The sequence below is a fragment of the Lacrimispora sp. genome (genome assembly GCF_036758025.1).
Taxonomy (GTDB): Bacteria; Bacillota; Clostridia; order Lachnospirales; family Lachnospiraceae; genus Lacrimispora.
Genome location: NZ_DAIOXM010000025.1, coordinates 1 through 57,671, shown reverse-complemented (window position 1 = coordinate 57,671; position 57,671 = coordinate 1). Strand labels below are relative to the sequence as shown.

The 57,671-nt window shown below is 44.3% G+C and carries 56 protein-coding genes (1 of these 56 running past the window's edge); 7 read left to right on the top strand and 49 right to left on the bottom strand.

Annotation, left to right across the window (positions count from 1 at the left end; translation table 11 throughout):
- The 3 genes from V7M78_RS18010 to V7M78_RS18000 all read left to right on the top strand — a co-directional run.
- On the top strand, window positions 1-1,067 hold the 3' portion of the coding sequence (locus tag V7M78_RS18010) for a hypothetical protein (RefSeq protein ID WP_333651755.1). It extends 127 nt beyond the left edge of the window; 1,067 of the gene's 1,194 nt are visible here — the last part of the coding sequence; the start codon falls outside the window, past its left edge; the stop codon is at window positions 1,065-1,067.
- A 45-nt stretch (window positions 1,068-1,112) separates the two neighbouring features.
- Window positions 1,113-1,388, top strand: a complete 276-nt coding sequence (locus V7M78_RS18005; RefSeq protein ID WP_333651754.1) for a DUF4238 domain-containing protein — start codon at window positions 1,113-1,115, stop codon at window positions 1,386-1,388.
- Between the two features lie 391 nt (window positions 1,389-1,779).
- Complete coding sequence (locus V7M78_RS18000; protein WP_333651753.1) at window positions 1,780-3,012, top strand: hypothetical protein; 1,233 nt, start codon at window positions 1,780-1,782, stop codon at window positions 3,010-3,012.
- A gap of 618 nt (window positions 3,013-3,630) precedes the next feature.
- Here the strand turns inward: V7M78_RS18000 and V7M78_RS17995 are convergent.
- From V7M78_RS17995 to V7M78_RS17975, 5 genes are all read right to left on the bottom strand, one after another.
- Window positions 3,631-4,344 carry a metallophosphoesterase family protein gene (locus tag V7M78_RS17995; RefSeq protein WP_333651752.1) on the bottom strand — a complete coding sequence of 238 codons (714 nt, stop codon included), beginning with the start codon at window positions 4,342-4,344 and terminating at the stop codon, window positions 3,631-3,633.
- A 290-nt stretch (window positions 4,345-4,634) separates the two neighbouring features.
- Entirely contained in the window at window positions 4,635-7,418 is a 2,784-nt protein-coding gene (locus V7M78_RS17990) for a DUF4116 domain-containing protein (protein WP_333651751.1), read from the bottom strand.
- 396 nt (window positions 7,419-7,814) lie between these two features.
- Window positions 7,815-8,885 (bottom strand): sporulation integral membrane protein YtvI, encoded by a 1,071-nt coding sequence (ytvI, locus tag V7M78_RS17985; RefSeq protein ID WP_333651750.1) that lies wholly within the window; start codon window positions 8,883-8,885, stop codon window positions 7,815-7,817.
- A gap of 264 nt (window positions 8,886-9,149) precedes the next feature.
- Window positions 9,150-9,623 (bottom strand): hypothetical protein, encoded by a 474-nt coding sequence (locus tag V7M78_RS17980; RefSeq protein ID WP_333651749.1) that lies wholly within the window; start codon window positions 9,621-9,623, stop codon window positions 9,150-9,152.
- Window positions 9,624-9,634: 11 nt separating this feature from the next.
- Window positions 9,635-9,997: a hypothetical protein gene (locus V7M78_RS17975; protein WP_333651748.1), complete on the bottom strand. Its 363-nt coding sequence runs from the start codon at window positions 9,995-9,997 to the stop codon at window positions 9,635-9,637.
- 500 nt (window positions 9,998-10,497) lie between these two features.
- Here V7M78_RS17975 and V7M78_RS17970 point away from each other — a divergent pair, with 500 nt between their 5' ends.
- Entirely contained in the window at window positions 10,498-11,946 is a 1,449-nt protein-coding gene (locus V7M78_RS17970) for an FAD-binding oxidoreductase (protein WP_333651747.1), read from the top strand.
- A 505-nt stretch (window positions 11,947-12,451) separates the two neighbouring features.
- Here the strand turns inward: V7M78_RS17970 and yneA are convergent.
- Complete coding sequence (yneA, locus tag V7M78_RS17965; RefSeq protein WP_333651746.1) at window positions 12,452-12,751, bottom strand: cell division suppressor protein YneA; 300 nt, start codon at window positions 12,749-12,751, stop codon at window positions 12,452-12,454.
- Window positions 12,752-12,931: 180 nt separating this feature from the next.
- Here yneA and lexA point away from each other — a divergent pair, with 180 nt between their 5' ends.
- Window positions 12,932-13,552 (top strand): transcriptional repressor LexA, encoded by a 621-nt coding sequence (gene lexA / locus V7M78_RS17960; RefSeq protein WP_333651745.1) that lies wholly within the window; start codon window positions 12,932-12,934, stop codon window positions 13,550-13,552.
- Window positions 13,553-13,752: 200 nt separating this feature from the next.
- On the opposite strand, the gene rsfS is transcribed toward lexA, so the two are convergent.
- From rsfS to V7M78_RS17870, 18 genes are all read right to left on the bottom strand, one after another.
- Window positions 13,753-14,109 carry a ribosome silencing factor gene (gene rsfS / locus V7M78_RS17955; RefSeq protein WP_333651744.1) on the bottom strand — a complete coding sequence of 119 codons (357 nt, stop codon included), beginning with the start codon at window positions 14,107-14,109 and terminating at the stop codon, window positions 13,753-13,755.
- Window positions 14,106-14,702 carry a bis(5'-nucleosyl)-tetraphosphatase (symmetrical) YqeK gene (gene yqeK / locus V7M78_RS17950; RefSeq protein ID WP_333651743.1) on the bottom strand — a complete coding sequence of 199 codons (597 nt, stop codon included), beginning with the start codon at window positions 14,700-14,702 and terminating at the stop codon, window positions 14,106-14,108. The genes rsfS and yqeK overlap by 4 nt, the downstream gene beginning before the upstream one ends.
- On the bottom strand, window positions 14,699-15,316 hold the full coding sequence (nadD, locus tag V7M78_RS17945) for a nicotinate-nucleotide adenylyltransferase (protein WP_333651742.1): 618 nt from the start codon (window positions 15,314-15,316) through the stop codon (window positions 14,699-14,701). The genes yqeK and nadD overlap by 4 nt, the downstream gene beginning before the upstream one ends.
- A 34-nt stretch (window positions 15,317-15,350) precedes the next feature.
- Window positions 15,351-15,647: a ribosome assembly RNA-binding protein YhbY gene (yhbY, locus tag V7M78_RS17940; RefSeq protein WP_333651741.1), complete on the bottom strand. Its 297-nt coding sequence runs from the start codon at window positions 15,645-15,647 to the stop codon at window positions 15,351-15,353.
- 47 nt (window positions 15,648-15,694) lie between these two features.
- Window positions 15,695-16,978, bottom strand: a complete 1,284-nt coding sequence (gene obgE, locus V7M78_RS17935) for a GTPase ObgE (RefSeq protein WP_333651740.1) — start codon at window positions 16,976-16,978, stop codon at window positions 15,695-15,697.
- Window positions 16,979-17,203: 225 nt separating this feature from the next.
- Complete coding sequence (rpmA, locus tag V7M78_RS17930; protein ID WP_333651739.1) at window positions 17,204-17,494, bottom strand: 50S ribosomal protein L27; 291 nt, start codon at window positions 17,492-17,494, stop codon at window positions 17,204-17,206.
- Window positions 17,495-17,497: 3 nt separating this feature from the next.
- Window positions 17,498-17,836: a ribosomal-processing cysteine protease Prp gene (locus V7M78_RS17925; RefSeq protein ID WP_333651738.1), complete on the bottom strand. Its 339-nt coding sequence runs from the start codon at window positions 17,834-17,836 to the stop codon at window positions 17,498-17,500.
- Between the two features lie 2 nt (window positions 17,837-17,838).
- Window positions 17,839-18,147, bottom strand: a complete 309-nt coding sequence (rplU, locus tag V7M78_RS17920) for a 50S ribosomal protein L21 (RefSeq protein WP_158379277.1) — start codon at window positions 18,145-18,147, stop codon at window positions 17,839-17,841.
- Between the two features lie 153 nt (window positions 18,148-18,300).
- A complete protein-coding gene (locus V7M78_RS17915; RefSeq protein WP_333651737.1) occupies window positions 18,301-19,743 on the bottom strand; it encodes a TrkH family potassium uptake protein in 1,443 nt (480 codons plus the stop codon).
- A gap of 15 nt (window positions 19,744-19,758) precedes the next feature.
- A complete protein-coding gene (gene trkA, locus V7M78_RS17910; protein ID WP_333651736.1) occupies window positions 19,759-21,114 on the bottom strand; it encodes a Trk system potassium transporter TrkA in 1,356 nt (451 codons plus the stop codon).
- A gap of 14 nt (window positions 21,115-21,128) precedes the next feature.
- A complete protein-coding gene (locus tag V7M78_RS17905; protein WP_333651735.1) occupies window positions 21,129-22,313 on the bottom strand; it encodes a ribonuclease E/G in 1,185 nt (394 codons plus the stop codon).
- Window positions 22,310-23,017, bottom strand: coding sequence for a TIGR03936 family radical SAM-associated protein (locus V7M78_RS17900; protein ID WP_333651734.1), 708 nt, complete (start codon window positions 23,015-23,017; stop codon window positions 22,310-22,312). Before V7M78_RS17900 ends, V7M78_RS17905 begins: the two co-directional genes overlap by 4 nt.
- Window positions 23,001-24,866 carry a TIGR03960 family B12-binding radical SAM protein gene (locus V7M78_RS17895; protein WP_333651733.1) on the bottom strand — a complete coding sequence of 622 codons (1,866 nt, stop codon included), beginning with the start codon at window positions 24,864-24,866 and terminating at the stop codon, window positions 23,001-23,003. The genes V7M78_RS17900 and V7M78_RS17895 overlap by 17 nt, the downstream gene beginning before the upstream one ends.
- A 292-nt stretch (window positions 24,867-25,158) precedes the next feature.
- Window positions 25,159-25,644: a DUF1097 domain-containing protein gene (locus V7M78_RS17890; RefSeq protein ID WP_333651732.1), complete on the bottom strand. Its 486-nt coding sequence runs from the start codon at window positions 25,642-25,644 to the stop codon at window positions 25,159-25,161.
- Window positions 25,645-25,675: 31 nt separating this feature from the next.
- Window positions 25,676-27,094: a DUF1116 domain-containing protein gene (locus V7M78_RS17885; RefSeq protein ID WP_333651731.1), complete on the bottom strand. Its 1,419-nt coding sequence runs from the start codon at window positions 27,092-27,094 to the stop codon at window positions 25,676-25,678.
- Between the two features lie 26 nt (window positions 27,095-27,120).
- Window positions 27,121-28,653, bottom strand: coding sequence for an acyl-CoA synthetase FdrA (gene fdrA, locus V7M78_RS17880; protein ID WP_333651730.1), 1,533 nt, complete (start codon window positions 28,651-28,653; stop codon window positions 27,121-27,123).
- A gap of 20 nt (window positions 28,654-28,673) precedes the next feature.
- Window positions 28,674-29,603 carry a DUF2877 domain-containing protein gene (locus V7M78_RS17875; protein ID WP_333651729.1) on the bottom strand — a complete coding sequence of 310 codons (930 nt, stop codon included), beginning with the start codon at window positions 29,601-29,603 and terminating at the stop codon, window positions 28,674-28,676.
- Window positions 29,566-30,834 (bottom strand): DUF1116 domain-containing protein, encoded by a 1,269-nt coding sequence (locus V7M78_RS17870; RefSeq protein WP_333651728.1) that lies wholly within the window; start codon window positions 30,832-30,834, stop codon window positions 29,566-29,568. The genes V7M78_RS17875 and V7M78_RS17870 overlap by 38 nt, the downstream gene beginning before the upstream one ends.
- A gap of 176 nt (window positions 30,835-31,010) precedes the next feature.
- On the opposite strand from V7M78_RS17870, the gene V7M78_RS17865 reads away from it, so the two are divergent.
- Window positions 31,011-32,624: a PucR family transcriptional regulator gene (locus tag V7M78_RS17865; protein WP_333651727.1), complete on the top strand. Its 1,614-nt coding sequence runs from the start codon at window positions 31,011-31,013 to the stop codon at window positions 32,622-32,624.
- 138 nt (window positions 32,625-32,762) lie between these two features.
- Here V7M78_RS17865 and V7M78_RS17860 read toward each other — a convergent pair whose 3' ends face one another.
- From V7M78_RS17860 to V7M78_RS17745, 24 genes are all read right to left on the bottom strand, one after another.
- Window positions 32,763-34,127 carry a CitMHS family transporter gene (locus V7M78_RS17860; protein WP_333651726.1) on the bottom strand — a complete coding sequence of 455 codons (1,365 nt, stop codon included), beginning with the start codon at window positions 34,125-34,127 and terminating at the stop codon, window positions 32,763-32,765.
- Between the two features lie 51 nt (window positions 34,128-34,178).
- Window positions 34,179-34,793: a L(+)-tartrate dehydratase subunit beta gene (ttdB, locus tag V7M78_RS17855; protein ID WP_333651725.1), complete on the bottom strand. Its 615-nt coding sequence runs from the start codon at window positions 34,791-34,793 to the stop codon at window positions 34,179-34,181.
- Complete coding sequence (gene ttdA, locus V7M78_RS17850) at window positions 34,790-35,689, bottom strand: L(+)-tartrate dehydratase subunit alpha (protein ID WP_333651724.1); 900 nt, start codon at window positions 35,687-35,689, stop codon at window positions 34,790-34,792. The genes ttdB and ttdA overlap by 4 nt, the downstream gene beginning before the upstream one ends.
- 231 nt (window positions 35,690-35,920) lie before the next feature.
- The gene (locus tag V7M78_RS17845; RefSeq protein WP_333651723.1) at window positions 35,921-36,565 is read right to left on the bottom strand and encodes a GntR family transcriptional regulator; all 645 of its coding nucleotides are present in this window, start codon (window positions 36,563-36,565) and stop codon (window positions 35,921-35,923) included.
- Window positions 36,562-37,179 (bottom strand): GntR family transcriptional regulator, encoded by a 618-nt coding sequence (locus V7M78_RS17840; protein ID WP_333651722.1) that lies wholly within the window; start codon window positions 37,177-37,179, stop codon window positions 36,562-36,564. The genes V7M78_RS17845 and V7M78_RS17840 overlap by 4 nt, the downstream gene beginning before the upstream one ends.
- Before the next feature lie 120 nt (window positions 37,180-37,299).
- Window positions 37,300-37,584, bottom strand: coding sequence for a DUF2325 domain-containing protein (locus tag V7M78_RS17835; RefSeq protein WP_333651721.1), 285 nt, complete (start codon window positions 37,582-37,584; stop codon window positions 37,300-37,302).
- A gap of 36 nt (window positions 37,585-37,620) precedes the next feature.
- Window positions 37,621-38,043 (bottom strand): flavodoxin, encoded by a 423-nt coding sequence (locus V7M78_RS17830; RefSeq protein WP_333651720.1) that lies wholly within the window; start codon window positions 38,041-38,043, stop codon window positions 37,621-37,623.
- 291 nt (window positions 38,044-38,334) lie between these two features.
- Window positions 38,335-39,561, bottom strand: coding sequence for a peptidase T (pepT, locus tag V7M78_RS17825; protein ID WP_333651773.1), 1,227 nt, complete (start codon window positions 39,559-39,561; stop codon window positions 38,335-38,337).
- Window positions 39,562-39,587: 26 nt separating this feature from the next.
- Window positions 39,588-41,090 (bottom strand): hypothetical protein, encoded by a 1,503-nt coding sequence (locus tag V7M78_RS17820; RefSeq protein WP_333651719.1) that lies wholly within the window; start codon window positions 41,088-41,090, stop codon window positions 39,588-39,590.
- 152 nt (window positions 41,091-41,242) lie between these two features.
- Complete coding sequence (locus tag V7M78_RS17815) at window positions 41,243-41,941, bottom strand: OmpA/MotB family protein (protein WP_333651718.1); 699 nt, start codon at window positions 41,939-41,941, stop codon at window positions 41,243-41,245.
- 60 nt (window positions 41,942-42,001) lie between these two features.
- Window positions 42,002-42,826, bottom strand: a complete 825-nt coding sequence (locus V7M78_RS17810) for a motility protein A (protein WP_333651717.1) — start codon at window positions 42,824-42,826, stop codon at window positions 42,002-42,004.
- 188 nt (window positions 42,827-43,014) lie between these two features.
- Window positions 43,015-44,298, bottom strand: coding sequence for a bifunctional phosphoribosyl-AMP cyclohydrolase/phosphoribosyl-ATP diphosphatase HisIE (gene hisIE / locus V7M78_RS17805; RefSeq protein ID WP_333651716.1), 1,284 nt, complete (start codon window positions 44,296-44,298; stop codon window positions 43,015-43,017).
- Window positions 44,295-45,038: a 1-(5-phosphoribosyl)-5-[(5-phosphoribosylamino)methylideneamino]imidazole-4-carboxamide isomerase gene (gene hisA, locus V7M78_RS17800; RefSeq protein WP_333651715.1), complete on the bottom strand. Its 744-nt coding sequence runs from the start codon at window positions 45,036-45,038 to the stop codon at window positions 44,295-44,297. Before hisA ends, hisIE begins: the two co-directional genes overlap by 4 nt.
- 1 nt (window position 45,039) lies before the next feature.
- Window positions 45,040-46,338: a histidinol dehydrogenase gene (hisD, locus tag V7M78_RS17795; RefSeq protein ID WP_333651714.1), complete on the bottom strand. Its 1,299-nt coding sequence runs from the start codon at window positions 46,336-46,338 to the stop codon at window positions 45,040-45,042.
- Complete coding sequence (hisG, locus tag V7M78_RS17790) at window positions 46,335-46,985, bottom strand: ATP phosphoribosyltransferase (RefSeq protein ID WP_333651713.1); 651 nt, start codon at window positions 46,983-46,985, stop codon at window positions 46,335-46,337. The genes hisD and hisG overlap by 4 nt, the downstream gene beginning before the upstream one ends.
- A gap of 12 nt (window positions 46,986-46,997) precedes the next feature.
- Window positions 46,998-48,260 (bottom strand): ATP phosphoribosyltransferase regulatory subunit, encoded by a 1,263-nt coding sequence (gene hisZ / locus V7M78_RS17785; protein ID WP_333651712.1) that lies wholly within the window; start codon window positions 48,258-48,260, stop codon window positions 46,998-47,000.
- A 125-nt stretch (window positions 48,261-48,385) separates the two neighbouring features.
- Window positions 48,386-48,919: a Holliday junction resolvase RecU gene (locus V7M78_RS17780; RefSeq protein WP_333651711.1), complete on the bottom strand. Its 534-nt coding sequence runs from the start codon at window positions 48,917-48,919 to the stop codon at window positions 48,386-48,388.
- A gap of 12 nt (window positions 48,920-48,931) precedes the next feature.
- Window positions 48,932-49,894 (bottom strand): RluA family pseudouridine synthase, encoded by a 963-nt coding sequence (locus V7M78_RS17775; RefSeq protein WP_333651710.1) that lies wholly within the window; start codon window positions 49,892-49,894, stop codon window positions 48,932-48,934.
- An 18-nt stretch (window positions 49,895-49,912) separates the two neighbouring features.
- Window positions 49,913-50,683 (bottom strand): SDR family NAD(P)-dependent oxidoreductase, encoded by a 771-nt coding sequence (locus tag V7M78_RS17770; protein ID WP_333651709.1) that lies wholly within the window; start codon window positions 50,681-50,683, stop codon window positions 49,913-49,915.
- A 26-nt stretch (window positions 50,684-50,709) separates the two neighbouring features.
- Complete coding sequence (locus tag V7M78_RS17765; RefSeq protein ID WP_333651708.1) at window positions 50,710-52,650, bottom strand: YgiQ family radical SAM protein; 1,941 nt, start codon at window positions 52,648-52,650, stop codon at window positions 50,710-50,712.
- The gene (locus V7M78_RS17760) at window positions 52,647-53,312 is read right to left on the bottom strand and encodes an HAD family hydrolase (protein ID WP_333651772.1); all 666 of its coding nucleotides are present in this window, start codon (window positions 53,310-53,312) and stop codon (window positions 52,647-52,649) included. Before V7M78_RS17760 ends, V7M78_RS17765 begins: the two co-directional genes overlap by 4 nt.
- Window positions 53,302-54,060 (bottom strand): pseudouridine synthase, encoded by a 759-nt coding sequence (locus V7M78_RS17755; protein ID WP_333651707.1) that lies wholly within the window; start codon window positions 54,058-54,060, stop codon window positions 53,302-53,304. The genes V7M78_RS17760 and V7M78_RS17755 overlap by 11 nt, the downstream gene beginning before the upstream one ends.
- 8 nt (window positions 54,061-54,068) lie before the next feature.
- Window positions 54,069-55,400 (bottom strand): RsmB/NOP family class I SAM-dependent RNA methyltransferase, encoded by a 1,332-nt coding sequence (locus V7M78_RS17750; RefSeq protein ID WP_442914673.1) that lies wholly within the window; start codon window positions 55,398-55,400, stop codon window positions 54,069-54,071.
- Between the two features lie 61 nt (window positions 55,401-55,461).
- Window positions 55,462-56,271: a M23 family metallopeptidase gene (locus V7M78_RS17745; RefSeq protein WP_442914672.1), complete on the bottom strand. Its 810-nt coding sequence runs from the start codon at window positions 56,269-56,271 to the stop codon at window positions 55,462-55,464.
- 51 nt (window positions 56,272-56,322) lie between these two features.
- On the opposite strand from V7M78_RS17745, the gene V7M78_RS17740 reads away from it, so the two are divergent.
- Complete coding sequence (locus tag V7M78_RS17740; protein WP_333651705.1) at window positions 56,323-57,249, top strand: nucleoside recognition protein; 927 nt, start codon at window positions 56,323-56,325, stop codon at window positions 57,247-57,249.
- On the opposite strand, the gene V7M78_RS17735 is transcribed toward V7M78_RS17740, so the two are convergent.
- Window positions 57,206-57,671 (bottom strand): vacuolar family H+-ATPase subunit H (locus V7M78_RS17735; RefSeq protein ID WP_333651704.1); only part of this gene is annotated, 466 nt, incomplete at its 5' end. The genes V7M78_RS17740 and V7M78_RS17735 overlap by 44 nt on opposite strands.

Below are 57,671 nucleotides of genomic sequence, written 5' to 3'. Positions count from 1 at the left end.
CGGTAATCGTTTACAAAATAGTACAATTTGCAAACGCTCTGGAAAAAGTTGTGGATCATATTCCGTATTTATTTTTAGATAAAGAAGGCGGCTTTTATCTTTATTGTATTGGAATATATGAACCAATAAACTGGAATGTTCTCCCCAATATCAAAGAGAGAATTTTGGTTTGTGTTGAAAAAATATTTGGTGTAATGAAACATGTATTTCGTATTAATTTAATATATGTTATATATGTTCTCTGGTTTTTTTGGAGGCCTATCATAGATAAAATGGTTTATGCGTTCGATATTATTAGGCCAAACATATATCAATTTTTAGATTATCTTAAAACTTGCTTAACTTTTATCCAAAATAATGGGTGGCTGATATTTATATTGTTTGTTTCAATTATTATTTTTCTGAAAGATAATTTAGAAAGAAAACTATCTGGGCTTCCTATTGATGAGGAACTCGAAAACGAAAAGGCGGACTTTAAGCAAATCGCTATATGTCTGGATTCAATAAGGGGAAAATTATATGAATGTGCAAATAATTCAAAGATTAACGAAGATATCTTGCATAGGTTACTTAATCAGCTCGAATATTCGTTTGCACGCAAATCATTTGATGATAAGGAATATCTAAAAAATACAATGGATAATTGTTTAAACGGGTTAAACGATGATTTAGAAACATTAAAAGTAATAAAAGGGGTTATAAAAAATATTGAAGATCTAGGAGGAAAAAACATATATGCTAATTATCATTTAGATATTTGGAAGAATGTGTCAGATTTACATATTACAAGTAGCTCTACCCAGTTTCTGTTTTCAAGAAAGCAATCAGTGATTCAAGAAATTAATAGGAGAATTGACAGCGATGAGGAGAAGGACACAAAGTTACTATATGCAAAATTAATAAAATCAGTCCGCGTTCACTGGATTGAGGAGTTAGATTATTCTTATCAATTAAGCAAATATTTTAAGTTTATAAAAAGGCGCAAAAGAAAATATAAAAATTTGAAAAAGGAAATTTTATTGACTGATAAGGCATTGTCGATTGCAGAACATACAAAGGACAAATAATAGCTTTTATTGGTCTTTGAACATGTTAAATATGGAGAAAAAGGAATGTCTGACTATACCATAAAGCAACATTATGTATCCAAATATATATTAAAAAGATTTATTAACCAGCATAATAAAATAGATGCAATCCTTTTACAGGAGAATGAACTACGTAGGGTCTATGCTAATATAAGGGATATATGTTTAGAACGTGATTTTTATGAGGATATCGACCACGATGGGCAATATATAGAAAGAAACCGGACTGAAAATAAGTTTGCTTCTATGGAAAACGAGATTGCTAAACATGTTGACTCGTTTATAGAACTAGGTATATAGATAATAATGAAAAGCAATTTGCTGATATGATATCATCTGGACAATGGGAAAGTAATTCAGTTTAGTTGATGTTTCATTTGACTCTAGTGATGGTACGTAGCCCTATGTTAAAGGAGATTGTGTTTGGATAATATGATTTGCATGTCAATAGAAGGCAACACATTATTTAAATATTTTTGAATGTTATTATTTAGCAATCAGACTTTTTGCCATGCCACCCATTTTAAAAGTGAAAGCCAGTGTCTTTAGGTGCTGGCCGGTAAAAGAGGCTTATGACCTCAGAGCAAACCACCGTTTGACAGGTGATCATGATTGCTTAAATAGCAGATTGATTGCTTTAACCAATCACATAAAGTATAATAATCTAAATAATATCTCAAAGGAGGAGAGTATGGATTTTCAGAACTATGATGATATCTTTAATAAAAAAAATTACCCGATATTTAGTTGTATAAATGATGATTTATACATACCACAGGATGGAGGTGCTTGTGTTTGCTTATCTGGGAAAAGGTATAAGGATTGCTGCAAAAATGAAATCGAGTTAGCTCTTAAAAATCGAGATAAAAATAACAAAGATAAAGCCTTCGATGAGCTATATAACCGTAAAAACGGAAAAATGATAAGCAATAAAGTCGAAACCAAATCAATTGATAAGAAAAATTTATCTTATTGTTCTGCTCATAAAATTTTTGGAAATTGTGATAATACAAATAACAACACCCGGTCTCATACGATGTCCCGTAGTAATATTCTTAAAAATTTAGCTGATGATGAAAAACTTATATGCTTTAATGATCATAAAATTCCTGATGATAATTTAATAGATAAAATAGCTGAATATTATCAGGATAAATCAATTGATGATGCAAGTGTAACAGTCTCATTTTGTAAAAAACATGATGTTGATTTATTCGCAGAGATTGAGACAGCAGGCAATACTACATTCTGTAATACCGATGTTGAAAATTTAGAATATGCATTGAAATCTATTTCTTTTGATATTTATTATAAGTTAATGAATATACGGTATTTGGCAGAGTTGATAAAACAGGACAAAAATGTAGCATTTGAGGATGATAATGGATCTGTGTCTCGTTATTTCAAAGATTATTATCTTGACGTAATTACATTATTTGAACTTTATCCACATATGTTAAATATTCTTTCAGAAATCAAAGAGTTAAAAGAAAAAAATATAAAACCTAAACTTAAAACTGTAGTCTTTGAATTGCCATCAAAAAAAGTGAATTTTTCATGTTCAGAAGTAATATTCCATTGGAATAAAGTTTGCTTTATTAATGTTATCAATAGTCCTAAACCATATCTTATTATTTCTTATTACAGCGAAGATGGATTAATCAATGAGTTAGATATACTGAAAAAAGAGTATGATAGTTTAAAGTCTGATAAACGGCTTCAATTAGGAAAAGTTTGGCCACTTATTAATCTACTCCTTATTAATGCTCAAAATATTTATTTTAATAAAAAAGCTTACGAAACATTGCCAAAAGATGCTAAAACATATTTATATATTGTTCACAGAGAAGGAATTGGAGGAATTCCAGGTGGCGCTATGTTAGTAAACACCATACGATTACTTGAGACATTATTTCCAATGTAATTTCAGATAAATCTATTATAAGAAGTATCATGTTGTGCTAGGTGATATTTCTGTAGCAACCAACATCTATTTCATTACAGGCTAATTGAGTAGGAGGCGGTGACAAACCGCCTCCTCTCACTTTTTAGCGAGTGCCAGGTATAAAATCTCGGGAATTTAGGTTGTAACAAAATGGTGGTTTTTATGCAATTAATCATGGTCTACCATATTTCCGGTCACAGATTCGGGCCTGGAAAAAGTGTTGCAGGTTGAGGATTTGATTAAAATGGACTTTATCGCCCCTCTCTCTATCCTTCTTTATGATCGATTTTTGAACTTTATTTTGTATGAATTATTTTATCCATTTATAAATAAAGTCCATTTTTAGCAAAGTGGATAAAACCATAAAACCTACGTATCTACAATAAATTCTGGGAAAAATTAATAAAATTCAACAATAACTAAAAAACCAAAAATGCGTATTATGTTCATTTTTTTAAGCCACAGGACGAAGCAAACAGCTTGATTTTGCTTCGTCCTGTGGCTTTGTCAGTTTTAAAACCATACTAAAAATATACTAAAAATATATAATTTATTATAATTGCAGAAGACTATACATAATGATATAATATATGAGTTTTATTTAATAGCAGGCATTATGCTATAAAACTCATCAAAATTTTTAAACATTATTTCAACTCTGTCAATCTTCTTCTCTGTATGATAATGCCCACAATACCATTTTTCATAATCCAGCTGGTCTTCAATCCCATCCAACCAAATCTCCGTTGATTTGTCAACTTTACTCTGATCAATCCCCTTCAAAAACACTTCAACTGGTTCATATTTAAGCGGTGTGGTATGGCTCAATACCACATCCACTTTCCATCCCATTTTATCTAATTGACGTACCACATCAGCCTTAATCTCCGCAGATGGCTGTTCATCTGACCACCAGCCATATCCACGCATCAGCCGAAACTGTTTATCAACGCTATAAGCTCCGCCCATCACAATTGTTTTCTTTCCATTAAAGTCAAACACTTCCCCATCTTTCGCAAACAGCAGATGCGGATAGTCATCCTCATAATATACCACACCGCCATGCCAAATCATTTCTTTATATGTATCAATTGTACCAGGTCTCTGCTCATGATTTCCATGAATGCAGAAAAGTGTAATCGGCAGTTCCTCCAGAAACCGTTTTTTCAGGCTATCATGCCTGCCGTCGCTAAAGTTAATCCCAGCATCGCCAAGAATAATCAAAATATCTTCACGTTTCGTTTGAACCCGTTCACAGAATGCCTCCACACGTTCAAATCGTCCATGGGTATCTCCAGTAATATAAATCATATAAAACTTCCTTTCCAGATGAATTTGCTTGAACGGCTTTCTCATTATCAAGCAACCTTTGAAATGCTAATAAATTTTTTGCCCAAACCAGTCAAATAACTTGTCCATGTAGCAGTTACTTTCAGTTGCACTTTTTCATAATTTTGTCCATTCTTTATTCGAAAATAAGATATAGTATCAATTTCTAAAGTGTCAATCTACATAATTCTGTCTGTTATTCATTGTAGATTTTGCATTGGCAATAATATTGAAATAAATTAAGTTGATTGTCTTCGACATATCATTTATACTCAGTATCTTTTTGGAAATAAAGTTATCCCAAGGTTAATAACAGCATCTTCCCACCTTCGAATGACGTTGCAATTCCATAAATACTGTAATGACCTTATGATTCCAGATGCCCGATAAATATCTGTTTCAGGTACATAAATGGCTGCTGTATCGACTCCGGTATTGACATCAGGCACCATAAGTCCTACTGTAGCCCTATCAGCCTCCAACTCGATATAAGCATCATAGAGATCCTTGCGCCGCTCTAACAGGAGGGCCTTTATGTCTGGATACACATATTTATCAATCTTCGTGGTCGCATAATATGGTGTTACCTTACCGTCATTCGGATTGACATAGATATGGTTAAGGAAATCAACATCGATGATGCTGCCATGGATGCTGCCAACTCCTCCAATTTTTATAATTATTTCCGATATAGTTTCCAAGGCCTTCCGATAATTTTGGTATAACAGCTTGATTCCGTGTGAGTAGTGTTCCATGTTATCATAATAATATTGCAGATTCTGATTTTCAATACTCTTTATAGCACCACCATTCATCATGTAAAGCTTTCTATTCTTTGTCTTCTTAAACAGAAAACAGTAAAGACCATTGCGCTTTAGCATATAAATTTGCCCATCGGTACGGTTCTGTGTCACATCAATTCCTTTTGCCCGGTTAAACTCCAGGAATTCCTCTCGCGAAATGATATATATACCATCAACATGATACCGAAAGATATCGTATTCCAGCTTCATACGAAAGTGCTTCAATCCAAAACTGGTAGACTTATAACCAATTTGGTTATCATGATACACTCTCTTACGAGGCTCCTCACTAAAACCATTCTTATGGGTATGGCCGTTCACATATATCCAATCTGGATTATATTCCTTATATGTCCAATTGTCCTTTGGCGTGTGGGTGAGAATGATGACCGGATTTTTTCCTAAAGCTGCATGGATCATATCATGCAGGTCTTCAAACCGCTTGGATTCGGCAATATCCATGGGTGTAGATACTGTTGTTCGATATAACCCCATGGATGCATTGAATGTTTCAGCTAAACCAGTAAAGCCGAGACCTCCTAAAATAATGATAGAACATCTAAGGCCTAAGTGCCTCAAATCATGAGGCTCCATATTAGAAAGCTGTTGTTCACTCAAGATAACTGTTTTCTGTCCATCTGTCAACAACAGATCATTATGTAGGAATCTAATTCCTAAACTACTGAATAAAGAACGATATTCAGTAATAATGAAATCTAGGTTTTGTTTCATGTCTACCGGGAAAACAGTTCCCACATTCCATAATTCATGATTTCCCAATACTACTACAATTCTCTTGGCATCCCAGTGATTCACGAGTTCTTCAAAAAAAAGCCTGACCAGGTTTATGCTACAGGAGACATCACCTGCTATTAGTAAATAATCCTTATAGTTATGTATCCCACTTGTGACGGTTCCGACCATCTTCTTTATGAGAGACTGTATATAAAAGAGCACTTCCTGCCTAGTTGCATGTTCTTGGAATTTATGTACGATTTTTATATACAAATGAAGATCACTTATATAGTAGAAGCGTTGAGATTTATAATCCCTATCCTCATTTGCAAAAAGATCCACCTCATGAAGGATAGAAGCAGCTTCCACCATTTCACTCTCATCGGATATCAGTTGGTCTATGTCGTAATTGATATTTTTTATGTATTCTTGATAAAATGAATCGTCGTAAAGACTCTGTGCAATTAATGAAGAACTATCAACACAAGCATCATCAATATTATAGTTTCTTAAATCAATTCCTTCAAAATCATACCCACTTAAATTTGCTCCTGACAAATCTCCCTCCAGAGCTAGATAAAACTCTTGGAAGAGAACGTAGCGACTGATGATTTCTTCATGCCTATATTTAAGATATTCTCTGATTACAAATCGCCCTTCCTCCTTATCGAAGTATTTTTCTTTCACCTGTCGTAGATCTAATTTTCGCAGCAAATTGATAATTCGTTTGTTTTTCTCAACCCTGACGGGCAAACGACCTGCAATCAACAAAGTATAATCCAATTCAAAAACTGAGGTGTTCATTAGAACAACCTTTTTATCATCAAGCAGTCTTTGAAATATTTCAATACAGTTCTTAAGGGTATACATCTGACTTGGAGCACAATAAAATGCCCTGACATCCGATGTGATGGCTTCCTTGATTACATCTGGTGTCTTATAGGTTTCTGGAACATAGGCTAAAGCTAATGCACTGCTCTTTAACGCAGCCATGCAAATTCGCTTTTTCCTTTGTTCCATTGGTACAAATATTAATGCGGTACCATTCTTTTTGACAGCTGCCACGCAGATTTCTTTCGTTTGAAAAGCACTAGGTACATATTGCAGGGCCAGACCATCTTGCCTGACGGCCTGCAAGCATAATTCTTCTGATAAAAATTCTTCTGGAACAACTCGTAACGACTTACCGTAGCTTTTTACTGCCTGTAGGCATATCTGATATGTAAGAATCTCTTTTGGAATAAAACAAATTTGCGTCCCATCCTGATGCAGTGCCTCCAGACAGATTTGTTCCGTCAATGTCTGCTTTGGAACATAACGAAGTGTTTTACCATTTTGTTTGACTGCCTCCAAACAGAGCAATTCTGTTTTCATCATTTTTGGAACCATCTGCAGAAGAAGGCCATCTTCCTTAACTACTTTTAAATATTCCTCAAATGTATTTGCATTCAACTTACATACATCGCTCTGAGGGTGGAATATATCTATATCATATACTGGGGTTTTATTCATTTCCATCTGCATCCATTCTCCTCATTATGATAGACATATCTGCGTTTCTCTATTCAATGCTCTCTGGTTCTGACAATAATATACACACTTCATCGAAAATGGGATAGTCGTATATAACTAATTATATCAAATCAAATGAAAAAGTACCATTAAATAAAGTATATTCATTCAATCGTAATCGTGTATCCTGTAGAATTATGTTCATGATTTTAATTACCACCATCAAATTTTCAATATGAGCTGGACAAATAAATGGACAAAATAATTATGTTCAAAAAGGGATTATGTTCATTTTTTATAATGATGAACAAAATCCTTCCAGTACTTGATATTACGTTGTTTCTTTAGCTAAATGATAAAGTTCAAAGTTTTTCACTTATCTTAATAACTTAAATTTCATCTTTAACCTTCAGTTCTGAATATATGAATACTGCCCTCTTTATTAAGCTTAACAAGAATTGTAGCTATAACAGGCAATATCAACAGTCCTAAGACTCCCATCATCTGTGCACCGATAAACATAAGAATAAGGGTTACAATTGGGTGCAGCCCTATTTGTTGGCCAATAATCTTAGGTTCCAATATCTGCCTGACTACAGTTATAAAGATATAAAGAATCAGCATTCCTAAGCCAGTTTTTGTATCTCCCACGGAAAAGGCAATGATAGACCAGGGTAAAAGAATGGCTCCGGTACCCAGAATCGGCATAATATCAATCAGAGCTACGATTCCGCCCAGCAAAAACGGCGTGGGAACTCCCAGAAGACGAAATCCGAGAGATAATTCAATAAAAGTGATGGAAATAATTAATGCATAAGCCCTTACGAACTTGCCCAATGACCCAATCACATTGTCCTTCACATTGATTATAATATCCCTTCGATCTTCACTGAACTGGCTTATAATGAAATTACCAATCTTATAATAATCAATTGTGAAGAAAAAAGATGAAACAATGGTAAAAATAACCTTTATCAGCAAAGTGGGAACCTGGCTGGCCAGTCCGGTCACCATACCGACTGCTTTGGCGGAAATATTGGAGATATAGGAAAAAATAGACTGTCCAATTTGATTGATGAAGACATCCAGATCAAATTGGATACTTGGAAAGCGTTCAGTCAAATTATCTGTTACATTTTGAAGCGCCGGCAAAAGGGTTCCTTTGTAAAGAGCTGGAAGGCCGTTAAACAGTGTGCTGATAAAACCGAAGAATCTGGCGCCGATCAAGGTAATTACCAAAGTTACCAGACTGTAAAATATGAGAAGGACAAAAATACATAAGATAGTCCTGTTTATCCTTGTTTTTTCCTTCAATAAATCGATAATATTGCGAAATGACATGGCAATCACCAGTCCGATGACAAATGGCATAAGCAACGGAAAAACATATTTAATTCCGGCATATACAATAATCAGTAAAATAGTCCCAAATACACAATGGATTATGAACGCTTTTTGTTTTTCTAAACTCATAAACTAGGATACCTTTCCGGTTCTGAATATTTGCAGGAATCTGCAAGAGAAACTTATTTTAATTTCCGTTTTATGGATATAAGACCGCCGTTAATTTGATTAGCGGGCAGGGACTGAAACCATATTTCGACACAATCCATGGTTGTATTATATCGCTAATCTGGCTTATGTCAAGCAGTACCGCTCTCTTCTTTCCTTTTTTATGCAAAATTCCTTTATTTTATGAACTTATGATAGGGTATGCATATATTCTTCCGCCTCATCTCAGTTAACGACAAAAGATGTCCCTTTTTGACAGAAAACAGAACAGGAAGGGTTTGCAGTATCCCCATCAGGATCATATTGATACCGGGTAATTACCTCCTCTTCATTGTGACACCTATCATAATGGGAAAATGACAGGGAAATATTACCTTTTCCTCCTGACAAAGCCATCAGCTCTTCTCCGTAATTCATAAAGGAAGCCACAGGAGCCAGTCCGGTTATGACAGTTCTCCCGTTTGCCCCCTGAACCGGAGCTTCAGCACGGCCATAATGCTTTACAATATCATTTAAAACCCTTCCTGTCAGGGAACCGGGAACAGATATGGAAAAGCTGTAATATGGCTCCAGAAGAAGGCTTTTTGCCTTCATAAGCCCCTGGCGTATTGCCCGGTAAACCGCCTGACGGAAGTCCCCGCCTTCCGTATGTTTAATATGAGAAAGCCCATCAATCAGAATGATTTTTACATCGGTCAATTCTGAACCTGTTAATACTCCCTTATGAATGGTTTCGAGGACATGAGTCGCACCAGATTCTTGTAATCAATTCCCAGCCTGTTCACATGGCACCGGCTGTCAAAGGAAATGCCTTCTCCCCTGGCCCCAGGCTCTATCCGCAGCGCCGCCTCAGCATCATGGCGAATGGGTTCAAAATGTCCACATCCCATTATCGGCTCTGCCACTGTTTCTTTATATACAACCTTAGGCTGATCAAAAAATACGGGTATCTGAAAACGTCTTAAAACAGTCTGTACTAAGACTTCAAGCTGGATTTTACCTATAATATTTACTTTTAACTGTCTTAAGGCTTTTTCCCATGCCACACTGAGAGCAAGGTCTTCCTCTTCCAAGATGGAAAATGCCTGCAGTACCGTTCTGTCGGGAATCTCGGAGGATATATGACCTTAGCTTGAAGTTCAGGCTGAAGAGTGGGTACAGCCTTCATGGCACACTCCAAGTCCCTGGCCTGCCTTAGCTCCTGAGCCCTGTAACAGCTACCACATCTCCAGCAAAGGCCTCAGAAACAGCATGAAAGCGTTCTCCCTGAAATACCCTTATCTGATGAATCTTCTCACCTTCCGACAAGGGCTCCCGTGCCCTCACCCATCCCCAACCTTTATATAGGTGATTCGCTCTCTCTGGTCATCATAACGAATCTTAATTTGAATTTATTCCAGATGTGTATGTTTTTTTCCATGGGCAGCGCCTCCTTTGCCACAGAAATACAAAAGAGGGATGCTCCTGAACTGCGGGCTCCGTTCTTTCATATATTGTAGTATCAATCGTCTATTCTGCTGACTGACTGAATCTAAAAAATTTACTGCACAATATGAAGAAAAGGAGTTGTATCGTGAACCGATGTGATTGTGATTTAACCGGCCGTGTTGTGATACCGGCTGATCCTTTATATAATGAGGCAAGGCAGGGCTTTAACCAGGCCCTCCAGCAATACCCGCTGATTATTGTGTATTGCCGGAATAGATGCGACATTTCCAACGCGGTGATATGGTCCAGGGCCTACAATGTGCCGCTGCGTATCCGAAGTGGTGGACACAATTACGAGGGCTATTCCAACGGCAACTGCACACTGGTGATCGATGTCAGCGAAATGAACGAAATATCACTGGATGAAAGCCGAAATATACTGCATGTGCAGAGCGGAGCAACCAATGGACAGATTTATCAGTTTATCTCTTCCAGAGGGTACCCATTCCCCGGCGGCACCTGTCCCACGGTAGGAATATGCGGATACGCTACAGGTGGAGGCTGGGGACTTTCCTGCCGATGGCTGGGCCTGGGATGTGACAGTCTGGAGGAGATTGAACTGGTAAACGACAAGGGCTGTATCCTCAAAGCCAGCAGGGACTGCAACAGCAATCTCTTCTGGGCTTGCCGGGGTGCGGGCGGAGGGAATTTCGGAATAGTTACAGCCATGAAATTCCAGTTACCACCCAAGGTTGATTTCGTCACTCTAATCGAAATAGATTATCTCCATGTGACCGCCGCCGAGCAGGAGGCATTTCTCCAGGTCTGGCAGAGCTGGCTGCCAGAGGCCGACCCAAGAGCCACCCTGATCGCCAGGGTATACAACTCCCCGACGGATGGGCTGGCAATGCTGGTCCGAGGCATTTTCTATGGAAACGAATCGGAGGCGCAGACGCTCATGCAGCCGTTTCTAACTCTTCCCTGCGCCCGATCCCGTTTTGAATATATTACCTTTTTAGAGGCTGTCACCATTATCGGTAGCGGCTACCCTCCCTATGAAAAATTTGAGGCGGTCAGCCGCTATGCCTTGCGTGAATGGACCCCCGAGGAAATTGCCGGGTTGGTCCGTCTGATTCGAGAGCCTGCCCAAGGCTCTGTCTTCGCAGGCTTATCCTTGTACGCTTTGGGCGGCAGGGTTGCAGAAATCCCGCAGGAGGAAACCGCCTTTTATTACCGCAATGCCCTTTTTATTGTATGGCTGGAAACCATATGGGAGGACCGCAGCTTCCAGCAGGAAAACCAGAAGTGGATCAATGATCGCTTTCCAGATTTGGCTGATGTAACAGTGGGTGCCTATATTAATTTCCCATATAACCGTCTGCCGAATTATCTGGAGGAATACTTTGGGACACATGTGTGCAGGCTGCGGGAGATAAAGGAGCGTTATGACCCCTGTAATGTTTTCACCTTCCCACAAGGAATTTGGGGTGCCGCACAGCTTCCGGATCCTCCGACGGGGATGGCTGTATATCATGAGGATATCCCTTTGGGACATCCGGGCGCTTCTTTGTCCCGCGGCTTCCGGTATGTATAATACGCGCGCCGACAAACTCCAAAAGGTTTTGAGGATCGCTCCCTTTCTGAAGAACACAAAATGTCCGGCTTCCTGTCAAAAGACAAGAAGCTGGCCATTTTTAGTGTGATTTTAGATTTTACAGTTTGGTTTACTGGAGAAAATCATAATATGCTGGCTCACATGGCTTAACTCTTGGAGAGAGCAATCGCCACAGACCTGTTTGGTTACTGAATTTTTTGTTTTTGCTTCAACCATTCCTTAACGCAACATTACAAATGAGATCCTCTGTAAGGGTAGCTTCCTTTCCATTCTCAAGGCAAATACTGCAAAATCCAGAATATTTTCAGAGAAAGCGCTCCCGAACCTCTGTGAAAGTTCTTTCGCCAGAATTCCAAAAGTCAACTTCATATTATATCTGATCCTCTAACTATAAAATAATGGGAAGCCTGAACTCTCTCCCTGATGGTTAGCACTACCACTATTTTAAGTTATTATCCCCATAAAATCAACGGTTTTGAAGTAATCAATCAGAGTCTGTTATAAAATACATGACTGTTAGATACTGGCCGCTGTGAATGATATCTTCCTTTAATCCGTTCATATTTTTTAACTCTTTCATATATTGGGCTGTACTCAGACCGCTGTTTTCCCTGTACCTTTCTGAGATACTCCACAGGCTGTCGCCTTTTTGTATTTGAATACTGGTATAATACTTCTCTGTTACTTCTTCCATTTCCCCTGCCATGGTATTTATAATGGAATTTCCTAAAAAACCTGCCCCCAGCAAAACGATAATTGATAATGTAATTAACTGCTTCATCATGCGTGTACCTCCTGTATGATAATCCGACCAAGAACATACGTTCCTTTACTATATTCCCATCATATCATCACGAACATACGTTTGTCAAATGTTTTTTTGCTTTTTTCGAACAAAGGTTTGCTTTTTCTCCGAACATATGTTACTATAGTTTTAATGATAAAGGATTGAGGAGGCGGTGTTATGGCTCAGGACAAAATTACACCTAAACAGCAGGAGATTTTAGAATATATAAAAGAAACGATATTAAAGAAAGGATATCCCCCGGCAGTAAGGGAGATCTGTGAAGCAGTTCATTTAAAGTCAACTTCTTCCGTTCATTCCCATCTGGAAACTCTGGAGGATAAGGGATATATAAGAAGAGATCCCACAAAGCCCCGGACTATTGAGATCATTGATGACTGCTTTAATCTGACCCGCCGGGAGGTTGTGAACGTGCCGGTTCTGGGAACTGTAGCAGCTGGACAGCCTCTTTATGCAGAGGAAAACATTGAAAACTACTATCCTATTCCGGCAGAACTGCTTCCCAATGCGGAAACCTTCATGCTGAAGATAAAAGGAAACAGCATGATTAATGCCGGCATTCTGGAAGGTGATCAGATTATTGTCGAACAGTGCCATACAGCTCACAATGGAGAGATTGTTGTTGCATTGGTGGATGATTCGGCTACTGTCAAGAGATTTTTTAAGGAGAACGGCCGCTACCGCCTGCAGCCAGAGAATGATTCCATGGAACCGATTATTGTGGACCAGATCAATATCTTGGGAAAAGTAATCGGCCTGTTCCGTCTGGGAATTCATTGATGTGTCATACATATGACAGGGCCTATAAAAACAAGAGGTGAGTTTACATAATATAATTATGTAAACTCACCTCCAAACAAATTAAAAAACGGTTTATTTGATTAAACCGTTTTCTTCTACCGAAGGTTAAAATCAGGCAGCCATAAACTGTCTCATCATCTGATTTCGCACTTCAAAACTTCAATTTTATCTGTTTTAGTTCAATCCTTCAGTTCCTCAACTGCAATTGTCTTTCCGTCTCTCCAAATTCTTTCCAGATCATAGAATAAGCGGTTTTCCCGGTCAAAGACGTGGACAATGATATCGCCGTAATCCATGAGAATCCAGTTTGCAGTCTGATAGCCTTCCATTTGCTTACAGATAAATCCTCTTTTTCCCAGTTCCTCTTCCACATTATCAACCATAGCCTGAACCTGATTGACATTCATACCGCTGGCAATAATAAAGTAGTCCGCCATAACGGATACTTTTCGAATATCAATTATACTGATATCCTCACCCTTTTTATCTGATAAAGCCTCATAGGCGGCCTTCACCATTTCAATTGACTGATTCATTCTTTCTCTCCCTTCTTTTCATCGTGAACCTGCTTATAATAAGCATATGCCTCTTTTGACACAGAGTCCACAAAGCTTCCTTTCCCTTCCAAATATTTCAGGGTACCTTTCAGAATCTGATAAACACATTCATCCAGGTCTTTAAACGCCAGGGAGCGCACAAAAGGCAGATCTTCCGCCCGGTCTCTCCTGGGTTCAATATAATCGGCTGTAAAAACAATTTTTTCCAGCAGAGTCATCTTGGGCCTTCCGGTGGTATGCCAGCGGATGGCATTTATTACTTCTTCGTCTTTTACATGATACTTATGCACTGCCAGCCACGCTCCATATTTGGCATGAAGCACTGCTGGTGCTTTCCGTTCATCATCGGTCAACAAAATAGATTCCCTGGTACATTTCTTTATAATCTCTTCATCCTTGTAATGCTTGGCGCAGTCGTGGAGCAAGCCTGCTAATTCCGCCTTGGACAAATCAGCTCCATAACACATTGCCAGGGCTGCCGAGGTAAAAGACACACTGATTGTATGTTCATAGCGGAAAGGATTTAATTTCCCTCTCAAATCATTCCGCAGATTAAAAATATTCTCTTTCATGTTTCTGCCTCCTGATACAGGCCATGTGCCTGAATATAAGCCGCAACCTTTTGAGGCACAAACTCTTCAATGGACTGCCCTCTTGCAATCATCTGGCGCAATTGAGCAGATGAAATATCCATTTCCTTACAATGCAGGATACGGATATCAGAGTCGTATATAGAGGAGAGGTGGGCAATTTGGCTGTCCATGGAGTGGTCTGCATTCTCATATTCCCGGCTTGCCACCAGTATGACCGCCTGTGCCAGCACCTTGGCCGGTTCATACCAGCTTTCTATTTCATACAGGGAATCTGCCCCAATAATAAAATAAAAGGAGTGTTCCGGGTGTTCTTTATTAAGCAGGCCAAGGGTCTGGGCCGTATAGGTATTCCCGTTCCGGCTCAGTTCAAAATCAGAGCAGACAAACCCTTTATGGCCATTCACTGCAAGTTCTGTCATAGCCAGACGCATGGCACCTTCTGTCACATAGTGATTTCTTTTGTGGGGAGGAGTTCCAGAGGGCATATACCAGACCTCATCTAGTTCATATTCCCTATACGCCTGTTCTCCCAGCATCAGGTGCCCGTTGTGTATGGGGTCAAAGGTGCCGCCCATAATACCTATTTTACTCATAATATTCCACTCCCTGTTTCAAAGGGAAGCAGGATTATTTGGGAAGTACAATCTTTCTCTTGCTTTCCTCTTTTGCCTGCTTATAAAGGACGATCCGCCTTCCGATCACCTGAACCACCTCAGAATGGGTGCGCTCAGACAGTACGGAGGCTATGCTGTTTCCATCATCCAGACAATTTTTCAGTACCGTAATTTTTATTAATTCCCTGGCCTCCAGTACCTCTGCAATGGCAGCGGTTATTTCCGGAGTCAGGCTGGATTTTCCGATCTGAAAGACCGGATCTATATTCATCGCTAATCCTTTTAAATAGGATCTCTGCTTACTTGTCATAATATTCTCCCTGACATGATTTTCTCAAAGAAAATCGGACTTCCTTTCTACTTATAATAATCGAATTCAAGGCCATACATGCGGACCGTATCACCTTCCTGGATTCCGGCCTGCTCCAGTTCTTCTAAAATCCCATTGTTCTTTAAAAAATTCTGGAAGAAACGGAAGCCTTTTTCAGATTCGATATTAGTATAGCCCAGCATCTTTTCAATACGGGGACCTTCCACTACATATACTCCATCTTCTGTCACTTCAACCGTATAGGGAAGATGTACTCCAACCAGGCTGCGTAAGTCAAACTCTTTTTCAAAAATAATCGGACTTAAATTTACAGTCTGAAGCAGCTCAGAAACAGCGTAAAGAAGTTCCTTGACTCCTTGTCCACTGACTGCAGATATGGGGAAAACCTTGATTCCCTGGGGCTCAAATTCTGCTTTAAGTTTTTCAATCGGGTTTTCATCCTCTCCATAGATGGCATCCATCTTATTGGCTGCAATGATCTGAGGACGCTCTAACAACTCCGGATTATAGGACCCAAGTTCTTTGTTGATAGCATGAATATCTGCAATGGGATCTCTGCCTTCTGTGGACGCAGCATCTACTACATGAACCAGGACTCTGGTACGTTCAATGTGACGGAGGAAATCGTGTCCCAGACCTACACCTTCTGATGCTCCCTCAATCAATCCCGGGATATCGGCCATAACAAAGCCCTTTCCTCCCTCCAGATCCACCACACCCAGGTGTGGATTTAAGGTGGTGAAATGATAGTTAGCTATTTTAGGCTTTGCATTGCTGACTCTGGAAAGAAGGGTGGATTTTCCTACATTGGGGAATCCAACCAATCCTACATCCGCAATGACTTTCAGTTCCAGCTGAACCCAAAGCTCCTGGGCCGACTGTCCCGGCTGGGCATACTTAGGCGCCTGCATGGTGGGGGTTGCAAAGTTCATATTTCCTTGTCCGCCTCTTCCGCCTTTTAATATGACTTCTCTGCGGTTTTCTCCGGACATGTCGGCAATGACTTTTCCTGATTCAAAATCTTTAATTACCGTTCCTTCCGGAACCTTGATTATCAGGCTTTCTCCGTCTTTTCCATGGCAGCGGCGCTTTCCGCCTGACTCTCCATCTTTTGCGGCATATTTGTGGATATGGCGGAAATCACTTAAGGTATTTAAGCCTTCATCCACCTCAAATATAAGGTCACCGCCTCTTCCACCGTCACCGCCGTCAGGGCCGCCACAGGGAACATACAGTTCCTTCCGGAAGCTGACATGGCCATCGCCGCCTTTTCCGGATCTGATAAATATTTTTGCTCTATCGGCAAACATTCATTCACCTATTTCCTTTCTTTATTATTGCCCACGCTCTTTGGGCATAATGGTATACCTGTAGGGTGCTTCTTTATTATTGCCCACGCTCTTTGGGCATAATGGTATACCCGTAGGGTGCTTCCTTATTATTGCCCACGCTCTCTGGACATAATGGTACACCCGCAAGATGCTTCTTTTATCGCAAAAAACGGCTCCATACGTCAAGGTATGAAGCCGGTCCAATTATTCGTTGATTACTTTCGGATAAACAGAAACCTGCTTTTTGTCTCTGCCTTTTCTCTCAAATCTTACAACGCCATCCACTAAAGCGAATAAAGTATCATCGCCTCCGCGGCCTACGTTATTGCCTGGGTGAATGTGAGTTCCGCGCTGTCTGTAGAGGATATTGCCAGCTAATACAAACTGACCGTCAGCTCTCTTGGCGCCTAATCTCTTGGACTCGGAATCTCTACCGTTCTTTGTGGAACCAACACCCTTTTTATGAGCGAAAAATTGAAGGTTCATCTTTAACATTGCTTACACCTCCTCAAATAGGATTTTAATATATGGTTCTCCATACTCTTCCTCTATATTCTGCAATCCGAATACAAGAGAATTCATAAGGAGCTGTGATTCTGAACTGGCATCTGAAGTAAAACGGAATTGAAAGGAACCTGATGTTTCCTCTTCTTCCACTTCAAAGGAATCTTCTGTAAACTGCTCCACACTATTGGCCATATTAAAGGTAAGAGCCGACACTGCGGCACAAACCAGTTCCTGTCCTTCCTGTGGATCATCCGCCAGGCCTGCATGTCCCAGCATCTGGATTCCTGTGTAATGCTGTTTGGAATCAGCAAATACGGTTACTCTAATCATAATTAAGCGTTGATCTTTTCGATCTTAACCTGTGTATAAGACTGTCTGTGACCATTTTTCTTATGGTATCCAGTTTTTCTCTTATACTTGTAAACAATAACTTTTTTAGCCTTGCCTTCTTTAACAACTGTACCTGTTACGGTAGCACCTGCTACGGTTGGGCAGCCAACGGATAATTCTCCATTGTTTACAACAAGTACCTGGTCAAATGTGACAGCATCACCAGCGTCAACACCAAGCTTTTCTACTTTAATGATATCGCCTTCCGCTACTTTGTACTGCTTACCACCTGTTGCAATAATTGCGTACATATGGCACCTCCTATTATCATTACTCGCCAACTTCGGTGCTCCTTAAAAAAGAAGACTTTTTGACCTCATTGTGCGGCATACCATATTAATATAGCACTCCTCAATAACCGTGTCAATAATTTTTTATAAAAAAGGGAAATTTCACCTGCCTGTTTAGCCGTTCTTCCAGGTGGAGGGAGCAAAAAGAAGCAGCATGGGGAATACCTCCAGACGTCCAGCCAGCATGTCAAACATCATAACAATTTTAGATAACGGTGAAAAATGTGAAAAATTCTGAAGGGGCCCTGCGCCTCCAAGCCCCGGCCCAATGTTGTTAAACGTTGCGGCAACGGCAGTAAAATTTGTGGTAAGATCAAAATTATCCAGGCTTACCACCAGAACAGATGAAGTAAAAATCAAAATGTATGCGCCCAGAAAGGTATTAATAGACCGCATCACATTGTGTTCAATCGGCTTTCCCTCCAGCTTTAATATCTTAACGCTTCTCGGATGGATCAATGATCCCAATTCTTTTTTTATCGCCTTTATCAGGATAACCACACGGGATACTTTAAATCCACCGCCCGTACTGCCTGCACATGCACCAATAAACATAAGCACCACCAGGATTCCCTTTGAGAATTCGGGCCACAAATCAAAATCAACGGTAGAATACCCTGTTGTGGTGATAATGGACCCCACCTGAAAGGCCGCATGATGAAAGGCAGAAAAAACATTTTCAAAGCTTCCCCTGATGTTTAAGGTAATGAGCAAGATGGAGGCGGCAATAATACCAAGATAAGCTCTGGCTTCTTCACATCGGAAGGCTTCTTTGGGCTGGCGGACCAAAAAAAGATAGTATACATTAAAGTTTATACCAAATAAAATCATAAATACTGTGACAACGCCCTGAAGGTAATAGCTGTTATAAAAGGCCATACTGTCATTTTTTATACCGAAGCCTCCGGTGCCTGCCGTTCCGAAACTGATTGCCAGGGAATCAAACAGCGGCATTCCCCCTATCAGTAAAAGAATTATTTGAAGCACTGTCATGAATAAATATATTTTATAAAGAATTTTGGCCGTTGTACGCACCTTGGGAACCAGCTTTCCTACAGAAGGTCCGGGGCTTTCCGCTTTCATAATATACATATTGTAGCCGCCGGCAAGAGGAAGGATGGATAGGATAAATACTAAAACACCCATTCCTCCGATCCAATGAGTAACACTTCTCCACATAATCATGCACTTTGAAAGAGATTCCACATCTGTCAGTATACTGGCTCCTGTGGTGGTAAAGCCGGAAATGATCTCGAACATAGCATCTTCAAACCGGGGAATTTCTCCGCTTAAATAAAATGGCAGTGCGCCAAAAAAGCTCAGGACAATCCAGCTTAAGGATACGGATACAAAGCCTTCCTTTGCAAAGAAAACCAGATTTTCAGGTTTTTTATGAATGCAGGCAAACCCGATGGCTCCGCAAACAGCCATGACAGCGGCAAACCAAATGCCGCTTGCTTCCTTATAAATCAAAGCAACAATACATGGAAGCAGCATGAAGACAGCCTCTATGATCAATATCCAGCCTAAAAGATAAACAATTATTTTTTTATTCATAATCTGCCGCCTTTTCTACCTTAGTATATCCTTCAGATCATTGAGGCCGGTTACAGTGGTAACCACAACTACGCGGTCTCCCTCTTCTATGGTGTCTTTTCCTCGGGGACTGATAATGCGCCCTTTCCGGTTAATACAGGCTACCAGAAGATTTTTCTTGAGTTCCAGCTTTTCCAGGGGGATTCCTATAATGGAAGGTTCATTTGCCACACGGAATTCCAGGGCTTCTGCCCGGTCTGCCACAATTTTATAAAGAGTCTCCACATTGCTTCCCATAGAATTCTGCATAGCCCGGACATACCGGAGAATGATTTCAGCCGTGATCAGCTTAGGATAGATCACGCTGCCCAAATTCATGGAATCAATGACATTCTCAAATGCAATTCTGTTTATCTTAGTAATAAGCTTGGCCTTTGACTGACTTGCAGCATACAGGGAGAGCATAATGTTTTCTTCATCAAAGCCAGTCAGAGAAGCAAATGCATCTGTCTGCTGGATTCCTTCCTGAAGCAGCAGTTCCTGGTTGGTGGCGTCGCCATAGATAATCATAGCCTTTGGAAGCAGCTCGCTCAATTCATTGCATCGCTCTACACGGTTCTCCAGAATCTTTACCTTGATCTTGGTATGCTCCAGTATCTTGGCAATGTAATAGGTGATCCTGCCGCCTCCTGCCAGAAAAACTGTTTTAACAGCATTATTATCGATTCCAACATGTTTAAAAAAGTGATTGGCTTCCGCAGGAGAGGCGATAAATGAAATCTTATCTCCCGCCGTTATGATAGAATTACCATCGGGAATAATAACATCATTTCCATGTTCAATGGCGCAGATCAGAACATGGCAGTCAAGCTTTCTGAACACATCCCGCACCGGCATATTATGAAGAATTGAATGCTCCGGTACCAGGAATTTCATAATCTCAATTCTTCCCTTTGCAAAGGTATCGACTTTAATTGCTGAAGGGAAACGAAGGAGCCTAGATATTTCAAGGGCAGCGGCCATTTCCGGATTGATAGCCAGGGACAGGCCAAGCTCTTCCCTGATATAGCGGACTTCAGAATCGTATTCCGGATTCCGGATTCTTGCAATGGTATGGCAGTTTCCAGCCTTTTTTGCAATCAGACAGCAAAGCATATTAAGCTCATCAGAATTTGTGGTAGCAATCAGCAAGTCCGTTTCCTTAATTCCAGCCTCTATCTGTACCTGATAAACGGCTCCGTTTCCCACAATTCCCATTACATCAAACCTTTCCGTAATGGAATTTATGACACTGGCATTTTTATCAATCACCATAATATCGTGATTTTCTCTGTTAAGCTGCTCTGCCAGGGTAGTCCCAACTTTTCCGCAGCCTACAATAATAATTTTCATAATAAACCTTCTCCTTATATCTGCGATACCTGTTCATAAAGGGGTTTGCGTATTTTTTTTCTGGTAACTTCCACAAGGTTTAATTTCGTCATTTCAACCAATGTTGTTTTGACAGGGTCCTTGGAAAAGATTACTTTCAGGCGCTCCATAAGGGCCTTTTTATCCTCTTCTGCTTCCATATCTATAAAATCAATAATAATAATGCCGGATAAATTTCTCAGCCGAAGCTGATGCCCGATCTCCTGTGCAGCTTCCAGGTTTATTTTCATAATAGTATCACGCAGCGTTTTTTTTCCAGTATACTTTCCTGTATTCACATCGATTACAGACAGGGCCTCTGTAGGTTCGATAACCAGATATCCTCCTGATTTCAGCCATATCCTCTTGCCCAAGGCTTCCTCCATGGTCTTTTCAATCCGGTATAGCTTTCCCAATGGAAGAAGGCCGTCTTCATACAAGGTGAGACGCTTTAAATCTTCTGGCTGATAGCAGGCCAGATAGGACTTTACAGCTTCGTAAATATCCGGTTCATCGGTAATAATCTCTTCCAGAGAGGCTTTCAGGCTGTCTCTCAGTCCGGTCAGGTAGGAGGGATCAGATCGGTAGAGAAGGCTGTAACACGTCCTGTTTTTGGCATTATCCATCACCCTTCGGAAGGCTTCCTTAAGCTGCATCAGTTCCCGTTCCAGCTCTTTTTTTGATGCGCCGGGGGCGTTGGTCCGGACAATGATCCCAAAATCCTCATCCTTTAACCCTTCCAGATAAGGCTTAATCTCCTGTTTCCAGCCAGAATCTGTAATCTTGGAAGAAAATCCGATTTGTTTTTTCCCTGAAGTCAGAACAAAATAACGGCCTGTGAAATTCAAATTCCCCGTCAGGACCGGAGCCTTTGTCTTTACGGCATCCCGTTCCACCTGAACGACGATCTCGTCTCCCTGGCGCAGCTTTCCGTCAGAGGAACGGTTTCCCGCATAGTAAAGAAAGTCATCTGACAGACTTAAATACCCGGTCTGGCCGCCGCCTATATCCACAAAGGCTGAATTAATATTTTTAACGATGTTGCTCACTTTTCCTATATAAATATTTCCTAAGATGGATTGGTCCCCATCCGGCTCCACATCGATCTGAAGGGTTTCCCTTTCAGATTGAAGCAGGGTGAGGATGGCTCCCTTCCACCTGGTTATGATCAGCTTATTCACTGGAGTTCTCCTATAAGACCCAGAGGTACCAGAACCGGGTTTTCTTCATCTCCGGTGTTTCCGTAAACCTCTTCCCTTTGAATGTGAAAAGCAAATTCCGGACATTCTTGTCCCCTCCACTGGTAATATCTTTCCATTACCAGCTCAGGCTTTAAATTATCCGCGCTTCCGGCAGATACTTTCATGAAAATAATCCCATCCTTTACAGAAAGCTCATGGATAGAGGCCTTTAAATCAACCTCTCTTTCTCCCTTTTTCGTCTTTTTGATTGTAAAAATCTGCTCCTGGGAGATAAATTCCAAAAGGCCTTTAAAAAAGGCTTCCACATCCTCAGGCTCTTTCCCTTCCCGGAAGGTCAGGGTATAATCCGCAGCGGCAACCAAAGACATGGCATTTTTAGCCTTATCATCCAGGAGGCGGCAGTCTGTGACCTTAATTCCTTCTGCCATAGTTCCGTTTAACTGATCCATCAGAGTCTGGCAGTCTGTCATGGAGTTTACTTCAATGTCCATATATTCCCCATTGCTTGTAAGTCCTACGCCTAAGGGTGCTGCAAAGGACATGACCTGATGAGGACTAAAGCCCTCACTGTATTTAATATCAATATCGGCTCTTCTCATGGCTTTCTGGAAATAACGCATAATGTCCAGATGTCCCACAAATTTCACCGGGCCTTGTTTGGAAAATTTAATTCTTAGCTTCATAGCAGACGCCTCCTTTGAACTTCATGGCTCCGCACCCCGTACAATGCTGACGGCAGTTTGGAGTAACACTTCCGTTTATGGCATTCTGCCACTCTCTCTTTAAAAACTCCTTTGACACACCGGAGTCAATGAAATCCCATGGAAATACTTCTTCCAAATCCCGTTCCCTGATGGTGTAAAAGTCCGCATCCAGGCCGCAGGTTTCAAAGGCTTTCTTCCAGATATGATTTTTAAAATGCTCGGACCAGGAATCGTAAATGGCTCCGTTTTTATAAGCTTCTTCAACCAACGCGGAAGTTTTCCTGTCGCCTCTGGCTAAAACGCCTTCCAGAATGGTCAAGTCCGCTTCGTGATAGTTGTATTTTAAGCTTTTCTGGTTCAGCATCTTCCGAAACTTGTCCTTAACTAAGTGGGCTCTCTGCAGAAATTCTTCATTTGTACACATCTTCGCCCACTGGAAGGGGGTAAATGGCTTTGGAACAAAGAAGGAGGAACTTGCCACCACCTGCACCTTTCCATTTCTCTGATCCTTGGGAATCTCGTAGTAAACCTCAGCCACCTTTTCAGACAGTTCTGCAATTCCTTCCATATCCTCTACGGTTTCCGTAGGCAGGCCCAGCATAAAATAAAGCTTAACCCGGTTCCAGCCGCCCCGGAAGGCTTCACTTGCCCCTTTTAAAATGATCTCTTCTGACAAACCTTTGTTAATGACGTCACGAAGTCTCTGGGAACCTGCCTCTGGCGCAAAGGTCAGACTGCTTTTGCGGATGTCCTGGACTTTGCTCATAACATCCAGGGAAAAGGCATCAATTCTCAGGGAAGGCAGGGAAATATTAACCCCTTTGCCTTTGAATTCGTCAATCAGGAAATTTACAATTCCCTCTAAATGGCTGTAATCACTGGAGCTTAAGGAACTTAAGGAAATTTCCTCATGGCCTGTACTCTTTAACAGTTTGGAAGCATAAGCCTTTAAATATTCCAGGCTGTGCTCTCTCAAAGGCCGGTAAACATTTCCTGCCTGGCAGAAACGGCAGCCGCGGATGCAGCCTCTCATTACTTCCAGAACCACTCTGTCCTGGGTAACTTTAATAAAAGGAACTACCGGATTTTCGATGTAATAAACGTCATCCATTTCGGCAACCATCTGCTTTACCACGGTTTCCTTTGCGTGGGGATTGTTTGGTTTCATGGCTTTTACCGTACCGTCTTCTTTATAAGTCACATCATAAAAAGAGGGAACATAGATTCCATCAATCTCTGCGGCCATTTCCAGAAAGCTTTTACGGGTTCCGCCGTTTTTCTTATTTTCTTTCCAAATATCCATGAGCTGGAAATAAACAGTCTCTCCTTCTCCGATATAGAACATATCAAAAAATTCCGCCAAAGGCTCCGGATTGTAGGCACAGGGGCCGCCGCCGATGATGATGGGGTCTTCTTCTGTCCGGTCCTTTTGATGGAGAGGAATTTGTCCCAAATCCAAAACCTGAAGGATGTTGGTATAGCACATTTCATATTGAAGGGTAATTCCGATAAAGTCAAACTCTTTAATTGGGTCCTGGGACTCCAGGGCAAACAGAGGAATTTTTTCTTCCCGCATAATCTGGTCCAAATCTGTCCATGGTGAAAAAATGCGCTCACAGTAAATATCCTCTCTGCGGTTAAACATATCATATAAAATCTGCATCCCCAAGTGGGACATTCCGATCTCATAGACGTCGGGGAAACACATGGCAAAGCGAATGTCCACCTTCTCCAGATCCTTCACCGCCATGTTAACCTCACCGCCGATGTAGCGGGCAGGTTGTTGGATTTTTAATAAAACCTCATCGCTTAAAGCTAGTTTTCTCATATTTCTCTTCCTTATATTTGTTTGAATTGAACAAAAATGCTGAAACCGTTTTTAGCGAGAAAACTGCCAAAACACAACCGGCTGCAACATTTTTTCCGCATATAAAACAAGCATCTTCAACATTACATATGATTATAGAATATTTTGGGGCATTAAGCAACTGTATTTAAAATTTGACCACCGGGCAGGAAGTCTTACAATAAGTATCTTTACATACTAAAACCTCCAGCCGCAGTTACATACCACGGCTGAAGGTTTTTTCTTTACAACATCATGTATTCAATTCCTGATATTATGCCTGTCCCGATTGTTTTTTTGTGGTCAGGTCGCTCAACAGATTTCCGCCTGCCTCGGATAAAAAGCCGATGGCAGCGCCCAGCACCATACTGATGACCGTGCCCTTCCAATCATTTCCGGAGGCGAAATAGGACGTCATTCCAAAGAAACCTCCAGGCACAAAGCCCAGAAACTTAAACCGTGCCTGCCATACAACACAGCTTGAACACAGAACAGTAGCTAATACGGACCCCATAAGTGTTACTCCCAGCGCACCGTTTAGCATTCCGCCCAGCATTACGGACAAGACCGCCCATACAATGCCGGAAAGATTAGCAGCCACACTGCTGTAAAAGCCCTTTTTACCGCCTCCCGCAGCGTAAAAGCTGGCGTAGGCGAAAAAGCCGCATACTGTGACAAACAACGGAACCGAAGCGCTTAGCCAGAACCAGAACCCAGCGAGGATACCTACGCACAGACCTGTGGCGGTTAATTTACTCATGTCGCTTCACCTATTCCTTTCTTATGTGATCCTATTTTTCCAGCTTTTCTGCAAGAACTACTGCTGCTTTCTCAAAACAATCCATAGGAGGATGAGTCAGGCCTGCGCCGATCATACCAATGCCCGGCTCTTTATGGGCCATAGCGGTATTGATAATGGGCAGAATACCGGTTTCCAGCACCTTGCGCACGTCGATGGCTGTGGCTGTGCCGCGGAAATCCAGATTTGGAATGGTCAAATGATGGTTCTCGGCTGTGGTGATCTCTGTCATCTGTACAGTATAGTCAATAGCAGAACTTACTGTACCGCCGGTGATCTGTACGATAGCAGGTGCAGCCGCCATTGCAAATGCTCCGATGCCATAGGTCTCAGTGATCGCGCTGTCGCCGATGTCATTTCCGGCATCCTCATGCTTATATCCTGGGAACATGATGCCAACTACTCTCTGGGCTGGGCCGGTAAACCAGATATTTCCGCCGATACCGCTGACACGGATACCGAAATCTGTGCCGTTGCGGCACATGGTGGTGACAACAGTGCTGTTTTCAATGTTGTGGGCAGCATCCATGGCGCACTTGCAGTAACCCATCCAGGTAGGTCCGGTGAAATAATCTCCAAGGTTCATGAAATCGAAAACTTCCTTTTTCACCTTGTCTGAAAAGCTTGTCTCTACGATATAGGGAGCAATTGTCTGGATAAATAAGCTGGTAGCAGCCGTGTTACGGTTATGGCACTCGTCACCCATATGCAAAGCACCTGCCAGCATGGCACGCAGATCGATCTCCCCAGCCAGTTTCATGGCTTCCTTAAGTACTTCTCCCAGTACATCCTTCATCCATTGCAGACGGTCCATAACGCTTTGGTCATTTGCGCCCATGCGCAGAACTTTTGGCATCTGCTCGCTTAAGTTGGTAAAGGCCAAGTTTCCGTGGGTTTTATTTTTAATAATATGTACCGGCATGGAAGCAGTGGTAACACCCGCCATGGAACCGACACAGCCGTGTTCATGGCATGGGGAAAATTTAACTTTACCGGAAGCTGCCACCTCGCAGGCTTCCTCATAATCTTTGGCAAAACCCTCGAAGATAATGCCGCCTGCAATGGCTCCCCGCATGGCTCCGTTCATACGGTCCCAGGTAATGGGCGGGCCTGCATGGAGGATGGTATCCTTTGTCATGCCAGGCACTACGTTAATTGCGGTATCGTACCCAATCAGTACCGGATGTGCGTCGATGATAATCTGCGCCGCTTTTTGGTTGGCCTCATCAATGTCAGGGCGGTTCATCAGCTTGGAAAGGGCCTCGGCCACCTCCGGGGAAAGCTCCACCGGAGGCTTCCAATTCATTTGTACCGCTTCCTGGTTCTGCTTCTCCAGATCTTCCTGAAAGCCTTCCAGACCCATGTTGATTGATTTTGGCTTGTTCTTCAGCAGATTGTTAATTTTACTCATAACACTGACCTCCTATTGTTTGTGATTTATGATTGTTTTACAATGGCGGCTGCAAGCCTTGCTGCCTGCGCATTACTGTCCGCCACAATAACTCCTGCGTCACGCAGCTTGGAACGCTGCTCCTCATATCCCTGGAAATCTTCGTCGGTGCCGCAAACATAAGCGATGAATGCAATTGACCGGCCGTTCTCTGATGCATTTTCCTTTGCCTTGGCAATCCACGGAAGCGCTGCTCCTGCCGGATCGGCATGAGAGCCATATCCAATGACAAAGTCCATGAGAATCACTGCTGTCTCCGGGTCCTTTGCCTCCTGGGCAATGCGCTGGCTGCGCTGGGAAGGTTCGATCATTGGGTGGGGCCTGCCATCAGTATACTCGTCCTCACCAAAGTCCAGGAATGTATGTCCAAAGCTGGCTTCTCCTGCGCTGATGTGGCATTCCGGCTGTTTGCATAAATTTCCGTTGACGGTTCCGGCAGAGGCTTCCACAATGCTCATGGCCTCGGCGCAAAGAGTACCTCCGCAGAAAAGACCGCGAACATATTTCTGCTCCGTATTCAGCGCCTGCTGCGCTGTGCTTACCGCCTCAGGATCTAAGTCCCTGATGCCTTCTGTATGAATACCGGCCAGCTCCAGCGCTTTCAGCGCCGCCTCTTCCAGTGTGCCTACGAAATGCAGGTTTCCGTCGCTGCCTGATCTTTTGCTGTTGAGGAAGCAAACGACTACCGGCTTTTTGCAGCGGGCTGCCTGTGCCAATACCAGCTCTTCTACTTCCTTGACCGGAGGCTTGGAAATCATAACCAGCACCTCACTGTCATCATCCTCGGACAACGCCTCCAGTGCATCCAGCATCATGAGCCCTCCAACCTGAGCTGAAAGATCCCGTCCGCCAGTGCCTATGTAATGGGTAATGCCGCCGCCCAGATTGTGGATCAATGATGTGACTTCCTGCCCGCCGGTGCCTGATGCTCCAACCAGACCGATGTTTCCGGAACGAATCACATTGGCAAAACAAAGAGCCACGCCGCCGATGATGGCTGTGCCGCAATCCGGCCCCATCATTAACAGCCCTTCTTCATGGGCATATTTCTTAAGGTCTACTTCATCCTCAATGCTCACATTGTCACTGAACATCATGACATGAAGGCCCTGCTGCAGTGCTTTTCTTGCCTCAGCCGCGGCATAGGCGCCAGGCACTGAAATAACAACCAGATTTGCGTCAGGCACATGCTTGACCGTACTGCTTAAGCTGGAAGGCTGTGAGGGCTTACCCTGAGACTGTTTGATATTGCCGGAGATCATCTTTTCTGCGGTTTCAATTGCTTCCTGACAGTGCTCCGCTGTATCGGCGTTTACAACGATCATCAGATCGCCGTTGGACAACGCTTCCAGCTCGCCGTTAAGTAAGCCGAAGTTGCGCAGCATTTCCTTATTCTTTAAGGTGGCCATTGCAACAACTCCCTGTTCCACTCCTTCTAAATCACTGATGCTGGAGGAGATTCCCATAAGTTTGAGAGAATCAAAATAAAGGCCTTTTTTTATTACTGTTTTTATATACATACGAATGTACTCCTTTTTACTTAGTTTTGTGCTGATTCCAGGGCCAGCATAAGTCCTGCCAAAAGCCCTGTGGCAATATCCGTACCTGAAAGCGATCCGACGGATATAATTTTGTCTAAATACGGAACATATGCGCCGTCTCCGGCAAACAGGCTCTCCAGAAAATCAACCATATCCTGCCGCGGCATTCCCCTTGCCGCATGGTTTAATTCCCAGGCGCCGATATCAGTTGTGCTTACCGCCGCAACATCTGCCACCGTCCTTCCGATCTTCGCCCAATCCTCTAACGGCCCTCCGGGTATATGAAGAGTCAGCAGCAATCCGCTTAAATAATCATCACCAGAAGGGGTCAGACCATAGCCCAATCCCAGTAGTGCTTCCGCTGCCTCCAAAAATGCCTGGACATTTTTGCTCCGAACCGCCTTTTCTGCGGCAGCCCTGCCGCTCTGCAAGGATTGTGCCAGAGCTTTCCCAAAGCCTTTTGCATGGCAATCGGGCAGCATCCCACCCGGTGAGCCCTGTTCCTTTAACCGCCGTTCACAGTTTGGCAGAGCTGCTGCAAGGGGGCCGGCATGGGACGGCCATTGAGGCAGCGTCAAAGTCACGGTACGCACTGACCGGAAGGTCACTTTCAATTCTCCATCAAAAGAGATTCCCCACAGGCCGAACCGGACGGGCATGCCGGGGGCTGCATTTAAATATTCCAGTGTCGGAAGTGAGGTGACGGCTGTCTCATAGGCAGCGTCAATTTTAGATGAGGTCAGGCAGTACAAGCGGCCGGTTTTTTCCTCCTGCCAGTTGATCACATTACAGAAAACACTGTGAATGATTCCAGCCAATTCGCCTTTTAAAAGAGTTTGCTTAAGCCCCTCCTCCAGCGTAACGTCTGCCGTTATGTCGCTTTGGGCGCACTCACTCCCATGGATAGCCGTAATATTTTGCAAATTCATTCACCGCCTTTTCAAAGCATTCCTGGGGCGGTGTGGAAATTCCCGCTCCGACCTGGCCAATATCCGGGTCCTTGTGGGCAATGGCAGTGCTGATAATTGGCAGTACCCGCTTTCCCACTACCTGCAAAGCGTCTATTCCCAGAGGAAGCCCCCGGAAATTGTCGGCAGGCACCGTATAGTTGGAATTCTCGCTGGCTGTAATCTCATACATGCGCAGGCTGCAGTTAATGGCATCTTCGGCAGTGCCTCCGATATACTGGGCAATGGCAGGCGCTGCCGACATGGCAAACCCTCCAAGACCCATGGTCTCGACGATGGCACTATCGCCCATATCCCGGTTTCCATCTCCTGGGGCATAACCCTCAAAGTAGATGCCGATCACCTGTTGGGCAGGGCCTGTAAACCAGGCGTCTTTTGGCAGGCCGCTGAGTTTGATGCCGAATTCCACACCGTTGCGGGACATGGTTGTGACAATGGTGGAGTGGGCGATCCCGTGAGCTGCGTCCAGTCCGGCCTTACACGCCGCCATGGAAAAATTGAGGAAAAACGAATCTGTGTCGCGGATTAAATCGGCGGCCCTGGCAGCCTGCTCTCTTTCCTCCTCCAGAAGATAAGGCAGCAGTTTCATGAGAAACAAGGCAGTGGCTGCTTTCGTACGGTTGTGGCATTCGTCTCCCATGTGCAGGGACTGGGCGATAATTTCCTTGATATCAAGCCCGCCCATCCTGCTGACAATCCGCTCCAGAAGCGGTGCCAGCTCATCCCGCATATACCGTTGACGAAGGATGGTGCCGGGATCGTTGGCTCCCTGCTGCAGTACCTTGCCGTTCCCCTCGTTAAATGGAGCAAAAGCACGGGTGTGATAAGTCTTGTCCTCTACAATAATCACCGGCATGGATGCCGAAATAATACCGGCCATAGGAGCGACTGCATCATGATCGTTACACGGCGCAAAGGTAATTCTTCCCGACCGGGCAACGGCCAGTGCCTCTTCATAACTTGCGGCCAGTCCCTCAAAAATCAATGCACCGGCCACCGCTCCCTTCATCGCCCCGCACATCGCCTCAAAGGCAATGGGAGGACCTGCATGGAGAATGGTGCATTCGGTCATGCCGGGAATCACCTGCAAAGCAGTATCCACTCCCACCCAGCAGGGTTCAGAACGGCCAAGCAGTTCTACGACATGCCTGTTGGCTTCTCTGATGGTTTCGTTATGTTGCAGTCGATACATATCCATACACCTCCTTTCTTGTATTCCGGTGCTTTTTATTTATTATAGCATACTGAATCTTCAAAAGATATGTCACTCAATGATATAAATATTCACTTGTATTGTTTCCTGTTTACATATATAATAAAAATATATCATCTTTTTTTATGCAAAATATCCAAAAGGAGGAGAAACATTTGGCAATACGAATTGACGAGGTGCTTCAACTGGACAGCTTTCAAGGCAGCCGGGTGATCGCAGGCGCCTCCGGCCTGCACCATTTTATCAGCAATCTGCACACCCTGGAAATCACCGATATCCTCACGGACATCGCTCCCGAAACCCTGGTATTCTCCACCTTATACCCGGTGCTCAATAATGAAGCACAGGTAACTAATATCATACAGCGTCTTTACGATATGGGAGTGAAAGCATTGGCACTCAAGCTGAACCGTCAGGGTGAGCGGGTGCCCGATACGATCTTAAAGCAGGCCGATGAGCTGGCCCTTCCCATCCTGCTGCTGCCCAGCGGCGGAAACTTTTCTCTGCAAAACAACGAAATTTTGAAATATCAGCTGGAAAGCAACCTAAAAGAGCTGCACGAGCGGGACCGCATTCATAACTTGCTGCTGGACATCATGCTCAAGCGGCAGGAATATGATATTCTGCGGGACACTCTTGCGGAGGTGACCGGCTACCGGATTGCTTTGTTGGACGCAAGGTTTTCTCCTCTTCCGGACACTGCCGCAGAGGGCGAAAATTCTCCGTCTCCCAACGGTCTTTCAGAATGGGACCGCAAAAATCTTTCCCACAGCACAGGTGAACCGTTTCGTTTTTTTCAGCTTGAAGATCATTATCTTTGTATCTATATAGTGCGCAATCATTGGGAAACTATCGGATATATTTCGCTGGAATCTGATAAAGAGCTGTCACTTTCCGCCTTTGAACGGATGGCTGTTGAACAGTTTGCAACAGTATTCGTAATCATTTACCACCGGCAAAATGCGCTTAACGAAATGGAAAAACGGTATCATGACGAGTTTCTCTTCGATTTAATCGGAGGAAAAATCCCTTCCGAATCCGATGCGGCTGCAAGAGCCAAACGGTTAAACTGGCGGCTGGCATTTCCGGCGGTGATGGTGGGTGTCTCCCTGCCGGGTGCGGACCGGCGCCGGTTTCTGGAAGGGGTGAAGTCCCGGCAGGAGGGGCTGCGCATCCGTTACGGAGCTTCCCATGATGTGCTGCTGATGGCTACTTATGAGGATAATGTACTGGTGCTGGTCTCAAATCCCCATACTTCTCATCTGGAAGAACTCATCGCTTTTTTGGAGGCGGTGCTGCGGGACAATCATTTTCAGCAATATTATATAGGTGTGTCCCTGAACTTTGACCAGATGAGCGAGGCTGCAAAGGCCTGCGGAGAAGCCAAGCTTTCCCTTCGGGTGGCCCGTGATTTACAGACCCAGTCAGCGGTATTTTATGAAAAGCTGGGCATTTACCGGTTGATCCACAGCACGGAAAACCGGGCGGAGATCTACCGCTACTGTATGGATACCCTGGGCTCACTGTTCGCCTATGACCAGGACCATGAAACCGACTTATACGCCACTTTAAAGGTACTTTTGGAGGAGGATGGAAATCTCAAAGCTGCTGCGCAGAAAATGTACATTCACTACAATACAATGCGCAACCGGGTTCAAAAAATTGAGAGCCTGCTGGGACGGAAGCTGACCCGATTATCCTCCTATCAGGATGTCTACATTGCGGTGCGCATTCATGAGATGTTTTCTCCCAACGGGTATGGATATTAATACTGCTGCCAACAGGCTCAAGGAAATCAAGTTGGGCAGGAAGTGACCTTTTGCCAAAATACGGGCATCAAAAAAGGAAGGCAATTTTGCCTTCCTTTTTCATATGGAACTGATAGGTATTTTTCTATATGGGATTTATTAATACGGAAGCGCTCCTGTTATGCCAAATACCACTAAATAAGTAATGAATACCAGGAAGAAATATTTCACATAGTTCTTCTGGAAATCTACAAAGTTCTGCTCCGTCTCTCCGCATAACAGGTAGAGGGCCGGGATAACCGGGCTGACCAGACGAAATGCCTGCCCTACCATGGAGGCTACTGCCGCCTGCATGGGGCTGATTCCAAACTGTCCCATAACATTGCTCATAACAGAGGCAATACCGAAGTAGAAGGCATCCTGAGGCAGGAAGCAGATAGCCGGTGCGGAAATAATGGCATAAATCGGAGCCATGTGAGAACCAAAGGCTGTAGGAACAATGCCTGCAACCGAGTTAGCCAGGGCTGTTGCCATGCCGCTGCCGGAAAGCACTCCGGAGAAAATACCTGCTCCAAGAGTTGCCAGAGTGGTGGGAAGTGCATCCGATGCAAGCTCTTCGATCCGCTCATTGCAATCTTTTACATTGCGGTAGTTTACCACAAGTCCGATGGAGAAAGCGATCATAAATACGACTGAACCATGTACATATCCCTTAATCAGCACAAAGATGGCAACGCCGGTAAGCAGCAGGTTGAACCAGTACAGGCTGGGGCGTTTCAGCTCCGGGTCCTTGTCACGGATTGCGGAAAGCATTCTGTCCAAGTTTTCTTTTGAAACATCTCCGCTGCCTGCTGTAACGTAATTAAGCCTTTTTCTTTCCTTAAGTCCAAGGTATCCGGCAATGACAATTACCACCACCTGGGCTGCTAAAAGGCCTGGAAGCAAATTGGCAAACAGCTCGTTTAACTCCACGCCGATGGCAGTTGCCGCCGCAATGGTAGGTCCTCCCCAGGGGAGCTGATTCCAAATTCCGATAGGCGCTACAATGATGATAGCAAGATAGCTTAATTTTAAATTTAACTGCTTGTAGAGACTTCTGAACGCTGCAAGACAGATAATAATGGTTGTTGTGGTATCTCCGTTTAAAGCGACTACGCTGGCTACCATTACGGTTGACAGAGTCACCTTTAAAGGATCTCCTTTTGCCTTTTTAATAAAGAATTCTGCAACAGGATCAAACAATCCAACATTCAGCATCAGGTCAAAAAACAGAATGGAAAAGAGTATGGTAATACCGGGTGATATAACTCCCCAGGACACCTTACCGGTTTCAGGATTTTGTTTAAAGAAAATACCATCCTTAATCCAGTTGAATAAGTCGACAAAGTTGTCTCCGTTTACCACCACCGCAATCATTCCAAAGACAAGAGGAACAAGAGTAAGCGCTGTAAATACGGATAATTTTTTATTAGACAGCAATGCGATAAATGTTACGATCATTGCCAAAGCCAGAAAAGTCAGCATAGTCTCCTCCAATGTATCTACCTTTTATTATTAACTTTTTACGGTAAGGGTTTATTTAATGTAATGTACCTTTGTATACAGATCCTCCAAAGCCGCATCCTTGCGCTTGTTGAACTCCACCTTGTTCTGCTCAAAGATATTATTGCCTTCTGCATCAATGGATACAATAAGAGGTCCGAATTCCTTTACCCGGCATACCCAAAGAGTCTCAGGCATTCCTAAATCCTCCCAGTGGTACTCCTCAATTTCCTCCACACACGTTGCTGCAATAACGGCACATCCTGCCGGAAATACGCAGTGAAGAGCTTTATGCTCCTTACAGCCGGCCTCTGTGTTGGGGCCCATTCCGCCCTTTCCAACGATCAGCTTTACACCTGTCTGCTCAATGAATTCCTTTTCGAACTTCTCCATTCTCATGCTGGTGGTCGGTCCGATGGAAACCATCTCGAATTTATTGTCTTCTCCTTGTTTCCTGCGGACAATGGGGCCTGCGTGGAAAATTGCTCCGCCCTTAATATCGACAGGCAGCTCTCTTCCAAGCTCAATCAGTCTTCTGTGGGCTACGTCCCTGCAGGTTACGATATGGCCGTTTAAGTAAATAACATCGCCAATCTTTATATCCTTCAAATCTTCATCAGAGATGGGTGTGGTTAATATTTTTTTCATAATTGTACCCCCTTATGTGTAATAGAGTCATAGCTTAAATCACTGTGGAAAACAATGGTTCCGCGGCGATGTGCCCAGCAGCCTACGTTTACTGCACAGGAAATTACCGATGGATGGCGGGCTGAATTCACGATGTTCACGCCCATAACAGACTTGCTGCCTGTCAGTCCCTGAGGTCCAAGGCCGATGGAGTCAATGGCTTTTACAAGCTCCTCCTCTAACTGAGCTGCCTTGGAATTCTCGTTATGGCTGCCTACAGGACGCATCAGAGCCTTCTTTGCCATATAAGCTGCAGAGTCAATGGAGGTACCGATGCCGATTCCTACTAAAAGAGGAGGACATGCATTGAGGCCGTAAGAGGTCATAACGTCGAGAACGAATTTAACCACTCCTTCATAACCCTCGCCCGGCATTAAGGTCTTGCCCTGTCCCGGAAGAGAACAGCCGCCTCCGGCCATGTAAACATCCAGCCCCAGTTCATCGCTCTCAGGAATGATATCCCAGTATATCCAGGGGGAGTCAGTTCCCACATTGGTTCCGGTATTCACTTCATCAAATGTCTCTACGGTGTTGTGACGCAACGGAGCTTGCTGTGTTGCCTTGGCAACCGCTTCTTTTAAAATTGTCTTTAATTCATCGGCGTAAGGAAATTTTGTTCCTACCCTTACAAACATCTGAATCAGTCCGGTGTCCTGGCAGGAAGGACGGTTTAATTCCATGGCCTCCTTCTGATTCTTCTCCATAGCCTCGTAGATCATCTTAGCCATGGGCATTTCTTCTTCCTCACTGAGTTCTTTCAGCTTTGCTGTTACATCTTCGGGAAGTTTTTTCCCAACCAAATCCACGAAGTTTGCGATCTGGTTTTTCAACAGTTCCAGAGATTCCTGTTTTGCCATTGCTTTATCCTCCTTTTATTCATCAATGGACCATATAAAATATTTCTTGCTTATATGATATTTAATATTTTATAATGTATCCATTTATTGATCTTATCATATAATGAATTCATTTTATAAACAATAGAATAAATGTACAAATTTATTATTTCTTTTTTGTAGATAATCACAAATTTATTTTGACAACCTCTTCATGAACAAAAAAAAGAGAAGGCTTATCCTTCTCTCCTGTTATATGTTGTAATGAGTCAGCATATTTTCCATACTTCTCATAATATGTTCTCTCATCAATCTTTTTGAAAGCTCTGCATCTCTCTTCTTTAATGCCTCCACAAGCTGGGAATGTTCTTTCATGGAAATCTGGGCATACTCCTCTACCCCTACATTACTTCCCGTAGACAGTCCATTCCACATGGAAGAAAGGAGGGACCGTATTTTTTCATTATCCGCAGCCGTCCATAGTTCATAGTGAAAGGACTGGTTGTATTTGGAATATTCACTGTAATCATTGATCTTAAGAGCTTCTTCCGCCCGCTCAAATGAAACCAGAACCTTGGATATGTCCGCGTTGGTTTCGCAAACCTTGTACACCACTTCACTTTCCAGTATCCATCTGGTTTCGTAGTGGTCCCGGATAGCTTTTTCATTGATCCCCAAAACCATGGCACCTTTATTGGGCCTTAGCTTGATCAGTCCCTCACCTGCCAGGATCTGAAAGGCTTCCCGTACAGGGGTGATGGATATTCCAAGCTGCTTTGAAATTTCATCCAGGGTGATGGCAGAGCCTGTTTCCAGTTCTCTTGTTAAAATGGCTTTTCTTAAGCTGGAAGCCGCCTGTTCCCTGGCCGGTAATAATTTAATTTTGTTGAGATTCATTTTGTCAGCACCTTTTCTGTCATTGCTTTCGCTAAATATAAAAAATATGTCCGGAATAACCGGTCGATCTCTTCTCCGTCCTTCCGGAGTAAAGCCTCATTAACCTTGTCCCATATATTTAATTCCTCTGCTCCCGACTCTCCCAGATCCTCAAGGACGAAGGCCGCATATGTTTTCAGTAAATTTTTATGAAGCTGGTGAATGTACAGATTGTCCAGGCTTTGGCTGAAAAAACCATGGAGCCGGATTTCATCAGTCTCATGTCTTAAAAAGCTTTCATAAATCTTTTGAAAATCTTCATGCCACTCTTCTCCTCCGGAAAGCAGACGGCTGATGAAGTTGACTTGGATCGAATGGAGGAAGAGAAAAATTTCTTGTATGCTCTTTTGCGTCATTCCCTTAACAATCACATGGCGGTTAGGCAGCCGGATGAGAAATCCCTCCAGCTCCAGAACCTTAAAGGCTTCTCTCACAGGCATTCTGGATACTCCCAGTTGCTTTGAGACAATTTCCTGGACCAGCTCATCGCCATCCTTAAACCGGTTGAAAAGAATCTCCTTCCTCAGTACATTGGTTGTATATTCATTTGCCTGCATCTTGTTAATTGTTTCCATATTCACCTTCTCCGTATGTCATTGCATGAAATAATTATAGGGCAATTTATGGGATTAAGCAAGGGATTTGACAAAACAAAATCCCTCCAGGAGAAATTTTTCCTGAAGGGATCAAATTTTTTAGCAAGTACAGCTTTCTTCCAATATTCCCAAGAGGGCGGTACCGCTGCTGGTATGACAGCGAACCACACGGGTAATCTCTCCGTTGACGCCATCCAAAGCACATTTTGCCATCTTATGGGAAACAGTATTGGTAAATAAAACAAGCAAATCCGGGCATCCGATTTTTTTGTCCATATCCGCACTCATTTGTGTGAAAACTTTTGCTTTGCATTTAAAATCCTTGCATATCTTTTTATACTGCCCGACCATACGGTCATGGCCGCCAACGATTACTACACTCATTTCATGTTCCTCCCTCTTCTTCTGGTTTCTTTAAGTTTAAGCTAAGGCTTTTCCCAGTTCTATGCACTGAGCCTGAGCATCATCATCAGGGGCTTCGTTGCAGATCACATAATCACAGGCAAATACGGCACCGTCTTTTTTGCAGGTCTCTTCCCATTCTCTCATCCACTCGCCGTCTCCCCAGCCATAGGAACCGAATAAGGCAATCTTCTTGCCCTGAAGTTTTGCTTCACAGCTTGTAAACATAGGTTCAAATTCATCTTCCTCCAACTGCTCGCCTCCCATAGATGGGCATCCGAATGCGATTGCATCAAACTGGTCCACTTTGTCGGCGCTGAATTCTGATGCTGTAAATAAAGATACATCTGCACCTGCTTCTTTAGCTCCTTCTACAACCTTTGCTGCCATTGCCTCTGTGTTGCCTGTTCCGCTCCAAAAAACCACTGCTGCTTTGCTCATAATATCTTACCTCGCTTTTTATTTTTATTTGAGTTACTGTGTTTTTCTTTTGTTAGTTATAACTAACTTTTTGACAGTATACCATTTTGACCCTGGAAATACAAGTAGTGTTAAAGGCGAATCTTTCTCATTTTCTTCTGTAATACAAGAAAGAATCCCGCCTGCGGCGGGTCGCCTCGGCGACATCCAACCCTACCGCCGCAGTGCGATCCTCCCGGAGGGTTTTTATCGTATAGGACGAACTTTCCTATACGATAAAAAAACACCCGCCAAAAGGCGGGCATTTCCCATTTATTTTTCTGCAAATTTTTCTACGATTTTAAGAAGCAGCTCCACAACCTTTTCCATGGACTGAACCGGTATGAATTCAAATTTTCCATGGAAATTATGGCCTCCCGTACAAAGGTTGGGACATGGAAGCCCCATATAGGATAAGCGGGCACCGTCTGTGCCGCCTCTAATGGGATGGATTAAAGGCTTAATTCCCGTTTCCTCCATGGCAGTTCTTGCAATATCAATGAGATACATGTGAGGTTCTACCATTTCTCTCATATTGTAGTAGCTGTCCTTTAAAATTAATTCCACAGTGCCTGCAGGATAGCGTTTATTCAGATATTCTGCAGCCTGTTTTATAAATTCCTTTTTCGCTTCAAACTTTTCTTTGCTGTGGTCCCGGATAATGTATTCCAGACGGGCTTCCTCCACAGTTCCGCCCATGGAATCCAGGTGGTAAAAGCCCTCATACCCTTCCGTATACATGGGATTTTCATGAACCGGAAGCATACCGTGAAATTCCATTGCCATCAAAAGGGCATTTCTCATCTTTCCCTTGGAGGACCCTGGGTGAATGTTGGAGCCGTGAATGATCACTCTGGCAGAAGCCGCGTTGAAATTCTCATATTCCAGCTCTCCTAAGGCTCCTCCGTCTACGGTATAGGCCACGTCAGCTCCAAAGCCTTTCACATCAAAAAAGTCAGCTCCCCGGCCCACCTCTTCATCCGGTGTAAAGCCGATGCGCAGCTTTCCGTGGGGAATCTCAGGATGTGACAGCAGATATTCTGCCATGGTCATGATTTCTGACACTCCGGCCTTGTCATCTGCACCTAAAAGCGTGGTTCCGTCCGTAGTGACAATATCCTGTCCCTTATAATCCAGCAAATCCGGAAAATCACTGACCCTCATGGTCACTCCGGTTTCTTCATTCAAAACAATATCGCTGCCATCATAATTTTTTACGATCCTGGGCTTTATTCCTGTTCCTGAGTAGGCCGGTGCTGTGTCCATATGGGCGATAAAGCCAAGAACCGGAACATTTTTTTCCATGGTAGCAGGTATGGTGGCATAGACGTAACCGTATTCATCTACGGTTACCTCCTCCGCATTCATGGCCTGAAGCTCTGCCGCCAGCTCTTTTGCCAGCACCCGCTGCTTCTCTGTGCTTGGAAACTCCTCCACATTGTCCTTAGACTGGGTATCAAAGGATATATACTTAAAAAAACGGTTTAATACATCTGACATCATATAACTACCTTTCTTTTATATTTTTATTCTGAAACCGGCATACTCATAATAGCCCTAATTGCTCCCAGACTGGACCAGACTGACAGGCCGTAGCCTATGGCAAGATCAATGAAAAAGCCTTTCCACATATCCATCTCAGACATCAGCTTTCCGAAATTGGAGAACACGTAAGCAAGGGTTTCAAAGCTGGCTTCGAATTCAAAGTACGCCCGTGTCATGGAAACCCCGTAATCCAGCAAATTGGCCCCCAATATCATGACCGTTGTTATGAAAAGACAAATAACCGCCCCTCTTTTGTCCAGCCTTCCTCCCAGCTTTTCAAAACCGCTCAGCGAAAGCTTGAGCATGACAAAGCCTGCAATTCCTGCGATAAATCCGATCTGGCCGATAAGGACCCATAAGCCGGCTCCTATAAGAGCTCCAACAAAAGCGCCTGCAATTCCCGGGAGCAGCTTGATCCGCTTTCCCTCCAAAGAAGCTGCAGCCTCTGCCCTCCAGTCCTCTGTCTGAGGGTTTAAGGGTATTTCGGAAGTGAGGGCAATACTCAAATGCTCCTCTTTCTTATCCTCAATCTTCCTTTTCACCTGATTTGCCAGTTCCTGAAATGCTTCCTTCTTTTTAGAACCGTTTCCCTTGGAAAGGATGAGGGTGTGATACTTCTGACCTGAGCTTTCTGCCGTAAGCCGCATATTGGGCCCGGAAACGGTTTGAAAAATCCGTTCAATGGTTCCGTAAGGAATGATTTCAAAACCTTCAGCATTGGTGACAATATAATCATTGGTCAGATAAAGCTTTTCTTTTTCATAGGCAGATGTGCCTGCCTGTGTCAACTGTCTGTCCACGGAAAGAAGCTTTTCCTCCGGCCACGCCTTCAATGTGGCACGGCTCTTTTTCAGCTTTGGATCGATTAATTTTACCGCAAGATATAATGTTGCGGCCAAAGCCAGCATTGCAGACAAGGAAAAAAACAAAGAAGCATTCTTTGAAACAGGAGACTCCGGTTTTCTGGTTGTATCCAGATAGTATTCACCAAAATAGTCCGAAAAATTATCTTCTGTTACAAGATCTTCCTCCCACATCTCATTATAGCTTTCTATGGCATATTCCCTGATATCCTCTTCAATGGGAGATGCCATCCCATAAAAGATCACCGGCTCCGGCTCTTCCTCAGAATCCTCGTATAAATAAGACTGGATTTTTAAGGCTTCCTCAGAAAGGTTTCCATGGACCTGAATTATGTAGGGCAAAGATTCCTCATCATAAACAAAATAGTAATGATTGGTTTCTTTAAAGTCTGATGCAAATTCAAAGGTCATCATTCTGGCATCCAGGCTGCTGTAAATATTCTCTCCGCCATATACATTGAACTTTTCCGGAGCCATCTCCGGTTTCCCGCTTCCTAAAAGCCCGAAAGCCGCGCCTGCAAACAGGAAGGAAAAAGCCATGCAGTACACCAATGCAACCGGTATCGCCCACCGGTAAAGCCGGATCATCCGTTTCATTTGACCAGATATCTGACTATTCATACTTCCACCTCCTTGTTTCTCAGTTTTTACCATTATATCACAAGGAAGAAAACTTGTCCATCCATGTAAAAAGCACTGGCAAAGGCTTGAAAAGCCTGATTGCCAATGCCCGCTAAACCTGTTTTTCTTTACATGCCTGCCATGAAATGGTATTATTCCGTATCATTCCCCATTGATTTTATGTAAAAATCTACGCGCCGGTTCCTGCCTCTGCCTTCATCGGTGTCATTATCAGCTACCGGATAAAACTCGCTGTATCCGATTGCAGAAAACTTCTTTGCCTCAATTCCCGAGGTTTCCAAAAGGTGCTTTAAAACATTGACCGCACGGCTGGTGGACAACTCCCAGTTACTGTCAAAAGCAGACGTCTTTATGGGACGGTTATCCGTATGCCCTTCAATACGTATCATCTGAATTGCTTCCTGATAATAGACAAGGATATCCGAAATATTTTGAAGCATGGGAACTGCATCCGGGGCAATATCAGCCTTTCCTGAGTCAAAGAGAATGGAGGCTGAAATCCGCAGCAATATCTCTTCATCTCCCAGCTTTTCAACATTGAGCTGTTCCGACAGCCCCGCTTCCACCACATAGGTTTTCATGTGCTCGTAAAGGCTGTTGAATTCCTCTAAATCAAAATTGCCTCCGCCCCCGGTGCTGGAGGAAGAAACATTCCTCTCCTCTTCCAACGCTTTTCTTTCTGCCTGAATGACAGCCACCTGACTCATCATGGCAAATGAGAATAAAATTACGAAAACCGCCAGCAAATCAGTCATCAAATCACTATAACTGGCCAGCCAGCCTTCGCCCTCTTCTTCATCATCATCTTCATCTTCGAATTTTGAGCTCATGATCGTTTGTCACCCCCTTTCACTGCTTTCGTTGATGGTGCGTATTGATCATCGGTTTCATTAATTTTTTTCTTTTTTCGGCTTCTTTTCTTTCTTCCCCTTTTTTTTCGGGTTTTCATCATCTTCATCCAAATTGATATTTGCAAATGCCGACAGCTCTTCCTTGATCATTCTGGGGTTTTTTCCCTGCTGAATGCCTATAAGCCCTTCCAGCAGCAGCTCTCTTCTGAAAGCCTCCTCCTTGTCCATAGCCACCAGTTTCTTCCCAAGTGGAGAAAATATGATATTGGCAACGAAGGCACCGTAAAAGGAAGAAACAAGCTCCAGAGCCATCATAGGTCCCAGGGTGGTAGGATCGTCCAAGTTATTAAGCATGGGAATCAGACCTACATACGTTCCGAGGAGTCCCAAAGCCGGAGCTGTGGCTCCGATCATATTCAGCATCGCCGCACTCTTTGCATGGCGCAGCTTCATGAAATGGGTTGCCCCTTCCATAATATTTCTCAGCTGTTCTTCATCCGTTCCGTCGATGATATACCGGATTCCCATTTTCAGGTATTCATCCCTGGTAAGATCATCAATATGGTTTTCCAATGCCAGCAGTCCGTTTTTTCTGGATATTTCAGCGCATCGGATCAGGCTTACGATATCCCCCTTTAAATCATAATCATCTTTTCTGAAAGCCTTTAAAAAAACGGATCCAAAGGTCTTTAGAGTCTTTGGCGGAAAGGCCATAACAAAGGATGCCGCAGTACCTCCAAAAATCATAAGTGCAGATGGAACATTATAGAATAAATCGACATGTCCGGATGTAACCATGGCGCTGACAATAAAGAAAACGCCAAGGATCAGCCCTATAAATGAAGTATTTATGAATCGAGACAATGTAAAAACCTCCTGAGTGTGCATATTTCAAATCTAAAGCTTTTTTGTCATGACTTACTCTCTTTTTGTCGGCCGTCCTCTGTCCTTAGTTAATGACCATTGGAGAATCTTAACATCTTCTTAATTCATAAAATCAAAAACCCCGGCATAGAAATGATGAATTCATCTCCATGCCGGGGCAATAACTGTCAGCGGTTTGCCAGCTCCCTGGTAATGTCCTCCCAGGTCACTCCCTTTTGGACCATCAGCACCATCATGTGGTAAAGAAAGTCCGAAATTTCGTATTTTACTTCTTCAGAATTGGGGTTTTTAGCAGCTATAATGATTTCCGCGGCTTCCTCTCCCAACTTCTTTAATATTTTATCAATTCCCTTATCAAACAGGTAATTGGTATAAGAGCCTTCCTTGGGATTTTTCTTCCTGTCCGCGATCACCTGAAGTACATCTTCAAATACCTTGAGGGGATTGGTCTCCTGATATTCCTTTTTTACAAGGTCTGTATAAAAACACGTTTTTTCCCCGGTATGGCAGGCTGCACCGATCTGATTGACCTTGGCAAGCAGGGTGTCGCTGTCACAATCTATGGAAAGAGACTTCACATACTGGTAATGACCGGAGGTTTCCCCCTTAAGCCAGAGTGCTTCCCTGCTTCTGCTGTAATAAGTCATGCACCCGGTCCTTAAAGTCGTCTGAAATGCCTCTTCATTCATATAGGCCAGCATCAGCACCTGGCCTGTCCGGTAATCCTGGGTGATGACCGGGATGAGACCGTGGTCATTTAACTTAAACTGGCTGAAGCTGACAGGGCTTTCAAAGGTATCCACCCCGATTCCTCCGGCCTTTAAATCCTGTTTTAAATCCATACAGCTTGCTTCTCCATCAAATATTCCGATAAAACCGTTTACATTCTCTGTTTTAAGTACAGCAGGCAAAAGCTCCCCGGCAGAACCGGCAAGCAGAAAAACCTCCTTGCATTGGGCCACCTTTAAAAGCTTTTCTTCTGCCATTTCCAAATCCCCTAAAATCATGACAGAGGCCCCAAGCTGAGCATATTCCTTGGCGCTTTCCAGATAGGAGCAATCCGGCAGGTAAGCGTATACCTTATCATCCCCGAACCGGTCTGAGGCCTCCTTCATCAGGTCCACATTTTCCTCCAGTCCTGCGTCTAGGAAGGAGGCTTTTGCCCCTGAGTAGAGATATTTTTTCACATCCTCTAACCGTTTCACTCTTCCTCCGGCAATAACCGGGATATCGGAAAGCCTTGCAATCTCTTTCATCATGCCTATGGTCTTCTCATGATCTTCCTCAGATTCCGATAAATCCAGAAGAAAAAGCTCATCAGCTCCGCTGTCTCCGTAAAAACGGGCCAGTTCCAGAAGGCCTTTTTCATAATATGCCGCCCTGTCATCAAGCCTGACAGCCTTTCCTTTTCGGATGCCAAAGCCTGCAATTATTTTTTTACACTCCATCATACAATCCTCCCCTGATGCGTCTGCTTTTCAAACGCATCGATGGCGCTCTTAAGATCAATCCGTTTTTCATACAAAGCCTTGCCGATAATGGCCCCTTTGACACCGGCTTCATAAAGCTGGCGTAAATCCTCCATAGAGGACATCCCGCCGGAAGCGATAATATCCAGCCCTGTATCATCTGTCAGCTTTTTCGTATAAGCCACATTAGGCCCGGACAGCATTCCGTCTCTGGCTATATCAGTGTATACAATGTGCTGAATGCCGTATTCCTTCATGCGTCCGCATAAGTCTGATGCCGATATGGTACTGATTTTTTCCCAGCCCTCCACAGCCACCATGCCATCTTTTGCATCCACGCCGGCCACAATCCGTTCAGGGCCAAATTTTTTAACCATTTCCCCAAGAAATTCAGGATTTTCCACGGCTCTGGTCCCGATGATCACCCTGGCAACTCCCAGGGAAAGCATGGATTCTATGGCTTCCTCACTCCGGATGCCTCCTCCGATTTCAATGGGAATAGAAACGGTATCCACAATCTTTTTTATCACATCCCGGTTTACGGAATAACCGGCCAGAGCACCGTCTAAGTCTACCAAGTGAAGAAAGGTGGCTCCTTGAGACTGCCAAAGAGCTGCTACCTCCTCCGGTGCATCAGAATAAACGGTGATTTCTTTAAATTCTCCCTGCTTTAAACGGACGCACTGCCCGTTTTTTAAATCAATTGCTGGATAAAGCTGCATACTAATTCTCCTTTTCAAACCTCACCTTTACGGAATTGGCATGAGCGGTTAAGTGCTCTGCTTCGGCAAAGGCTTCGATATCCTTATGAACCTGCTCCAACGCCTCTTTGGAATAATAAATGATGCTGGATTTCTTTACATAATCATCCACGTTTAATGGGGAGAAAAATTTAGCCGTTCCGTTGGTTGGAAGCACATGGTTAGGCCCTGCAAAATAATCTCCTAATGGCTCAGAGCTGTATTCTCCCAGGAATATGGCTCCTGCGTTTTGAATTCTGGTCATATCCTCAAAGGGATTTCTGGTGATGATTTCCAAATGCTCCGGAGCGATCTCATTGACAACAGAAATGGCCTCTTTCATGGTTTCCGTCACCAGAATATATCCGTAATTATCCAAAGACTTCTTGATGATCTCAGACCGGGACAGCACATTTGCAAAATTTTCCGCTTCCTCCGATACTTTTTGGGCCAGCTCCATACTTGTGGTTACCAAAATGGAAGAAGCCAGCTCATCATGTTCTGCCTGAGATAACAAATCCGCGGCCACAAAACGGGGATTGGCGCTTTCATCTGCAAGAACTAAAATCTCGCTGGGGCCTGCAATGCTGTCTATGCTCACATGGCCGTAAACTGCCTTTTTGGCAAGGGCTACAAAAATATTTCCGGGGCCTACGATCTTATCCACCTTTGGAATGGATTCCGTTCCAAAAGCCAGGGCAGCCACTGCCTGGGCTCCGCCCACCTTATAAACTTCCGTAGCACCTGCCAAATAAGCTGCCGTCAAGGTAACGGGATTCACCTTTCCATCCGGTCCGGGAGGGGTTACCATGGCAATCCGCTCCACTCCTGCCACCTCAGCGGGAATGATGTTCATTAAAACAGAAGACGGATAAGCCGCTTTTCCTCCTGGAACGTAAACGCCTACGCTTCCAAGGGCAGTAACCTTTTGTCCTAAAAGGGTTCCGTCAGGCTTGCTGTCAAACCAGCTGTACTGTTTCTGTTTTTCATGAAACTGGCGGATGTTTTTCATGGACTTTTTCATGACCTCCAAAAGTCCCGGATCCACCTCTTTCATAGCCTCTTTGATTTCCTCTTCCGTCACCCGGATATTTGAGGCATTGATATCTGCTTTGTCAAATTCCTTTGTGTAGGAAAAAAGGGCCTTGTCCTTATCCGCCTTCACGGTTTCCACGATTTTTTGGACCGTATCGGCATAGGTGCTGTAATTATTTGGATCTCTTTTTAATAAGTCCGCCAGAATATTCTGTTTGGAGCTTTCATCTAATTTTATAATTCTCATTGGTTTTCCTCCTGCAGCAATGCCCGAAGATCGTGGATCAGCTTTGTGATCCTGTCATTTTCCCGCTTCATGCTCACCTGATTGACCACCATACGGGCGGAAAGGGGGCAGATTTCTTCTAAAACGTCAAGTCCGTTTTCCCTCAAGGTGGCTCCTGTCTCCACAATGTCCACGATCACCTCAGAAAGTCCCACAATAGGAGCCAGCTCAATGGAGCCGTTCAGCTTGATGATTTCCACGGTCTGATGCTTTTTATTATAAAAATAATCCTTGGCAATGGCCGGATACTTGGTGGCTACACGGATCATTTCATGGTGCTTTAACAGTTCCTGGGCCGACTTGGGGCCACAGACACACATGCGGCAGTTTCCCATACCTAAGTTCATGACCTCGTAAAGCTTTCTCCCCTCCTCTAAAAGGGTGTCCTTGCCCACGATGCCGATGTCAGCCGCCCCATATTCTACATAGGTGGGCACATCACTGGCCTTTGCCAGGAAAAACCGCATTCCCAGCTCTTCATTGGTGAAGATCAGCTTTCTGGAGCCCTTATCCTTCATTTCCTCACAGGTGATTCCGATTTTTTCAAACATGGCAAGGGAATCCTTTGCCAGACGCCCTTTTGCTAGGGCAAACGTCAGATATCTCATAAGTACCTCCGGTTATTGTAAATATTCCGACAGAGGTATCTCTTCTGTGCGGTTTAAAAGCAGGTTTGTGACCTTTACGGAAAATCCCATGGTGTCCAGATATAAGATGTTATGCAAATCCCTGCGCAAAGCATAGTCAAAGTAAGTTTCAAGAGAACGGTCCGGGTCCTTAAGCTGAAGCTGGACTGCCATGCCTGCATTGCGGAAATGGTCAGCCAGGTGAATGCCGCCCTCTCTTGATTCCTTCTCATAAAGAATCATGGTGTTGGCAACTGTGACCTTTGTCTCGATCTTCTGCCTGGATAAGGCCAGCAAAAGCTCATCCACGGAAATTCCAAAGCCTACGGCAGGAGAATCCTTTCCGAACTGCTCCAAAAGCTTGTCATACCGGCCTCCGTTGACAATGTAATCTCCGGTGCCATAAGTATACGCCTTAAAAATGATTCCGGTATAATACTGGTACTGGCTCAGCATGCCAAGGTCATAGGAAACGTAATCCGTAAGGCCGTAATGGGCCAGAATCCGGTTTACCTCCTCCAGACGCTCAATAGCCCTTAAGGCTCTTGGATTGGCTGTCAATTCCCTGGCTGCCTGAATCTGTTCCAGGGAACCGAAAAGCTCCGGAAGCTTTAAAAATACCTGTTTCAGCTCCTTGGAAATGGGCTGGGCCATCACCAGCTCCTCCACGCCGAAGTAATTTTTATTTTCAATCAGCTCCCTTAAAGCCTCTTCCATTTCTTCATCCATGCCGGCCTCTTCCAGCAGGCCCTTGAAAAAGTCCACCTCTCCCAGCTCCACCTGAAATTCCGTAAGCCCTGCTGCCAGCAAAGCCCGGATCACCATAACCAGGATTTCCCCGTCTGCGTCTGCGGAATCGTCTCCCAGCAGCTCCACACCTGTCTGGGTGGCTTCCTTAAGCCTTCCCTGGTAACTGGAATTGTTGATAAAGGTTCTTTCTAAGTAACAGAGACGGATAGGCATATCCTCATCCATAAAATACTTTACCGCACACCTGGCAATGGCAGGGGTTTCGTCAGGCCGGAGAACCAGGGTGTGGTTATCCCGGTCAAAAAATTTAAACATTTCCTTTGCTTTGACGCTTCCGCGGGATTCATTGAAAATATCAAAAAATTCAAAAGTGGGAGTCTCAATGTCCTGATATCCGAACAGATGAAATACGTTTAAAATTTTTTCCTGCACAACTGCTTTTTTCGTGCATTCCACTCCATAGATATCCCGGACCCCGTCCGGTGTATGTAACAGCTTATTTGCCATGATGTCCTCCATCCTGTAATAACCAGGAAAATTGTTTTCACAGTATCTCGTTTTCTTTCACTTTCTTATAGTAAAGTGATAATTCGGTAACGTGTAGTTTATTATAGGGGAGAAATCCCTCATTGTCAATCTCTTCTGTCCAAATCTTTTTGAATCATTTCCAGATAATGGATAAAAATATCCCTGTGGCTGCGTATTTCCCAGCTTTTATCCACTTCCTCATAAGTGAAGCTTTTCCGTCCTCCGTCTTCCATCCGTTTCCAGAATTTCTTCAGACAGTCAAAGGGCAGATAGTAAACCTCATTTTTCTGGGTGTAGGACACAATGATAAAGGAAATACCTCCCTGCCGCTCAAATTCTTCCATAAAGGCCACCTGATGAGGGTGGATATTTTGAAGAGGAAAGGTGGAGGCGCTGCACTCCTTTGCATCAAAGCAGACCGGTATTCCCTGGACGGCTCCTATGTAATCCACCGTACTTTTCTGCTCAAAATAAGCCAGGGTAATGTGGCGGTTTTCCTTGTCAATGGAGATGGGGGTAATGGGGGTGGGGATTTTCTGAATCAAAGCCAGCCCCTTTTCCCGGTAGCTTTCATTGCTGCGGTTAATCAGTTCCTCCAGAGTAGAGCCTCTTAAGCCTCTCGTATTCCAGGTTCCCATATTTCTCTCCTCCTACTTCCAGTCCCTGCATATATTTGAAAAAATTCCCGGCAGAGGTGCAAAAAAGGTCTTTCCCGATAAATAGGAAAGAGGCTCCGGCAGTTTGGGAAATGTAACCTGAAAGGAGTGAAGAAGCTGGGACTGGACAGAAAAAAGCTTTCTGGCCTCTTCATTGGCTTTCTTATTACCGTATTTATAATCCCCCATAATGGGGTGTCCGATGGAGGATAAATGGGCTCTGATCTGATGGGTCCTTCCTGTGACCAAAGTGACCTTTAGCAGGGTGTAGTCTTCATAAAAATCTATTGGCTCATACTCCGTCACAATAGGGAGACTGTCCGGAACCTGCTCCTGATGGATAGTCACCTGATTGGAGGTTTCATCTTTTGTTAAAAACCCTTTAATCACCTGCTTTTTAGAAAGCCTGCCCTTTACTACACATTGGTAATATTTATGGATGCTCCTGTCCTTAAAGACCGCAGACATGAGCTGCAGCCCTGCCAGGGACTTCCCGCAGACCACCAGGCCGCTGGTATTGCGGTCCAGCCGGTTGCATATGGAAGGCCGGAAGCTCCTTAACTGTTCTGTTGTCAGGCTTCCCTTTGACAGAAGATAGTCGATGAGATATTCCACCAGGGATTCATCAGACTCCTTGGCCTTCTGGGACAGCATCCCTGCAGGCTTATTGACTAAGAGGATGTGTTCATCCTCATATATGACGTTTAAAACCACTTTTTTTACCTGGGGAATCTTAACCTCCGAAAACTTTTCGATGGTTTCGTCAGAGAGGAAAAGTTTGATTTCATCTCCCTCTCCCAGCTTTTCCGAACCATCGCATTTCTTTCCGTTTAAGGTGATGTTTTTCTTTCTCATCATTTTATAGAGAAAGCTTTTCCCTGCCAGATTTAAATATTTAGCCAGCAGCTTATCCAAACGCTGGCCTGCTTCATTTTTTGATACAATCAAAGACTGCATGAATGATCCTTTCTATTCCTACTCTGCTTTCATGGATTTTCTGATAAGACGCAGGATCATGCCGTGGGGAAATATCTTGCACAGCATGCGGAATGATTTCATGGTAAGTCCATAGACCGAAACAGAACGGCCCATCATGCTGTCTCTCAGTGCCAGAGAAACCACCTTCCGGGAATCAGCCATGACCAGCTTTTTATAGAGAGGAATTTCTCCCGTTGTTCCTGCAATATCAAAGAACTCCGTCTTTACAGGCCCGGGGCAGACTGCGGTTACATAGATTCCCCTGGGCTTCAGTTCCTCATTAAGGGCCCTGCTATAGCTTAAAATAAAGGCCTTTGTCGCCGCATAGATGGCAAACTGAGGCTGGGGAAGAAAGCCTGCCGAAGAGGAAAACTGGATGATCCGGCTGTTTTTCGACATATAGGGAAGCACCATATGAGTCACTGCGCAGAGAGCCCTGCAGTTTAAATCAATCATACCGCCCTCTTCTTCCACGCTGATAAAGCCCACAGGGCCGATCTTTCCGTATCCGGCTCCATTGACCAGCCATTTTACCTCCGGCTTTTCTTCTAAAAGAGCCTCCTGAAGGTCTTTCAGCTCATCCATCTTTGTTAAATCCATGTCAAAGCACCGGAGTTTTACAGGAACGAGAAGAGACAGTTCCTCCAAACGTTCCTTTCTCCTGGCAATGGCCCATATTTCTCCGATTCCGTTAAAACGGTCTGCAATCTGCATGATAAATTCTCTTCCCATACCGGAAGAGGCGCCTGTTACAATCGCAATTTTCATATGGATTCCCTCCATGAAATTTCATTTTATTTTCCTGCTTTTTTGTGGACATTCCGGATAGTCTTTTTCCTGCGCTCTCCCTGTTTTTCAATGGAAGGCGCTCCGGTTCTGTTTGTACTTCCATAATTCTTGCCGGTTTTCCTGCCGCTCATTCCTCCTGCCGGTGCTCCTGAAGACGGGCGGATCAGGCATTTTTTATCAAATCCGATCAAATCAGTCCGTCCTGCCAGCTTTAAGGCTTCTATAACCAGGTCCCGGTTCTTGGGATTCCGATATTGGATCAGAGCTCTCTGCATGGCCTTTTCGTGAGGATTGACGGGAACGTAAACCTTTTCCATGGTGCGGGGATCGTATCCGGTGTAATACATGCAGGTGGATATGGTGGAGGGAGTGGGATAAAAGTCCTGAACCTGCTCCGGCATATACCCTAAGTCACGCAAATACTCCGCAAGCTCCACAGCCTCCGATAGCCCGGAACCGGGATGGGAGGACATCAGATAGGGAACCAAATACTGCTTGATACCCAGCCTGCCGTTCATTTCGTTGTATTCCTTTACAAACTGACGGTAAACCTTATTATCCGGCTTTCCCATCTTAGAGAGCACCTTGTCGGATACGTGCTCCGGGGCCACCTTTAACTGGCCGCTGACATGGTGCTGGCAAAGTTCCTTTAAAAATTTCTTTCCCGGATCAGCCAGCACATAGTCAAAGCGGATTCCGGAACGGATAAAGACCTTCTTCACCTTTGGAAGGGTACGCAGCTTTCTCAGCAAATCAATATAATCCCCATGGTCTGCATTTAAATTCTTGCATGGCTCCGGGAACAGGCACTGCCTGTTTGGACAGGCACCCTTTGTCTTTTGCTTTTCACAGGCGGGATTACGGAAGTCAGCGGTAGGCCCTCCCACGTCGTGAATATAGCCCTTAAAGTCAGGCTCTTCTATCAAAAGCTTTGCCTCATCCAAAAGGGAATTGTGGCTTCTGGATTGGATGATTCTGCCCTGATGGAAGGTGAGGGCGCAGAAACTGCAGGCTCCAAAACAGCCTCTGTTACTGATCAGGCTGAATTTAATCTCCCGGATAGCCGGAACGCCGCCAAGCTCTTCATAGGAAGGATGGTAATTTCTCATATAGGGAAGGTTATAAACCTCATCCATTTCCTCAGTGGAAAGGGGCTTTCCAGGCGGATTCTGAACCACAAACAGATTGTCCCCGTAAGGCTCCACCAGACGCTTTCCGATAAATGGATCGGTGTTTCCATACTGGACATAATAACTTCTGGCATACTCCAGCTTATCCCCTTTCATACTTTCAAAGGAAGGCAGGGTCAAAGCGTCATATACCGACTCCAGGCTCTTTGTTTTATAAACAGTTCCCTCAATAAAGGTGATGTCCTTAATATCGATACCGCTGTTTAACGCATCTGCGATCTCTACAATGGACTTTTCTCCCATTCCGTAGGATATTAAGTCTGCCTGGGAATCCAAAAGGATGGAGCGCTTTAACCGGTCAGACCAGTAGTCATAATGGGCCAGACGCCTTAAGCTGGCTTCAATACCGCCTATGATAATAGGTGCTTTTTTGTATACAGACCGGATTAAGTTGCAGTACACCGTGGCGGCGTAATCAGGACGCTTTCCCATAACACCTCCGGGAGTGTAGGAGTCCTGCTGCCTGCGCTTTTTAGATACCGAATAATGGTTTACCATGGAATCCATGTTTCCGCTGCTGACTAAAAACCCCAGACGGGGCTCTCCCAGCACCTGAATGCTTTTCGGATCTTTCCAGTCAGGCTGGGCTATGATCCCCACCTTATACCCATGGGCTTCTAAAAGGCGGCTGATGATAGCATGTCCGAAAGAAGGGTGGTCCACATAGGCGTCACCGCTGACATAGACAAAGTCACACTGTTTCCAGCCTCTGATATTCATATCCGATCTGCTGATCGGAAGGTAATCATGAATCATGCTTTTGCTCCATTTCTGCTTAATATCTGGTAATAGTCATAAATAAAATAATCGGCCAGTTTCCTTTTCTCCTCTTCCATGCTTCTGGAAAATTCATCGTCTATGGCACAGACCGTCATCCCGGCCCTTTTCCCCGCCAGAATTCCCGCAGGGACATCCTCAAATACAAGGCAATTGGAAGGGTGTAAATCAAGAGTTCCAGCTACCTTTAAGTAAATGTCAGGAGCCGGCTTTCCGGCAGTCACCTCACATGCAGTGGTTACTACATCAAAATACCGGTCTATTTTTAAGGAGGTCAGAACCGCCTCCACCATCTGTCTTCCATTGCTGGTGGCAATTCCCGCCTTAATCCCTTTGGAGGCAAGGTGCTCTAAGAATTCTCCTGCTCCCGGCTTTAAGGGAACCTCATTCCGGTATTTGTCAATGGACATTTCTGTCCAGACAGACTTGATTTCCTCCAGAGATTCCCTCAAATGAAATCTCTCTTTAAAATAAATTGCCGTTTCCGAAAAACTCATTCCCTCAATTTCCTTTTGTAAGTCTTCCGGGCAGGCAAGTCCCCTGTCTCCTAAAAATTCTATGTCAATGGATTTCCACATCCACATGGAATCCACCAGGGTCCCATCCAGATCAAAAATCACAGCTTTTTTCTCATCCAACATCTTCTGCTTTCCGTTCCTTTCCATGACTCTTCAGCCTAAGCAGCTCCTCCTCAGTAAGAGGGCGGTACTGTCCCGGCCTTAAAGCCTCATCTAATGTAAGGCTGCCCATGGACAGCCGCTTTAAGTATACCACAGGGCACCCCAGAACTTCAAACATACGTTTTACCTGGTGGAATTTTCCTTCCCGAATAGTAAGAAGAATCTCTGACAGCGCTCCGATCTGTCCCTGACTTAAGATTTCCAAGTCTGCCGGAAGAGTAAGGGTACCGTCAGAAAGCTCCATCCCCTCCTTCATCCGCTCTTTTGAGTCGGACGGAAGCTCTCCCTCCACCCTGGCAAAGTAGACCTTGTCCACATGCTTTTTAGGGGACAGAAGCTGATGGGCCAAATCCCCGTCATTGGTGATGAGAAGCAGCCCTTCCGTATCAATATCCAGGCGCCCTACGGGAAAAAGATCGTCCCGCTTCCGGTCCAGGATTAGGCCGACTACTGTCTCATGGCGGGAATCCTCTGTTGCAGATACCACTCCCTGAGGCTTATTCAGCATATAGTATTCATACTCCGCATAGGCGATGATCCGCCCATCTAATTCAACCTGGTTATGGGCAGGATCAATTTTCCTCTCCGGCTTTTTCTCCGGCAGCCCGTCCACACAGATCCTGCCCTTCCTTGCCATTTCCTTGATCTGGCTTCTGGTTCCCTGGCCCATTTCCGCCAGGTATTTATCTAATCTGATTTCTTTTGCCATAATTTTCTTCACCCCTGCCACCGCCATCCAGGATAATATTTGTTTTTTAAAGAAGCTCCGGTTCCCTTGGCAAATCCCAAAGGAAATCCATCCACGCATATCAGGCACCAGCCCTTGACCGACCCTTCCTCTTCCTTTAAAAAGATGGTTTCTCCCTTTAAATACCGAAGTACTCTCTCATCCTGTCTTTCCCAGGAAAGGGTCTGTTTAAACTCCTCCTGCCTCAAAGCCATTGCAAATGCCTGAGACGGTTCAAAACGGTCCTTTTTCATCTCTCCCAGCAAAAGGCCTGTCCTTAAATACCGAAGGCCCTTTGCCTTCTCGGGAAAATATTCCGGCAGATAATAAACTGCAGATTCCTTAATTCTGATCCGGGATTGATCCAAAGGCTTTGACACCAGAGAAAGAAAAGAAGAAAGATCACCGGGAATAGGGGAGGCTTTGGACGTTTCCTTTTGGGAAACCGCCCCTTTTTCCATATGGGATTCCTTCTTTTTTAACAGAGCCATAAAATGCCCTTCCCCTTTAATCTTATGGGGAAACAGCCGTAAGCACCCGGAAAGCCCGATTCCGCCGCTGGCACCCTCAAAGAGAGGAAGGGGAACCAGCTCCATCTGCTCATTCTCCTTTAAAATCCAGTCAATCACATCCTCATTTTCGCAGACAGAAAAGGTGCAGGTGGAATATAAAAGAAATCCGCCGGGAACCAGCATGTCCGCAGCCTGCTTTAAAATCTCCTTTTGTATCACTGCATAGTACTCCGGGCCGTGTTCTTCATAGCTTTTTACCATGTCAGCATCCTTTCGGAACATTCCCTCTCCGGAACAAGGCGCATCCACCAGGATTTTATCAAAGAATTCACCAAATACATTTTTTAATTTCCCCGGCTCCTCGCTGGTGACACAGATATTTTCAATTCCCCACAGCTCCAGATTCTTTAGCAAAGCCTTTGCCCTGGAATTGCTGATATCATTGGACACCAGAATCCCTTTTCCCTTTAACCTGGCTCCAAGCTCCGTGCTCTTTCCTCCGGGGGCCGCACATAAATCCAGGACCTTATCTCCCGGAACCACGGGAAGCAGGCTTGCCGGAGTCATGGCGCTTGGCTCCTGGAGATAGTAAAGTCCGGCGTAATAATAGGAATCCTTAGCCGGACGGTCTTCTCCCTCATAGTAAAATCCATTTTTAATCCAGTTCACTGGCTTTAAGCGGAATATGGCTTTTTCTGCAAATTCCTCCGGAGTGATTTTTAAATCATTGGTCCGAAGTCCGTAAAGCCGATCCTCTTCAAAGCTTTTTAAATAAGCCTTATATTCCTCTTCTCCCAGCAAATCTCTCATTCTGTTTAAAAATTCTTCTGAAACCTTTATTTCCTTCACACGTTTACTCCTGCTTCTATCTTTAATAGGAATATTTTAACCGGTATTTCTCCAGGTACCGCATAACCCAGTAAGGATTTACGCTCATTTCTTCCTTGTTGTCTGTCTTTAAATAAATGCCCATATGGAGGTGGACATCAAAATTCCCGGTAGTCCCTTCCACCTTACTGTAGCCCGTATCCCCCATAAAGCCCAATAGCTCTCCGGCCTTTACAACATCCCCCTCTTTCCACTGCCTGCTGTAGCCGTAGAGGTGGGCATAATATAAGTAAACTCCGCCAGGGCTTCTGATGCCTAAGCGCCAGCCTCCCTTTTCCAGCCAGCCCACCTTTTCCACTGTTCCGTCACTGATGCTCACAACGGGATAGTAGCCTCTGGGCCTTTCTGTTCCCATAATATCACAGCCTTCATGTCCCCGCTCTCCTCCGTAGGTGCGGGTATCCATCCAGCCGTTTTCATACTTAACATCAGGGGCATCGGGATTGGTATTAAGAGGAACCGGAAAAAACTTCAAATCCCGGAATATCATTTCATAGGCCTGCTTAAGTTTTCTGTATTCCTCAGGCTTTACCTTCATGATCCGGTCTGTGTGGTAATCTTCCTCGGCCGTCTTTGTCAGATCGTACTGGTTTTCCACCATGAGGGAGGTAAGTGCATCGTAGTCTATTTCACTCCAATCAGCTACCATTTCCCCCAGCTGCAGGCTTCTGAAATCATCACTTTCCCAGGTATAAGCGTCTAACTGGTAAAAGGTGGGATTGTTATAGAGATAATCAATCATGGTCACATGGAATACAGAAAGAATCAAAATGAAAAAAAGAATCACCATCATATCACTTATGCCTTTTCATATAATTGTATAAAACAATCTATTCAGGTGATTATGAAAAAATCCTTTTTCCGTCTGCTTTCCGTTGCAGCCCTTCTCCTTTTGCTCCTTCGCCCCTCCCTGGCCTTTGAGGGCGCAAGAAACGGACTGGTTCTCTGGGGCTCTGTGGTGGTGCCTTCCCTGCTCCCTTTTATGATCTGCTCCAACGTCATTGTAACCTTAAATGCCATCCACATCCTTATATTTCCTGTCAGGCGGCTTTTACACCGGTTTTTCTGCCTTTCCGATGCGGGAAGCTACACCTTTATCTCCGGCCTTCTCTGCGGATATCCCATGGGAGCCAGAACCTGCAGCGAATTTATGGACAAAAACCGGATTACATCGAGAGAGGGAAGGTATCTTCTGGCAATCTGCAACCATCCCAGCCCCATGTTCCTGTTAGGCTATGCTGCCTCAGGGATGCCAAAGTTCATTCCGGTCTGGCTCCTGCTCATTTCCATATATCTGCCCATATTTCCCATTTCCCGGGCAGCCAGAGCTTATTACGGCATCAGGGAGCCGGAGCCTTCTGTCTCTGAAAAAGGGCGGTCAGCCCACTCCTTCGACGAAAGCTTGATGGATTCCTGTGAGGTCATGATAAAAATAGGAGGATATATCATGATTTTCTCCATCCTGGCTCTTTACATAGCTAAGCTTCCCCTGCATAGTCCCGGGCAGACAGCCGTTCTCCTTGGAATCATAGAAATCACAACAGGAATCAAAGCCGTATCAGAAACTTTTTCCGGCCTTTCCTGCGGACTCTGGATCGGGGCTGTTACCGCTTTTGGAGGCCTTTCCGGCATCTTTCAGACAAAGAGCGTCATAAAAAATGCCGGATTATCCATCCGGCACTATGTAGTCTGGAAGGTCTTTCACAGCCTTCTTACCATCATCCTTTTTATTCTTCTATCCCGCTTTCTTCCGCTCCTGCCGTCTGGATAACCGCGCCGGTCAGCTCCTGACGGTTGGAGGAGACGATATCATAGCTTGTCTGCATGGAAGTCATGAAGGCGTCAAAGCGGCCCTGGGCGCCTTCCATGGAATGGCTGATAATCGTCTGAAGGCTCTTTAACATATCATCGGTATACTGAACAGCGCTCTGCCGTATTCCATTGGCATCGGCTACAGCCTGCTCCACGATCTGCTGGGCCTGTAAATTGGCCTGCTGTATGATCTCATCAGCCTGGGCATATGCCTTTTGCATAATCTCATGCTCATTGACCAGCTCATTAGTCTGGGCATTGGCCTGAGACAAAATGGAATCTGCCTGCTGACGGGCTTCATTCATAATGGCATCCCGGTTGCTGATAATTTTCTGGTACTGTTTGATTTCATCAGGAATCCGAAGGCGGAGCTCCACTAAA

Excerpts from the sequence above, each read along its gene's own strand:
- V7M78_RS17780 (WP_333651711.1), bottom strand. The coding sequence starts at position 48,919 with ATGGGAACCTGGAATACGAGAGGCTTAAGAGGCTCTACTCTGGAGGAA.
- hisA (WP_333651715.1), bottom strand. The coding sequence starts at position 45,038 with ATGCAGCTTTATCCAGCAATTGATTTAAAAAACGGGCAGTGCGTCCGT.
- ttdB (WP_333651725.1), bottom strand. The coding sequence starts at position 34,793 with ATGAAAAAAATATTAACCACACCCATCTCTGATGAAGATTTGAAGGAT.
- yneA (WP_333651746.1), bottom strand. The coding sequence starts at position 12,751 with ATGATGAAGCAGTTAATTACATTATCAATTATCGTTTTGCTGGGGGCA.
- V7M78_RS17915 (WP_333651737.1), bottom strand. The coding sequence starts at position 19,743 with ATGAATAAAAAAATAATTGTTTATCTTTTAGGCTGGATATTGATCATA.
- hisZ (WP_333651712.1), bottom strand. The coding sequence starts at position 48,260 with ATGGCAAATAAGCTGTTACATACACCGGACGGGGTCCGGGATATCTAT.
- obgE (WP_333651740.1), bottom strand. The coding sequence starts at position 16,978 with ATGTTTGCCGATAGAGCAAAAATATTTATCAGATCCGGAAAAGGCGGC.
- V7M78_RS17770 (WP_333651709.1), bottom strand. The coding sequence starts at position 50,683 with ATGAAAATTGCGATTGTAACAGGCGCCTCTTCCGGTATGGGAAGAGAA.
- fdrA (WP_333651730.1), bottom strand. The coding sequence starts at position 28,653 with ATGTATATAAAAACAGTAATAAAAAAAGGCCTTTATTTTGATTCTCTC.
- hisG (WP_333651713.1), bottom strand. The coding sequence starts at position 46,985 with ATGAGATATCTGACGTTTGCCCTAGCAAAAGGGCGTCTGGCAAAGGAT.
- hisD (WP_333651714.1), bottom strand. The coding sequence starts at position 46,338 with ATGAGAATTATAAAATTAGATGAAAGCTCCAAACAGAATATTCTGGCG.
- V7M78_RS18000 (WP_333651753.1), top strand. The coding sequence starts at position 1,780 with ATGGATTTTCAGAACTATGATGATATCTTTAATAAAAAAAATTACCCG.
- ytvI (WP_333651750.1), bottom strand. The coding sequence starts at position 8,885 with ATGAGTTTAGAAAAACAAAAAGCGTTCATAATCCATTGTGTATTTGGG.
- V7M78_RS17765 (WP_333651708.1), bottom strand. The coding sequence starts at position 52,650 with ATGATTCATGATTACCTTCCGATCAGCAGATCGGATATGAATATCAGA.
- nadD (WP_333651742.1), bottom strand. The coding sequence starts at position 15,316 with ATGAGTAAAATAGGTATTATGGGCGGCACCTTTGACCCCATACACAAC.
- V7M78_RS17875 (WP_333651729.1), bottom strand. The coding sequence starts at position 29,603 with ATGAATTTGCAAAATATTACGGCTATCCATGGGAGTGAGTGCGCCCAA.
- ttdA (WP_333651724.1), bottom strand. The coding sequence starts at position 35,689 with ATGGCAAAACAGGAATCTCTGGAACTGTTGAAAAACCAGATCGCAAAC.
- pepT (WP_333651773.1), bottom strand. The coding sequence starts at position 39,561 with ATGTCAGATGTATTAAACCGTTTTTTTAAGTATATATCCTTTGATACC.
- V7M78_RS17815 (WP_333651718.1), bottom strand. The coding sequence starts at position 41,941 with ATGAGCTCAAAATTCGAAGATGAAGATGATGATGAAGAAGAGGGCGAA.
- V7M78_RS17840 (WP_333651722.1), bottom strand. The coding sequence starts at position 37,179 with ATGGAAACAATTAACAAGATGCAGGCAAATGAATATACAACCAATGTA.
- V7M78_RS17820 (WP_333651719.1), bottom strand. The coding sequence starts at position 41,090 with ATGAATAGTCAGATATCTGGTCAAATGAAACGGATGATCCGGCTTTAC.
- V7M78_RS17845 (WP_333651723.1), bottom strand. The coding sequence starts at position 36,565 with ATGAATCTCAACAAAATTAAATTATTACCGGCCAGGGAACAGGCGGCT.
- V7M78_RS17995 (WP_333651752.1), bottom strand. The coding sequence starts at position 4,344 with ATGATTTATATTACTGGAGATACCCATGGACGATTTGAACGTGTGGAG.
- V7M78_RS17990 (WP_333651751.1), bottom strand. The coding sequence starts at position 7,418 with ATGGAAATGAATAAAACCCCAGTATATGATATAGATATATTCCACCCT.
- V7M78_RS18005 (WP_333651754.1), top strand. The coding sequence starts at position 1,113 with ATGTCTGACTATACCATAAAGCAACATTATGTATCCAAATATATATTA.
- V7M78_RS17900 (WP_333651734.1), bottom strand. The coding sequence starts at position 23,017 with ATGAAGCTAAGAATTAAATTTTCCAAACAAGGCCCGGTGAAATTTGTG.
- hisIE (WP_333651716.1), bottom strand. The coding sequence starts at position 44,298 with ATGATGGAGTGTAAAAAAATAATTGCAGGCTTTGGCATCCGAAAAGGA.
- V7M78_RS17755 (WP_333651707.1), bottom strand. The coding sequence starts at position 54,060 with ATGGCAAAAGAAATCAGATTAGATAAATACCTGGCGGAAATGGGCCAG.
- V7M78_RS17745 (WP_442914672.1), bottom strand. The coding sequence starts at position 56,271 with ATGATGGTGATTCTTTTTTTCATTTTGATTCTTTCTGTATTCCATGTG.
- V7M78_RS17870 (WP_333651728.1), bottom strand. The coding sequence starts at position 30,834 with ATGTATCGACTGCAACATAACGAAACCATCAGAGAAGCCAACAGGCAT.
- V7M78_RS17740 (WP_333651705.1), top strand. The coding sequence starts at position 56,323 with ATGAAAAAATCCTTTTTCCGTCTGCTTTCCGTTGCAGCCCTTCTCCTT.
- rplU (WP_158379277.1), bottom strand. The coding sequence starts at position 18,147 with ATGTACGCAATTATTGCAACAGGTGGTAAGCAGTACAAAGTAGCGGAA.
- trkA (WP_333651736.1), bottom strand. The coding sequence starts at position 21,114 with ATGAAAATTATTATTGTAGGCTGCGGAAAAGTTGGGACTACCCTGGCA.
- V7M78_RS17860 (WP_333651726.1), bottom strand. The coding sequence starts at position 34,127 with ATGCTGACTTTTCTGGCTTTGGCAATGATCGTAACATTTATCGCATTG.
- V7M78_RS17890 (WP_333651732.1), bottom strand. The coding sequence starts at position 25,644 with ATGAGTAAATTAACCGCCACAGGTCTGTGCGTAGGTATCCTCGCTGGG.
- V7M78_RS17775 (WP_333651710.1), bottom strand. The coding sequence starts at position 49,894 with ATGCAGTCTTTGATTGTATCAAAAAATGAAGCAGGCCAGCGTTTGGAT.
- yqeK (WP_333651743.1), bottom strand. The coding sequence starts at position 14,702 with ATGAAAGAGAATATTTTTAATCTGCGGAATGATTTGAGAGGGAAATTA.
- V7M78_RS17925 (WP_333651738.1), bottom strand. The coding sequence starts at position 17,836 with ATGATTAGAGTAACCGTATTTGCTGATTCCAAACAGCATTACACAGGA.
- V7M78_RS17760 (WP_333651772.1), bottom strand. The coding sequence starts at position 53,312 with ATGTTGGATGAGAAAAAAGCTGTGATTTTTGATCTGGATGGGACCCTG.
- V7M78_RS17895 (WP_333651733.1), bottom strand. The coding sequence starts at position 24,866 with ATGAGAAAACTAGCTTTAAGCGATGAGGTTTTATTAAAAATCCAACAA.
- lexA (WP_333651745.1), top strand. The coding sequence starts at position 12,932 with ATGGCTCAGGACAAAATTACACCTAAACAGCAGGAGATTTTAGAATAT.
- V7M78_RS17885 (WP_333651731.1), bottom strand. The coding sequence starts at position 27,094 with ATGAGTAAAATTAACAATCTGCTGAAGAACAAGCCAAAATCAATCAAC.
- V7M78_RS17750 (WP_442914673.1), bottom strand. The coding sequence starts at position 55,400 with ATGAGAGATTTGCTGGGAGAAGAGGAATATAAGGCTTATTTAAAAAGC.
- rpmA (WP_333651739.1), bottom strand. The coding sequence starts at position 17,494 with ATGTTAAAGATGAACCTTCAATTTTTCGCTCATAAAAAGGGTGTTGGT.
- V7M78_RS17830 (WP_333651720.1), bottom strand. The coding sequence starts at position 38,043 with ATGAGCAAAGCAGCAGTGGTTTTTTGGAGCGGAACAGGCAACACAGAG.
- yhbY (WP_333651741.1), bottom strand. The coding sequence starts at position 15,647 with ATGACAAGTAAGCAGAGATCCTATTTAAAAGGATTAGCGATGAATATA.
- V7M78_RS17835 (WP_333651721.1), bottom strand. The coding sequence starts at position 37,584 with ATGAGTGTAGTAATCGTTGGCGGCCATGACCGTATGGTCGGGCAGTAT.
- rsfS (WP_333651744.1), bottom strand. The coding sequence starts at position 14,109 with ATGAATCAGTCAATTGAAATGGTGAAGGCCGCCTATGAGGCTTTATCA.